Raw genomic sequence first — 57,671 nt, 5'->3', positions numbered from 1 at the left:
GTTTTATAATGACTCATGACAAAGCTTTGTTTACTAATTAAAGGCTCGCCCTGTGCAAGTAAGCGTTGACGTTCAGTCACTGACTCTCGGGTCAATGCCAACTGTCCTTGCGCCATGTAACGTAAACCACCATGAACCATTTTTGACGAACGGCTTGAACTACCCCAAGCAAAGTCTTTTTGCTCAAGTAATAACACTTTCAGGCCCATTTGGCAGGCGAGTTTCAATATGCCAGCACCGGTAATACCGCCGCCAATAATCACCATATCCCAACAAGACGCTGCACTAATCTCGCTAATACGTTGTTCGCGAGTCATTAAAACATTATGGCCAAGCTCAGCAATAGTGAGCTTAACTGTTTCAGTGTTGCTGTCATGGACTAAGTGCTGATTAACGTTATCTGCTCTGTTCATATTGGCCAATCCTCAGGCAATAACCCCATACTACTCAAGTAATGTGCCTGGGTTTAATTGCTGGTCAGCATCAAAATGCGTCGCTAGACTTTCTAGTACTTTCATACCTAATTCACCCTTTTCTACCGCGAGATAAGGCGCATGATCTTTACCGACACCATGTTGATGGCTGATAGTGCCGCCGTTATTCACAATAATTTCACTGGCTTGATGTTTTAGTTTTTGCCAACGAGCAAGCGTCGCTTGATAAGAGTCGGCATTTCGATAAAGGTAGGTGGTGTATAAACTACAACCTTGACTGTAAACATGCGATAAATGGGTAAATACATGGACCTTTTCACCTTCATCGGTTAAGCCATCACGCATTGCTGCTTCCACTTTGGCCATTAAATTATCAACATTGCCCCAGTCCGTTGCCGTTTCGAAGGTATCCACGACATAACCTTGTTGCCACAACGCTTCACGAAGATAAGGCGAGCGAAAACGATTGGCTTGCCATTTTTTACCTAATAACTCACCGGTACTAACGCCGCTGAATTTTTTCACAAAACGATTTAACTGCTTTTTGCTGGCTGAAATTTGTTGCTTGCTGCCGGTTAAACCAAAGGTCAACATACATTTTTCATCGCCACAGCCACGCAAAGATAAATAGCGTTCAAGCCATTTTATTGAGTTTTCATGACCGGCAAGCTTAAGCTGAGTTTGGGTTTCAACACAATTGCTCACTCTTAGCATTGATAAGGCAATACGCTGCTGAACACTTTCTTGACAAAACTGACTGGCAGCACGCCAATTAGGAAAGAAAATAACGGAAAATTTTTCCACATCAGCGACTTTACTTACCCGCACTTTCACTTGCGTTAAGATACCAAAGCGCCCTTCTGAGCCTAAAAGTAACTCACGTAAATCGGGGCCGGCAGATGAAGCTGGAAATGTTGGTACATCAAGAGAACCGGCAAAGGTTTCAATATTGCCGCCAGCAAACAATTGCTCAATACGGCCATAACGTAATGACTGTTGACCACTTGAGCGACTAGCAACCCAACCACCAATCGTCGAAAGTTCGAACGATTGTGGAAAATGCCCCAAAGTATAGCCACGCGCTAATAATTGAGCTTCAACCATCGGGCCCGGTGTACCGGCGCCAAAAGTTGCTATTTGGCTTTGTTCATCCAAATGCAGCAGTTGGTTCATTCGGCTCATGTTAACGGTTAACACCGCTCGTTCAGACACTTTAGGATTAATGTGGCCCACAACGCTAGTGCCGCCGCCATAAGGAATTAATTCAACATTATGCGCTTTTGCGTAGCGCAAAATGTCTTTTACATCTTGGCAATTTTCCGGAAAGCAAACCCCATCAGGAAAACAATGTATTTCCCCACTGTGCATGGCTAACCAATCAGGCAAAGACTGCCCTTTTGCGTGACGAACACGTTGCTCAGCATCAATTGATATTAATGGCTGCGCTGTTAGGCGTGTTTGAGGCACGGTTTTAATCACCTCGGCTAAACTAACATCCGATAGACGCTTTCCTTGCCCCACTAATTGGCTTAAAAATGTTCCAGCGGATTGTGGTAAATCCATCGAGGTACTTTCATCACCCCAACCATTCCAACGTCTCATGTTACTACCTTGCGATTAATTCACTGTTAGTTATCTCTTAGTTATGATAAAACGAAGCATGTAAGGGCGAAATGTCCTAAAAAGACAGTCAAGGTGACATTTTAGGACAAAGCTAAACAAGTCTGAAATTGTCTAGCCCCAGCCCTAAAACACTGAAAAGTAGCTAACAACATAGTTCATGACCAATATGACCAAAGTAAAAGCAGCCGAAAACAGCTCATTAACTAACTTAGGTGAAAGTCTAGGGCAAGCCTCAGTACCGGCAGTTAAACAATATTTGCAATTAGCCGCTGAGCAAAAGCTTGATATAGATGATATTTATCAACGTATTGGCTTAGACCTAGCGCTGTTTTCTGATAATAGCCAACATATTTCTGGGCTACATTTTCAGCAGCTAATCGCCTTATTACTTGAGCAATCTTCTGATGACTTATTTGGTTTACACACGGCGAAACATGTACAGCCCGGCTCTTATAGTGTGTTGGGCTATATCTCAATGAATTGTGAAAACTTAGGGCAAGCTATCACCAAAATTCAACCGTTTGAAAAATTGGTTGGTGATATGGGTACCACCAACTTTGCCGATTTAGGTGATAAGGTAAAAATTAGTTGGCACTGCCAATTTACAGAGCCAAACGTTAAACGCCACATGATCGACAATTGTCTTGGCTCTTGGTTAACCTTCGCGCGTTATTTAGTCAACCAAGCCAGTAACCCAAGTGAAATACTGCTCAGCCGAAAAAAACCCGCACTGAGTCAGCAAAATGAATATCAAGCCGTATTTAAATGCCCTATCCGTTTCGGGCAAGCAGAAAATGCCATTGTTTTTGACAAAACTTTATTATCGTTACCTTTAAATAAAGGTAACCAACAACTGCTATCAACACTGGAGAGTCATGCTCAAGCATTAATTTCTGATCTAACAACAGAAACCGATATGGCGACTCAACTAAAAAATAGCATAGCGAAGTCGCTTAAAACCGGCAATTTTCATCAACAAGACATTGCCGAGCAATTTGCTATGAGCGCTAAAACCTTGCAACGGCGCTTAGCAGCGTCAGGGATAACATTTCAAGCCGTACTCGATGAAACGCGACTTCAGTTAGCAAAAACACATTTAGCCGCAAGTAAATTGAACCTGAATGAAATCAGTATTGAACTGGGCTTTACCGAACCAAGATCTTTTTATCGTTGGTTTAATAAACTCACCCAGCAAACACCGGGCGATTATAGAAAAAACCTCATAAATAATAATACTGAATAAACTTGGTATAACAAACTGCACTTATATTTTGAGCAAGCATATTAATTTAGATATAAAGCGTAGGCGTAGACCTAACTAAATAAGCTTACTAGCCAATCAAAAGTTAGTACTGTGGTAAAGATTTTTAAACCGATCAAGCCTAAAAAAAGCACAATGAGTAGTACTTTAACTTTGCTACTTTTGATATTATTCCAATACAATAATTTTGCTTTAACTTCGCCCTTAAGCTCATCCATTGATTCTTTCATAATAATATTCCTTCTAAATTACTACTTAGCACTAAATAAAAAACGGTGGCTAACGTTGTGCTTACTACTCTAAGAGCCTAAGAAACGACAGCCGTTGAAACTAGCCTTTTGCTAATAACTGATCTAACCAACGCCCCGGTAATAAGCGCTTAAGCACCGAAAAAATCTTAGTTGGTGTAGTAATGCGATAGCGTAATCTAGGGCGCTTGCTTTCTAAAGCATGAATCAGTGCTTTAGTGACATCAATAGGCTCTAACGTGAACGCTGCATTTGATTTTTCACTGGTTAAACGCTCGATTTGCTGTTGATATTGTGCTTTATGGACACTGTTGTTTATATCAATATTACTTTGAAATGCCGTTAAGGCATTAGCACGAAACTGTGTATTGATAGGACCTGGCTGTAATAGTACCACCGCAATATTAGCCGTTTTTAATTCTAACCTTAAAGTATCCGTTAGCCCTTCTATTGCATATTTGGAGGCGTTATAAGCACCACGATAGGCCATGGAAACAAAACCCAATACTGAGCTACATTGAATGATTCGGCCATGACCTTGTTGCCGCATCACCGGGATAACTTGCTTGGTTAGTTCGTGCCAGCCAAAAACATTAGTGTCAAACTGCGCTTTTAGTGCCTGTGTAGGTAAATCTTCTAGCGCACCAGGTTGGCCATAAGCGCCATTATTAAATAAAAAGTCTAACTGGCCACCCGTTTTTTCAAGTACTTGTGTAAGCGTTTGTGTAATGCTTTCAGTGCTTGTTAAATCAAGTAGATAAGCAGTTAAGCCTTTAGCTTGCAGCTCAGCAACATCTTGCGGATTACGCGCTGTCGCAAATACTTGATAGCCACGTGCCGACAACGTAAGCGCAGCATGTAAACCTATACCTGATGAGCAGCCGGTAATTAAAATAGATTGAGTTGACATAAAGTGATGACAAAAATGAAGAACAGATAAATAGTAGCTTACTTGATTACCTTAGTCTTGAGAACTAACAGACAAACTTAATTACATTATTGTTGTTAAAGTGAAGTCATCAACAATTAAGCTGTAATCATATGAACTTGCGATTTTGCACCGAACACATTAGCTTACCACTCGTTATGGCTGAAGTTGCAATATGCAGTAAATATTTACAAGCTAATAGCCATATTATATTGAGCACCTGCAATCGCTTGATAGATTATAAATGCAAAGCTACTGCCTTCTTGCAGAAAATAAGGTTATAAATTAATAAATAATGCAAAGGAGAAGCCACTCACTTATGAATATACTCAAGCGTTACCATGCAATTTCTTCTCATGTTCTTTGGCTTAGCGTGATTATTATTGGCTTTACCACCATGAATGCCAACTCGCATGAGCTAGGCCCTAGGTTCGAAGGACATGAGTTCAAAGAAAACGAGCCAAAAACAACAACAAATGGTATTGACCAATCTTATAATATTCACTTTGCTAGCAGTATCCCCGAGCATAAAAAAGTTCAACTTAACACTTGGGTTGGCCACGCACGTAGAGCCTTACGGCTAGTATATGGCAAATTGCCGGTTGAAGACTTTGTCACTATTATTAAAGCTAGTCATGGCGGTAAGAGTGCGGTGCCTTGGGGGGAAGTTAATAGATATTCACCGCCTGAAGTGACTTTAGTGGTTAATATCAATAGTAACCTTGAGGCCTTAAAAGCAGACTGGACGATTTATCATGAATTTAGTCATTTACTTATACCTTATGATGCTGGTGATGCGAGATGGTTTTCAGAAGGTTTAGCCAGTTACTACCAAAATATCACTCAGGCTAGGGTGGGTATGTTTGACGAAAAAACCCTATGGCAAAAACTTTATGAAGGTTTCGAGCGTGGTAATAAACAGCAAAACTATGCTCATCAAAGACTAGATTACCTCAGTGATCACATCGGTGAAAATCGTAATTTTATGCGCATTTATTGGAGTGGTGCACTGTATTGGCTTAAAGCTGATATTGCACTAAGAACATTAGCCAAAAATACCGCTACGCCCTACTCGTTAGATCTAGCCTTAGCACAGTTACAAGCGTGCTGTTTTGATCGTTACCTCAGTGCTACTGAAATATCTCAAAAGCTAGACGAGTTAAGTAAAAGCAAAATATTTACCTCGTTACTCAATGAGTTTTCAGCAAGTTATGCTATTCCTGATTATTTGGCACCATTACGTTCATTAGGTGTGGAAGTTATCAACGGACATATCAGCTTAAATGACCAAGCTAAACTTAGCCCACAACGGCGTGCAATTTATACTCATGATACTTCAAGGGTATATATGGATTCATTAAAACCAGTAGAATAAAAATTACGCTTAAACGTAGCCTAATACCTCGCTTTAAAATTACTATTGCTCAACAGCACAGAATTAACTACCCTGTCGCCTATTGTTAGACTTAATTGCTGCTAAAAGCACGCAGCAATCAATATTAAAGGAAAGCACATGCCAAGAAGCTACTTATCATCTATACACATCTACATAATTACTATGTTATTACTGACATTAACCGGATGTTTTAACCCAGATCCGGCAATGAAAGCGGTGAATACTTATGTCGAAGAACAAAAAATAGATAAGAGCCAAGACCATTGGAAAACCCAATTAGTTAAACCTGAGGTAGTTGAATTTAACCCTGAAGCACAATATTTCTGGGATTTAGACACTAGCGAAGGAAAATTAGTGGTAAAGCTATTTCCTGAAACAGCCCCAATGCATGCAACAAGCACGATGTATTTAACACAATTAGGCTTTTATGATGACTTAGTTTTTCATCGCGTGATCAAACAGTTTATGGCACAAGGTGGTGATCCATTAGGCAACGGTACCGGTAACCCAGGTTATAAGTATGCTGGAGAATTTGACGACTCGTTAAGCCACGATAAAGCTGGGTTATTGAGTATGGCAAATTCTGGACCGAATACCGATGGTAGTCAGTTTTTTATCACCTTTAAGGCAACCCCTTGGTTAGACGGCAAACATACTATTTTTGGTGAGGTGGTTGAAGGCTTAGATACCACATTAGCCGCGATAGAAGCTTTAGGTAGCCGCTCAGGTCGCACACAAAAAGAAGTAAAAATTATCAAGGCAACAATTCGTATTGAATAGAATAAAGCGCAAAGGTGTAGTAGTTCGCTAAAGGTAGTTTCGTTTAGGTTTAGTTACTCTAGCCATCTATATTTAGCCTATTAACAGGGCCATGTAAAAACAAACCAACGAGATTTAAATTATGAATCAAGATTTAAAGTTAATAATAAAAAACTATAAAGAAGATAAAGAAACCGTATATAACAGTTGGTTTGTAAATAATGATGAAAGATTAAAAGCATTTCGTACTATTCGAAGAGGCGTATTTAATGTCATTAAGGATATAAAGAATGGTAATTTTGGCAATGACTTTAAAGGCTCATCCTTAGAGTTTGTCTTGAACTGCATTACGGAGCAAAAGCAAATATTTAAAGGTGCTTCACATCCTTTTTATTGGAAACCAAAATTACGAATACCCGATATCTATGAAAATGAAGAAAACAAATTAGCTTTTGGCCAGTTTCTTGAAAAATGTATAAATGCCACAAAAGAAGAGCAACTACTTAAAGAAATAATCTTACTCGACAAAAGAAAAATTAAAGGCTTAGGCCCTGCGGTTGCAAGCATTATGTATTTTTTACACCCGACAATTATACCACCTTGCAATACCGCCATTGTTAATGGTTTTAATTCACTATTTAAAGATAAAGTTAAGCTCGGTTCATGGGCTGAATATTTAAGAATGAGAGAAATTATAATTGAAAAAAACAATGAATTGAAATTTGAATTATCAAATGATTTAGGCGCTTTTGCAGGTCTTTTATTTGATGTTGGAGAAAAGAAACTATTAATTAGCAACGATCATATTTCTGATGAAGAGAGAGTAAAAATAGATAAGAAACTCAAAAAAAGGCACAAAGAAGTAATAAACGAAATGGAGGAAGAAGATCTCCATACAGAAATGCAATATCACATTATGACCATTGGCGGAGCTATAGGCTATGATGTTATCGCAGCTTCAAATGACCGTTCAAAATGTCACAATGGTAACAGTTTATCATTCATTAGCCTTAATAAATTTCCTGAATTAAAAGTCGCAAAAGATACATACAAAACTATCAGATTGATTGATGCTGTATGGTTTGACAAAGACACAGACAATATCGCTTGCGCTTTTGAAGTAGAAAAGAGCACCTCTATATATTCAGGAATATTAAGACTCACCGACCTGCATTATTCCTTTAAAAAAAATCCTCCGTCTTTATATCTCATCATTCCGGATAATCGAGAAAAAGACGTTTTATTACAACTACAAAGACCATCTATAAAAAATAACAACATTGAAATACTCTACATATTGTTTTCCGAATTAAAAAACAACTGTGATGCAATATGCAAGTTTGGCGAAGATAAAGAAATACTTAGAAAAATATCAAAAGTTGCTAATTGAAAAATCATATAAGAACTGCTGTTTCCGACAATTTAAAGCAACACGTTTTTGCATTTAAAAGAAAACAGAAAAATTGAAGGCCCCCACTTAAAAAGCGACATAAAAAACTGCTGTTGATTAAACTTATACCATTTTACTAAGTTTCTTGGGGGCGTTCAAAATTCTGTGTCAGCTTAAATTTTTAAATAGCCAATTTACTTATTTAGTGCTGCTTTAGCTGCTTCAACTTTACTAAAATCAAGCCCTAACTCATCAACTGCTTCTTTAATTAACGCTGGATTTTGCATTAACAGCATCATCATAGCTTGTAATTTTTCTTGTGGAATACCTAATTGCTGCACGGTTGCCATTGCCATTAATGGGTTTTCTGTTAGTGCTTGAAATACAGCTTTGGTTTGTTCATCGCTAACGTTATGTTCTTTCAAAATTGCAATAATTGGATTCATCAGTTTTCCTATTTCCTACTTGTTTGTTTATTAATTTCTACACCCGCAATTACAGTTAATATTGGTGCTTGAGGCATACATTTCAACTTAAACAGGTAATATACTAGCGCTTTGTTCTTACCCACTTATGATTTAGCTTTATTAATTAAAGTTAACCATTAATATTAATTACGTTTATTTTTTGGTACATAATTTAAAATTGACAGTGGCACAACTTTCTTAACCGGAAATTCATCAAATTCTTTACGATCAATAATATGCCCCAACCTGCTTTCAATCGCGCATAAGTTTCTAAAGTTGTCTTTAGCAACAAAAGAAACCGCTTCACCACTCTTACCCGCACGGCCGGTACGACCAATACGATGAATATAGTCATCAACCTTATCAGGTAAGTCATAATTAACCACACGAGCTAATTCACCAATATCAATACCGCGTGCCGCAATGCCCGTGGCAACTAGAAAATTAATCTTACCCGCCTTAAAATCATTTAGTATTTGTTCTCGTACGGCTTGGGTACGACCACTATGAATTGACTCAGCTTTAATGCCGCGTTTTTCCAATTGACTAACAAGCTTTGCAGCACCATGTTTTGTCTCAATAAAAATTAATGCCTGCTGCCATTGCTGCTCTTTAATTAAATAACTTAATAACGCTGACTTATTAGTTTTATCCACCGTTACTAACCACTGGGTTATTTTTGGTTTTGATGCTTGGCTTTTAGTAACAGAAATTTCAGTAGCACGATGAATAGTTCGTCTTGCTAAGGCTCTGATATCATCAGAAATGGTCGCAGAAAACAATAAGTTCTGTCGTTGCTCAGGTAAGCGTTCAATAATCTTATTAATGTCGTCGATAAAGCCCATATCCAACATCCGATCGGCTTCGTCCAAAACAAAAGCTTCCAGCTGGTCAAAAACTACCGCACGTTGATGTGCCATATCAAGTAATCGTCCAGGCGTGGCAACAAGGATATCAATTCCCCAAATTAAGCGTTGCTTCTGCGGCTCTATTTCTGTGCCACCATACATTGCCATAGAACTGATATCCAAGTATTTACCGTATTGAGCAATACTCGCTTCCACTTGCACTGCTAACTCACGCGTTGGCGTTAAAATCAGCACACGAACGCGTTTACCACGTAAATGACGCTCTTCATCACCTTTAGCGGCGCTTAATCTTTCTAACAATGGTAAGACAAAACTGGCCGTTTTTCCTGTGCCGGTTTGCGCGGCAGCTATAATATCTTTACCTGATAAAATAACAGGTATCGCCTGTTTTTGAATTTCAGTAGCTTCAGGGTAATTTAAATCAGCTAGCGCGTTTACGATTGGGGCTGACAATCCAAGTTGGGAAAATGGCATTAAAAATCTCTTCAGGTCTATACATACGAACAAATGAGGAAAATTAGATAATTCTCTCAATATTAGTGGCGATTATAGCATTAATAACCCAGAGCATGTAGCCAACTTTATGATGGTTAGAGTGGGCATTTAAAATGCTTAAGTCGTCATTAACTGACTACCCAAAAGTATGAAAATTACTTATAGATATAACAGCTTACAAAAATTCAATAATTATAAACTTTGTTATACTACAATTTCATTTATCATGTTTTTAGTTGTGTTACTAAAACGGTAATGTCATAGTTAATATAATCATCTACTTAGATTAATTGTGTAATGGAAAATACTGATAATAAAAATGATAACGATGACATTTCTTATGGCAATGTTTACGTAATGACTCATTCATTTTTTAGTGACGTGATAAAAATTGGCTGTACCCCAACCGACCCAGACGAGCATGCAATAGCACTATCAGAAAAAACACCAGGTGACTACAAAGTCGTGTTTTCGTTAAAATGTGCCAATCCCTGTAAAGTAAAAAATCAAATTCGTGAATATTTAAATGCTAAAGAGTACGTAAATGAATTTTATCAAGTTCCCGCTGAAGTAGCAGAAAATCTTCTAAAGCGCGAAAGCTTAAGGATCCCTATTTTTAACGCAAATTAAATTGTCACCCGACTATTTATTTGAACTTATGATAAGCAACCTGACTAACAATCAACATTTCACTACCTGCGCTACATAAATAAACCTAGGTACTTGCTGCTTATAGCCGTTGTTTTTTAGTTTAAGCGTGCTTAGTTAATAAAGGAAAATAGCATTAAAGGCATAATACCAAACCGATTAAGTTTGTTCTCTCTCAGCGGTTATCGAATCGCTGACAAGCTCCCCAAGGGTGATTTTAAAAGGCTTACAGGCCGCGTTATTGTTCGATAAGGCTCTCACAGGGATGTGAGTCATTAGAACAACATAGGAGCAGTTGTCGAGAATAACCATTATCTTCAATCAATGCCTTACCTACATGGATGTTGGTCCTTAGCTTCAGTCTGGAACTGTGAACCTGTGCCGCTTAGCCTTTTAAGTTTCACTGACTGGAAAAAAACTTAGAAGAATTGGTATAATTTTATATTGCATCGCCTTTTTACTCCCAAGTATGGGAATTTATCCTATTCATTACTCAAACAACGAACTATTTTTACTATCAGTTTATTACTCAGGTGTTTATGGTCCCTCATTTTATGACTCACTTTCTTCAGTTGGCAATGCTGATCACCATAGTAATCATTAGCATAATTGCATTCGACATATTGCTGATTAATCATTTCAGTATTGGATTTATTTGTTAGACTCAATAAGGCTTGCGTGTTATCAGTGATACTTTCAATGATGTTGTTAATTATATTTTTCATGTAATCGACCTGTGAATGAATAATAAGTTTATTGTACCGACCTTTTTCATACAGTAAATTTGATAAAATTAATAAAGTAATTCTAAAAAATAGATGCATAATATTATTGAATGAGCACTATTCTCTACCAAAGTAAGCTTTAATGGCACTTTTTCGCGAGTTGTTCACTAAAGATATCACGCAATAGTGTCAGCTCATTGGTTCTTACATAATTAGGCCTAATAACTAATGCTATAGTACGATGTGGTCCTGGCTCGTTTAAATGAATCGCTCTAATTTCTGATTCATCATAAATTAACTGATCTAGCGCCATTTGGGGTACTAACGTTGTACCTAACTTACCTGCCACCATTTGAATTAAGGTATGCAAACTGGCTGAGTCAAAGTCGGTGTCTTGTTTATCATTTTGCATACTACATGCGGCTAATGCTTGATCTTTTAAGCAATGACCATCTTTTAACAGCATTAACTTATCAATTTCTAATTCTTCACTGGTGATTTCCTTTAATTGACTTGAGCATTCATCTTTATGGCTAACCCAGTAAAAGTCTTCTTGCCAAAAATCAAAGTTCATTAAACCATGAATAGGAAATGGTAACGCCAGTATAGCGGCATCAATATCACCGTTTCTGACCATATCAACTAATACCTGAGATTGTTCTTCAATTATTTTCAATTTAAAATTTGGATGTTGTCGTCTAACTTCGGGTAATACTTTAGGTAACAAATAAGGACCGATTGTAGGAATAACACCAATAGTCATAGAATTAATGAATGATGCCTTATTCGCTTGCGAAAGTTGCAGTAACTCATCTAATTCAAGTTTAACTTTCTTTGCTTTATCTAAAATTAATTGACCATTACTTGTGATCAATACTTGCTTATTATTACGCTCAAAAATGGTGGTACCTAACTGTTTTTCAAGTTCAATAATCGCGGTGCTTAACGCAGATTGTGAAACATTACAGGCATCTGCCGCTTTCTTAAAGTGCAAGGTTTTCTCAACAGCTAAGGCATAGTGCAATTGTTTTAATGAAATCATAATTTTCCGTTTTCAACATCTGTTGATATCACTGATATCAGGTTAACATTGATAGTTGTTATTGAACGTAAAGCTCAGTTTAATCAATTTTTTATATTATATCATCATAGATAAGCTTATCTGACTCCCAAAGTACTGCCTTCTTTTAAAAAGAACATTAAGCCAATGATTTAAAATGGTAAACCTAACCATTGAAAAAACAGAACACTATCTTCCAATCAATCAATTATAAAAATAAGCAAAGCAGCTCTATGCTTTAAGCATCAAGATTTACCTAAATATATCAAAATAAATGTCGGGGAATAATTATGCTTAAAAAATCACTTCCATTAGCTGCCGCAATATCAGTAGCGATATCAACAATCACCTTATCGACTTCAGCACTCGCTGCAACAGTCGCTAAAACTAACCAATTCTGGTGGCCTGAGCAATTAAACCTCAGCCCTTTGCGACAACATGGCGCTGAATCAAATCCATATGGCGAACAATTTAATTACGCAAAAGAATTTGCCACAGTTGATATAGCTCAGCTAAAAAAAGATATTGAAACAACACTAACAGATTCAAAAGCCTGGTGGCCTGCCGATTGGGGACATTATGGTCCATTGATGATCAGAATGGCGTGGCATAGCTCCGGCGTTTATCGTGTCCATGATGGCCGTGGCGGTGCCTCTGGCGGACAACAACGTTTCGATCCACTCAATAGCTGGCCTGACAATGTCAACCTCGATAAAGCTCGTCGTTTACTCTGGCCGGTAAAACAAAAATACGGTCGTAAAGTTTCATGGGCTGATTTAATGGTGCTTTCTGGTAATGTTGCTCTAGAATCTATGGGCTTTAAAACACTAGGTTTTGCTGGTGGCAGAAGCGATGACTGGGAGCCTGACCTTGTATACTGGGGCCCTGAAACATTGATGCTTGACGACAAGCGCCGAGATAAAAAAGGTAAGCTAAAAGGTCCTCTTGCCGCTGTAGAAATGGGTTTAATTTACGTTAACCCTGTTGGCCCTCATGGCAACCCAGATCCACTGCTTGCTGCTAAAGACATTCGAATGTCATTTGGTCGCATGGCAATGAATGATGAAGAAATTGTCGCGCTTTCTGCTGGTGGTCATACATTAGGCAAAGCTCACGGCGCGAAAAAACCAGAGAAATGTATCGGCGCAGAGCCTGGTGCAGCACCAATCGAACAGCAAGGTTTAGGTTGGAAAAACAGCTGTGACTCAGGAGTAGGTGCAGATGCAACCGGTAGTGGCTTAGAAGGCGCTTGGACTGTTACACCAACAAAATGGTCGTCAAACTATCTTGATAATTTAATGAATTTTACTTGGGTTAAAACCAGAAGTCCTGCTGGCGCTATTCAATGGACTCCGAAAGAAAAATTCGCTGCTAATTTAGTGCCTGATGCTCATATTCCTAATAAACGTAATGCCCCTATTATGTTTACCACTGATTTAGCATTAAAAGAAGATCCGAGCTTTCGAAAAATTGTTGAACGCTTTAGAGCTGATCCAAATGAATTTAACAAAGCATTCGCCAAAGCTTGGTTCAAGTTAACTCATCGTGATATGGGACCAAGAGCACGCTACGTTGGCGCTGAAATTCCAAGTGAAATATCATTATGGCAAGACCCTATTCCTGAAGTTAACGGGGCATTAATTTCAGCTACTGATATTAGTAAGCTTAAAAAACAACTGTTAAATTCGGGGCTTTCTAGTGAAGAGTTAATAAGAACAGCTTGGGCATCAGCGGCAAGTCATCGTGTTACAGACATGCGAGGAGGCGCAAACGGTGCTCGAATTCAACTTGAGCCACAAAAGAGCTGGCAGGTAAATAATCCCGCTGAACTGCAAGGTGTATTAGCTAAACTTAAAGCCGTACAGCGTGACTTTAATCAGCAATCATCAAATAAAAAAGTTTCGTTAGCTGATTTAATTGTCTTAGGTGGTGCTGCTGCAATCGAGCAAGCCGCAAAAGCGGCAGGACACACAATTAACGTGCCTTTTAGTGCCGGTCGTGCTGATGCAACTCAAGCCCAAACAGATGTAAAATCTTTTAATTACTTAAAACCTGATGCTGACGGATTTCGTAATTACTACAACGATGATAGTTACATGTCGCCTGCCGAAATGTTAGTTGATAAAGCCAACTTTCTTGGTCTAAATGTACCTGAAATGACGGTTCTTGTTGGTGGTATGCGTGTATTAAACGCTAACTATGACGGTTCTTCTTCTGGTGTATTTACTAAAACTCCGGGTGTATTAACAAATGACTTTTTTGTTAACTTACTTGATATGTCAACAACATGGCGTAAAAATGAAGCTCAAGCAGGCTTATACCAAGGTTTTGATCGCATGTCGGATACATTAAAATGGCAAGCAACACCGGTGGATTTAATTTTTGGCTCTAGCTCTGAACTTCGTGCTATTGCAGAAGTTTATGCCTCTGATGATGCATCGGACAAGTTCGTTAATGACTTTGTTAAAGCCTGGGTTAAAGTCATGCAACTAGATCGCTTTGACCTTAAATAAGCGAAGATGACATAAAGTAGCAATGATCGTGTTTTAGGCTGATATTGTGAAATGATAGCGTTTTGAAATGGTGGTCTTTTGAAATAAAGTTGTCATAAAACCGGTAAAAACAAAAAGCGAGTAAAGCTATCTAATAGCACTACTCGCTTTTTTATAGTTAGCCCATTACCACTGCATTGGGTCAACTTTATAATACTGGGTTAATTGTCGATATAGCTTTGGATGCTGGTGATTAAATTGCTTAGATTGCTCAAAAAACACTTCCGTTGCCACCGCAAAAAATTCTGCTGGGTTTGTTGCCCCATAATAATCAAATAGCGATCTTGCCCCGGTATTAGCCTGCTTTTTTAGTAGCTCAAATTGTTTGGAAAAAACTTCTGACCAACATTGATAGCTTTGTCCACTGTCTAATATTGGTGCGCCATTAGCACTGCCATCTTCTTGGTCAAGTTGATGGGCAAATTCATGAATGACCACATTACGGCCATCATCTGGAATTTCTGCCCCTTCTAAGGTATCTTGCCACGACAAAACCACTTTACCAAAATCCCAAGATTCGCCAGCTAAAACTAATTTTTGAGTAAAATAAACCCCGTCTCCACTGCGTGTTTGTTGCTGTTTAACAAAGGCACTAGGATAAACTAAGATGGTTTGCAATTTCGGGTAATAGTTAGTTTTACGATTAAGTAACAACAAACAAGCTTGTGCTGCGATGGTGATTTTTATTTCATCAGTGATCACCACACCATTACAGCCCACAAATTCTTTTTCAGCTATAAACACCTGAATATGCTGTTTTAACTGTAATTGTAGATCTGCCGGCATCTTTCTGAAATAAGGAATTCTTTGTTGAATAATTTTTCGCCATGATTTTTTAAACGGTTTAGCTTTTATCAAGCGACGTTTATGCTCCAACCAATAAGGCTTTCCAGCTAAATAGGCAATGAGTAGTAAACCAATAAATACAGGTAGTAAGTATGACAACATATTAAAATAACCAGATAAGCTTTATTAGTAAATGTGGACAAGTGAATCAAATAGCAAATTATTTTTATATATCAGTCTTATAAAGCCTTGATAATAGATAAATTAAAAATAATTAAAAATAATTAAAAAAAAGATAAAACAATTTGAACTTAACTCACAATAAGCACTCATACTAGGTGAGAGAATTTATTTCCCTAGTGTTTTATGTTTTTATAATGCGTTTACTTATTTATAGTAAACGCTTTTTTTTGGCTGAAATTTAGCCAAAAAAAAGTCTTACAACTTATAATTTAAATTCTTTGTTAATCCGCAGCCAATAAAAAAGCCAATAGCTGAAATAGGCATTGGCTTTACGTAGCGTTACACTTTATTGTTTAGCTAGCTATATTTTAGCCAGCATTATTAACTTCCAGCGGCTATTTTTCGCGCTTGATGCAATTTTTTATAGCTATCGATTAATCTTAAATGTTTATCTAAGCCTTCAAGGTTCATGCTGGTTTCGCTAAGACCGAAGAACTTAACATCGCCATTGATAGAGCCGATAACATTATCCATCACACTCTGACCAAACATGCGAGTAAAATTCACTAAGAAGTCTTCAAGTTCCATTTCTTCATCTAAAGCAATTTCAAGTACCGCCTGCATCGCTTGATAAAACAGACGTCGTTCAACAGTGTTATCGTTAAATTGTAAGAACTCTTCTACTAGTTCTTGTGCAGCTTCCAAAGCGCCTAATGCCAAATAAATGAGTAACTTAAGCTCTAGAATTGTCAGTTGTCCCCAAACGGTATTTTCATCGAATTCAATACCAATTAAGGTACGAATATCAATATAGTTATCAAGTTGGCTATCTTCTAAACGGGTCACTAAACTTTCTAACGCGTCATCATCCAAAATATGCAAGTTGAGGATATCTTCACGATAATTTAGCGCCTTATTGGTATTATCCCAAATGAGGTCTTCTACCGGATAAATTTCTGAATAATCAGGCACTAATATACGACAAGCGGTTGCACCAAGTTGGTCAAATACTGCAACATAAGCCTCTTTACCTAAGTCTTTTAAAATAGCGAATAAACAGTCGTTTTCTTCTGCACTGCTACCAGAGAAATCCCACTCACTGAACTCATAATCATGCTTATTGCTAAAGAAGCGCCACGAGATCACCCCTGTTGAATCAATAAAATGTTCAACAGCATTTTCTGGCTCTGATACCGCCAAACTATTAAAAGTTGGTCTTGGCACATCATTTAAGCCTTCAAAACTACGACCTTGTAGCAATTCAGTTAAACTGCGCTCTAACGCCACTTCAAAACTTGGATGCGCGCCAAAAGAAGCAAATACGCCACCGGTTTTAGGGTTCATCAGCGTGACACACATCACCGGAAATTGACCACCTAAAGACGCATCTTTTACGACAACAGGGAAGCCCTGATCTTCAAGCGCTTGGATACCAGCAAGAATGCTCGGGTATTTTTCAAGTACGTTTTTAGGTACATCGGGTAAAACAATTTCTTGCTCGATGATCTGTCTTTTTACCGCTCGTTCAAATATTTCAGACAAGCACTGTACTTGCGCTTCAGCTAAGTTATTACCTGCGCTCATGCCATTACTTAAAAATAAATTTTCAATTAAGTTAGATGGGAAATACACCGTTTCACCATCTGATTGACGCGTATAAGGAATAGCGCAAATACCACGGTCAATATTACCCGAATTTGTATCAATTAAGTTAGAGCCGCGCAATTCATCATCGGGGTTATAAAGCTCAAGACAATGATCATCTAAAATACCGCTAGGTAAGTCATCACTTTCATCTAACTCAAACCATTTTTCATTTGGGTAGTGAACAAAGTCACTGTTGGCGATGTCTTGACCTAAAAACTGATCATTATAGAAAAAGTTACAGTTAAGACGTTCAATAAACTCACCTAAGGCAGAGCAAAGCGCGCTTTCTTTGGTTGCCCCTTTACCATTGGTAAAACACATTGGCGAGGCAGCGTCACGAATATGCAATGACCAAACATTCGGGACAATATTACGCCACGAGGCAATTTCTATTTTCATACCAAGGCCAGCTAATATAGCGGTCATGTTGGCAATGGTTTCTTCAAGCGGTAAGTCTTTGCCTAAAATAAAAGTACTGGCTTGTTCTGTAGAACCTGACATCAACATGGCCTGTGCGTCTTCTTCAAGGCTATCAACAAGATCTACTTTGAATTCAGGACCTGTTTGTATCACTTTTTTAACCGTACAACGATCAATAGAGCGTCTGATGCCTAATCGATCTTTTTCTGAAATACTTTCTGGCAATTCAACTTGAATTTGAAATATTTGCTTATAACGATCTTCAGGGTCAACAATGTTATTTTGTGACAAACGAATATTTTCAGTTGGAATATCGCGAGAGTTGCAATAAACCTTGACAAAGTAAGCCGCACACATCGCCGAAGAGGCAAGAAAATAATCAAAAGGTCCTGGCGCTGAGCCATCACCTTTATAGCGAATAGGTTGATCGGCGATGACGGTAAAGTCATCAAATTTAGCTTCAACTTTTACGTTGTCGAGAAAATTAACTTTAATTTCCATTGAATTGGGCCCTACAATTGACTGCTGTTCTTGGTTATATTTCTGTTTGAAATCTTACCAAATAGCGAATTTATCTTAATGAGGGGAATTATCGTTTTTTTTGCCCGAATAGTCTTGGGTTAATTACACAAAGTGGAGAAATAGCCGGATAAATCTAGCAAGGGGTATGAAAATAGTGGCTAGTCAAAGGTCAAATTAGCACGGTTATTGTTTTCGATCGTTATATCGCAACGTAAGTTAAAAATAAAGGCCGATAAAAGCTACCGACCTTATATACCCAAATCACTTGAAATTGGTTTGGGTATAAAACACATCACTGAGTCTGTCATTAAGGACAATTGATTGAAAGACGCTCTTGCTCATTTTCTGGTGATTCAAAAATAATATTACTGACAGAGATCTTAGCAGTCCCTGCGGTATATAGTGCAAATGGCGAAACAATTTTATCCATTTGTATACCTTGCTTAGCAAAACAGCGTAAATCTATCGCAATATCTTGCCACTGCCCGGCAGGAAGGGCTTTTAACTGTTTTTCGATATTGACAGCGGCGCGGCAGCTCCCCATAGCATCACCTTCAGACTCACAATGCATTTCAACGAAAACTGGCTTATTGGCCGTTTTATTGAAAGCACCGTCATGCTTTATGGTCATCACTAATGACGACTTTTGCTCAAGTTCAAACGATAGGTCTTCTCTGAAACTGCTAGAAAAAATAATTCCCGCTTTCGCACTACCGTCAGTTTCAAAACGAAAAGCATCTTCTTGTACGACTTTATCAACAGTACGATACACAATACCCGGCAACATCGCGCTATTCGACAGCAACTCAGCAGCTTGCAATGAAGACGTTAAAAACATCCGCCAAGGCTTAGCCACTTGGCCAGAAAAAACCACGGTGCTTTTTGCTAGACTTGCATCCGTGCTTAACTGCTCTGACAAACCATCAAGTGGGTATTTTTGCTTTTGCTGGGTGTCACCTCGGTAAGTTAAACCGTAGCCATAAGGTAACAACGGCTGGTAGTCGTCATCAAATCGGTTAACCGTTTGCGTTGCTGTTTTTGGCCAAGAAAAGGAAAGTTTACCTTTAAAGTCATGCTGGTTCTTATGAGCTTTATCGGTTAAAAGCACATCAGCAACCGCCTTACCTTCAGAGCCAGGTAACCAAGCAGCAACAAAAGCATCACTCGCATTAAGCTCAGCATTTACCCAGAGAGGTCTGCCACTGATAAAAACACTGACCACGGGAATACCTTGGCTTTTAAGTTTTTTCAATAGCGCCAAGTCAGTTTTCAAACCGCGTTGATAAGCTAAATTATCTTTATCGCCATGACCTTCTGCATAGGGTTCTTCACCAAAAACTACAATAGCGACGTCAGGTTTTTGTTGGTACTGGCCATTTTCACTCAGTGAAATAGTACCGCCGGCAGCTTGAACTTGTTGCGCAAGTCCATCATATATTGACGAGCCGCCAGGAAAATCTGCATTGCTATTATTGGTACCTTGCCAAGTTATACTCCAACCGCCTGACTGCTTGCCGATATTATCAGCGGCATCACCGGCAACTAAAATATTCAACTTAGGTGAAAGCGGTAATATATTGGCTTTGTTTTTCAGCAGCACTAATGACTCGCGCACGGCTTGTCGGGCCACCTCTCGATGTGCTTCACTACCAATAAGTTCGGTTTTCCCAGAATACAGTCGTTTAGCAGGACTTGGTTTACTAAATAGTCCTGCTCGTAATTTAACCCGCAGAATACGGCTAACCGCATCATCAATACGAGATTGTGGGATAACACCTTGTTTAACTTGCGCTATAGTGTTTTCCAGTAAGGGTTTCCAAGCATCGGTTGGCACCATAAAAATATCCAAACCAGCATTAGCGGCTTGTGGACAGTTATCATTCGTACAACCAACAATTTGTCCGTGACCATTCCAGTCGCCAACAATAAAGCCATCAAAGCCCATTTTTTCTTTTAATACCTCGGTTAATAAATAACCATTGCCGTGTATTTTATCACCGTGCCAACTATTAAATGACGCCATTACTGATTGCGCGCCAGCAGTTAAACCGCCAACATAACCTTGGGCATGAATGTTATATAACGCTTGCTCTGATGATATATTATCACCTTGATCATCACCGGCTATCGTACCGCCATCACCAATAAAATGTTTAACGGTACTGATCACGCGATCATCACCTAAAAAATCACTGCCCGCATGCCCTTGTAAACCTTTGACTACTGCAGCAGCATAAGATTTTACAATTTCAGGATCTTCAGAGTAACCTTCATAGGCACGGCCCCAGCGATCATCTCTCACCGTTGCAACGGTTGGTGCAAACACCCAGTCAATCCCCGTCACCATCACTTCTGTCGCCGTTATCTTGGCAATTTTTTCAACTAACTCAGGATTATAAGCGGCTCCCAAGCCAATATTGTGGGGAAATAAAGTCGCACCAATAACATTATTATGACCATGAACAGCGTCCGTACCCCACATAGTTGGGATCGTAGAACCATCGAGAGAATCATCAATTGACGCTTGATACATTGCTTCTGCAAGCGCAATCCAATCCTGCGGTGTTGCATGTTTATTATTATTGGGGAATGCGCCACCGCCATTAAGATAAGAGCCAAAACCATATTTACGCATATCCTCAGTGGTGATATCACGAATTTCTGGTTGGATCATTTGCGCAATTTTTTGCTCTAAAGTCATCGTTGACAACATTGTTTTTACTTGTTGTTCAAGGGCGGCATCGGTTTTAACGGCTGAATTTATTGTTGGCCAAATTGATAAATCGCGATCAGATTGTTCGGTACTCGCTTCATGGTTACTTGCTTGTTCTTGAGTTGCTGAGTTACAGCCCTGCATCGCAAGAAAAACGGCAGCCGAGAGCAGAGCAAAGGTTAATTTATTCATGATGCACGCTCCTGAGTAGAAGCTGCAGTTGGCGTAGCGCCACTCATGCCGTAATAAACAATATACCCATAACAAAATACCGGGATAACAAATGACAATTGCACGCCAACAAGATCAGCAAGAACACCTTGCAGCAACGGTACAATCGCACCACCAACAATGGCTAAACAAAGAATACCGGCACCTTGACTGGTATGTTTATCTAAACCATTGAGCGCTAGACTAAAAATAGTCGGAAACATAATAGAATTACACAGACCTACTAATAAAATGGCCCACATCGCAACAACACCACTGGTCAGTATAGCAATAGTCACTAATGCCAGCGCAAAAAGCGCATTAAAACTAAGGGCTTTATTAGCAGAAATTTTTTGCATAACAACGGCACCAATAAAACGGCCAACCATGGCTCCGCCCCAATAATACGTTAAGTATTTTGCGGCTTGTGATTCTTCTAAACCTGCAATATTGGCTTCACCAAAAAAGTTAATTAAAAAGCTACCTATTGACACTTCAGCGCCAACATAAACAAAAATTCCTAACGCGCCTAAAACTAGATGACGATATTGCCACGCAGAGCCTTCTAGCACTTCATCAGCTTGGATTTCTGCACTGCTAATATGCGGTAACTTTAACCAAGCAAAAACAGCAGCCAATAGTAATAAAGCCGCGGTTAATATTAAATAAGGCACTTTCACTGAATCTGCCGAAGGCGCAACTGACATCGAGCTTGCCGCTTCATTAAGAATAAACAAAGCTCCTAAATATGGCGCAACCGTTGTACCTAATGAATTAAAGGCTTGGGTCATAGTTAGGCGTGACGACGCCGATTCTTTTGGTCCAAGCAAAGTAACATAAGGGTTTGCAGAAACTTGTAAAATAGTGATACCACTTGCTAAGACAAACAAAGCTGACAAAAACATCGGGTAACTGTGCATTGATGCTGCCGGATAAAACATCAAACAACCTAAGGCAGCAACAACTAGCCCTGCGACTATGCCTTTTTGATAACCCACTTTTTTCACTAGCTGCCCGGCCGGTAATGACACTAAAAAATATGCGCCAAAAAAGCAAAACTGCACCAACATTGATTGCGTGTAAGTTAAAGCAAAAATAGCTTTTAAATGAGGAATAAGAATGTCGTTTAAGCAGGTAATAAAGCCCCACATAAAAAACAATGTTGTTAATGAGATCAGCGCAAAACGATTTTGATTCGGTGAACCAATATTAGCGTCGCTATGTTGGCTGTCTAATACAGCTGAAGTGCTAGCCATAAGAAAAGTCCTATACAATGGAAATAGCATGTCATGTGCTGTCAATATTCATTAAATTAAGCTTCAGCAAGTTAATGAATATATTAGTGGTACATCACAAGACAAAATTTAGAGAAATGTGCGCCTACAGATCATGCAGGCGCTACGTTTATGACCGATTACCTAAAGCTATAACGAACACCTAAGGTATATCTTGAACCATACTGATTAGCAGATAAGAACTGTTCTTCATAGCGACCGAAAGACTCTTCCGTTTCGTTATTTAAATTAACAGCTTCAACAAATACCGTGAAGTTATCGTCAATATCATAGTTAACGCTCATATCAATCTGACCAAATTCTTTAGCAAACTGTGGAGGAGCATCATTTGAGCCCTGATCTTGACCAACACCAATGAGATACTGATCACGCCATGCGTAAGTAACCTTCACCGACAAACCATATTTTTCATAAAACACTTGAAAGTTTGCCGAATCACTTAAACCAACGAGAGGCGATTGCTGCTCAAGGCTTTGTGTGTCAAATTCAACATCACCATCAACAAAGGTAGCATTAGCACCAAAGCCAAAGCCTGATTCACCAAAAAGATGCTGAATTGCGACTTCAACACCATCAACCATTTTTTCATCAGAGTTATAGGGCTCGCTGATATCCCACGCCATAAGTGGATCATCGGCATTAGGAACAAGGTAACCTTGAGCATTTAAGGTGGCGCCATTTTCTTGCATTCTGGCAAAAATATTATCGCCGGTAGTTGATATGCCTTCAGCGGAAAGATCAGCTACCGCTTGTGCATAGCGCGGTCCCATAGAGATATCGCGTATTCCCTCGTATTGCGCAACGCTACTGCGAGTACTGATGAAATTTTTAACATCTTTTCTAAAGTAACCAACAGCAGCATAACTGCCCTCGGCATAATAGTACTCAAGACTGAAATCTAAATTTTTAGACTCATATGGGTCTAAATCTGTATTACCTTGGCTGCCCGTACGCGAATCCAAACCCGGACTTGGGCTTAATGCTAAGCCACCCGCTAAGTTGCCCAAAGGCGCGCGAGAGATAGTTTTGCTCCAAGACGCTCGAGCGACAATATCATCGGTTAAGTCAACACGAACATCGATCATCGGTAAAAGAATGTCGTACTCACCTTCTTCAACGTAGAAGTTATTTTCACCTGAGGTATATTGCGTTAACCACTCCGTTCCTCCTAGCCACCAAACATCATTGGGAACATCTTGTAAAACATTACTTTTTACTTCTGTTTCTTCGTAACGTAGACCAAAATTCACCTGTACTGGAAAGTCTGCGACATCAAAATCCCACAAAGAAGAAACATAAATACTGTTGGTATTTTCTTCTACCGAACTTTCTGACTGAATGCTACCGTCTCGATACGGGTCGGTACTAAAATAATCATCGCCTAGCAGGTCTTGGTTTAAATAAGCTTGTGAACGAGCCACCGCTTCATCAAAGTCAAAACTATAGTAATATCCTGCGCCAATCGGATTACTGCCATTTGAGAACTGGTCCAAAAAGCCACTTGTGCTGTTGTAATTAAACATACTGTCTGGAAATGCTGCAGAATAATTGGGGTTAAATAAGAAACCACCAATTAGGCCACTCCAAGCATTTGAGCCACCCATTTTTTGTTCTGTGCGAGCAAAACCAAACTTAACGGTCATCAACGAAAAGTCATAAGGATTTTCCCAAACACCATCAATTTGCAATTGTTCTACTTCAGCTTTGCCTGGACTATGAATAAATTGACTAAAATGTGAATCCATTTCACTGGGCGCTAGTGTCGTAGAGCCATTTCGCCAAAAAATTGTGCCCTGCGGAATATCACCACTTCTAAAGTCATAATGTTTAGTGACTAACTGATCAGAACCAAAAACCAATGAACCAGTGCCATTCATGCCTTTGTCTTTGCCGTTATCTTCTTCACTTTCTGAATCATGATAATCGACTGAGAAACTCAACTCATCGCTTGCTTGCCATTCAACATTAAAACCCAGTGACTTTTCACTGACTTCAGTGGTATCACGGTTGGCCGTATAAGAGCCATCGTTACCAGATAAATCGGCAAATAATACTGTGCCATTGCTATCGAGTTCATAACTATTAATGTTACCGCCATAATCGTGCCATTGCCCCCAACCTACTGAATTTGTACCTGTGGTAGATTCACCTAGGGTGTAATCTAGGGTAATAACTAAGCTGTCAACTGGCGCGTATTGCAAGGTCAGATTGGCATTAGTTCTTTCACGTTCAACGTCAGCAATACCATAATTCATATCGCGAGGAAAAAACGCCCCTGCGGCTGCATTAGCACTACGATTATCAATAATTTTATCTGCATCTAATGTCGGTAATTGAGCATCTGGCTGAAATTGCCAACCTTGTATATTTGCCGATTGCTTTTGGAAATCGCGTTCTTGGTGAGAGAAAGAAAACGCTAAACCAAAGGTTTCATCAGCAAAAGTATTACTGTATAACGCTGAAAACTCGGGTGTAATATCATCACCGGTGACATTGGATTCATCATAAATACCTTTCGCCGATAGGGTATATTTTTCTCCCGGACTTTGTAGTGGTTTAACGGTAACAATATTGACTGTTGCACCTAAACCACCGCTAGGTTGTTCACCTCGTGCGGTTTTATATACTTCTAATGCCGAAACACCATCAGATGATAAGTTTTCTAAACTGTATGAACGAGAATTACCCGTACCTGGCATTTGTCGGCCATTTAAGGTAATTAAATTAAAATCAGGTCCAAAGCCACGTACAGTAATTTCGCTACCTTCGCCATTAGAGCGACTCACTGAAACCCCTGTAATTCGTTGTAAAGATTCCGCGAGGTTTGTGTCAGGAAACTTACCCATTTCTTCGGCAGAAATAGCATCAACAACCCCTGACATGGATCTTTTTAAATTCATTGAACGGATCAAGCTGCCCTTAATACCTTTAACTTCAATTACTTCTATTTCGCCATCAGTTTTTTCTACTAAATTTTCTTCGGCTGCAATTAGTGGTGCACTTAGGCCTGTCGCTAAAATTGAAGAGATCGCCAATGCAATAGGTTTTTTTAAGAATTTTGAATTTTTCATTTTCACCCTACTTCTTATAATTTGTTTGTTAATAGCGGCTTTAGTGTTTTTGAAAGCCGCTTAACTTTAATTTCTATCGATTACGTGGCTATTAATTCGTTGGCTCGTAAATCATCATGTTGTCTAGACGATAAACGGCACCTTCACCTTCGCCCCATGCAGGAAATACCATAACGACATCGATACCACTAATATCTAAGCCCGCATCAAATAATTGTTGCAGTGTGAATGTATAGGTTTGCCATTCGCCGGACACTGGAGCCGCACCTTCAACACTGTCGGTAAGCGGCATTTCTGCAAACGTGGCATTATTGTTTGCTTCAATTTTTAATATCCAAGCAGCGCTACCAGGCATTGATGTCACTTTCATTTCGAATTGAACGACGCCATTAGCTAGCATTGCTGACGCATCAACCGGTGCAGGATTTTCGACAAACTCTTCTCGTGCAATAATTCCCATGACAGTTGGCTGTGCGCCAATTGAAAACTCGGCAGTGATACCATGAGCCGTGTCGTCCGCAACAAGTGCCGGTGTTGTGCCACCACAGCAATCCCATAAAGCCCAACCAACAGCCGGCGCTTCAGCAAATAAGGTATTAACACCTGTCGCTGCGGTAGGATCATAAATTTTAACGTTATCTACACGATAAATAGCGCCTTCACCCGCACCCCATGCTGGAAAGATCATTAAGACATCAATGGCACTAACATCTAGGCCAGCGTCAGCTAAATCAGATAAGTTAAAGGTATAGGTTTGCCATTGTTCTAAAGCAGGAACAACGGCTTCAACGCTGTCAGTTAATGGCAGCTCTACAGAGCTGGCATTATTATCTGCTTCAACTTTAAACAACCAAGCAGCATCACCAGGCATTGACGTTACTTTCATATCAAACTGGATAACACCATTAGATAGAATGGCAGAAGCATCGAATGGAGCGGGGGTATCGGTATTAGCGGCGCGAGAAATAAAGCCCATAACCGTTGGCTCTGCACCAATTGAAAATTCGGCTACATTTCCGTGTGCATCATCATCTAATTCAACCGTTGGTGTTGAACCGCCACAACAATCCCACATTGGCCAGCTAGGGTTCTCATCATCGCTAAAAACGACAAGCTCTGGTGAAGCGCCAACATCACCCTCAATAGCGATATTGGTGATTAAATATTCTGCACCTTCGCCCGTTCCCCACGCAGGGAATATCATCACCACGTCAATAGCGCTTAAATCAAGACCTTTGTCCTGTAAAAATGCTAATTCAAAGGTATAAGTTTGCCATTGGCCGATAACCGGCTCCGCCCCTTCACTACTTTCACTCAGCGCTACATCACCCGTATTGGGACCACCGTCGCCAGATTCTGATTTGAGTATCCATGTTGTTGCCGAGGTAGGTGGCGTTATTACTTTCATTTCAAATGATAATCGACCATTTAGATCAACGAGAGGTGAGGCATCAAACGGGCTGGATACGCCGGAAAAACCTTCAGGAAAATGTCCATCTCTGGTTGAAAAACCTAATACCGTACCGTTATTGTCGTTAATATTAAATTGCACGACATTGCCTTTATCGACATCAGCAATGACTGCCGGTGTTGTACCACCACAACAATCCCATGCGGTCCAATTAACATCTAATTCACCATCAAATATTGCTAGGTTTTTTGCTACACCATCACTCGGAGGCAAAGGTACCGGGGCTTTACCTTCAACTAGACCGTCTTCTAAGTCATCATAGCCCGAACGCACCGTATCACAGCCTTTACCTGTTTCAGGATCAGACATACATTGGTAAACTCGCACGTAGTCAACATCAAACGTGTTACCGACACCAAAAGCCGCGGCGTCGACACCCGTAGCATTAACATTTTCAGGCCAATCTCCACCAACCGCAAAGTTTAAAATTAAATAAAAATCTTTATCAAATGGCGCCGTATCCCAAAAAGTGGTGAGTTCGCCGGAAAGTTGCTGATAATATTCAGTAAACCAACCTTTATGCGCTAAACCTACCGCTTCATCCTTACTGTTGTAACGTACTTTTGATTGACGTTGCGTAGCGTATAAGTAGTTATCCATATACCAACGAATTTCACCTTCTTGCCATTCGATGGCATAGGTATGAAAATCATCAGCTGGGTTAACGCCGCTTTCTTGATTGTATGCTTGGCCTGATGAAGAGTTATTTGGCCAAGCTTTACCGTAATGTAGTGTGCCGTAAATATTATTTTCTGCACTACCGTCTTCTCTTGCCACACCTAAATTAACTGACTCAACGATATCAATCTCACCAGAACGAGGCCATTCGCCATATTCTTCATCCGTTGGCATCATCCAAAATGCTGGCCAACTGCCTTGTCCTGAAGGAAGCTTAGCGCGCATTTCTATGCGACCATATTTAAAATCAGCTTTGTAACGCGTGATCATGCGTGCTGAGGTAAAAGGCAATGCGGCGCCCTCTTCGGCCGGTAACGCTACAAGACTTAAGGTACCGTCTTTTACGTAAGAGTTTTCGACATTAGCGGTATAGCATTGTTTCTCTTGATTACCACCGCCATTACAGTCAACTTCATGCGTCCAATTCTGTGCATTGATCGCTTCGCCATCAAATTCATCACTCCACACTAAGGCCCAATCACTGACAGGTTGTTGCGGATCAATTTTATCCGGTTTAGTTTCGGTTTCTGCACTACCGCCACAGCCAAGCAACGACATTGTCGATACTACAGCAAGCAATTGTGTTATTTTCTTCGCAGCTTTTATCATAATTTGTTTTCCAATTACCCAACTATTTTACTGTGCTTTATAAACCTATTGATTTTAGTATTATTTAATTAAGATTTATTTAACACCATAGCTCGGCAGCCACATCATTATTTGCATAACGAGTGCAGACTACCCCCTGAAATCATACTGATATAAATTACAAATAGTTACAAACAAAATGCGCTATGGTGGTTGCTGCATGCGGCATGGGCGATTTTTTATCATGTGGCAAGATGAAACGATACAAAAGCACGATAAAGAGGTTAAAGCATTTGAACTAGGCACTTATTGCTATTAAATTTGCTTAGATTCGACAATTTTCTGAATGTCAGAGCTGAAGTTACGACTGACTTTGAGATGGACATCATCACCTAGCTCAAGAATACTTTCACTATTACGTAATGGCTTAATATTCTTGATACAGTTAACGTTGACCAGGGTAGATTTATGTATTCGAGAAAATATTTTAGGATCTAACTGGCTTTCAAGCTTTTTCATGGTAATACGCACGACATGCGTTTCATCATTGGTATGCACACACATGTAATCACCTGCAGCATCAATCCAGCGAATATCATGAATCGATAAAAACACCTTTTCATGATCGTTATTTTTGATCACAAGCTCTTGCACAAACGGTGTCGGTAATGGTTTATCTGACTCTAACCAATCTTCAAGTTCCGACACGGCTATGCCTGAACTTTCACCCAGAGCACGTAAAAGCTTGAACTTCTCTTTAGCTGAATCAACCGGTTTAACTCGCTGCATTATCCGCTCTACCGTTTTTTGCAAACGGCCTAAGTTAGCCGGTTTCATCACGTAGTCAATGGCGTTGAGTTCAAAGGCATCTAAAGCATATTCGCCATAGGCGCTAACAAAAACCACCATAGGTAAAATATCAGCTTGTAAAGCTTGAACAACTTCAATGCCATTAAGACCTGGTAAACGCAAATCTAAAAAAAGCACATCAGGCGACAGTGTTTGACATAAATGAATGGCTTGATCGCCGTCACTGGCCTCCGCAATGACCTCAATTTCAGGTATTTTTTCTAGCCGAAGTCGCAAGCCCTCTAAAGCCAGCGGTTCATCGTCGACAATTAATGCGGTAAGTGGTTTATTAATCATAGCTAAACTTAACTCTCGTAGGGAATAGAGATAGACACCATAGTTCCACCCTCATCAGTAGCGGTAATATCAACATGGTAATCGCCACTAAACATAGCATTTAATCTCGCTTTGGTATTACTCATACCAATGCCGAAACCATCACTGACTTTAGCTTGGGTTTCTTGGCCATTATCCGCTACTTGTATTATCAAACGCTCGGCTTCTTTTTTAGCGATAATACGAATTTTACCACCTGACTTTCTTAGCTCAATAGCGTATTTAATGGCATTTTCCACCAGTGGTTGCAATAACATGCTTGGAACTTGACAATCTAACACGGTTTTACAAACATCAATTTCAACTTTAAGTCGATTAGCAAACCTTACCTTTTCAATAGATAAGTATAGTTCAATTAACTCTAACTCTTTTTGTAATGTCGTTTTACTTTTATCATTTTTATCCAGTGAATAACGAAAAAACTCACATAACTTATCAATCATTTCATTGGCGGTTTCATTCTCATTTTTATAAATAAGTGTTGATATAGCATTCATGGTATTGAACATAAAATGTGGATTAAGCTGATAACGTAACATTTGTAGCTGTGCGTCTTTAGCAGCGGTTTGCGCCCGCAGAAGCATTTCATGCTCACCTTGTAACTTAGTGTTATAGAGCATAATAAAATAAATAGAAGTCCAGACAAACATCGTCGTTAGAGAGAAGAGTAACCAGCCACCAAACTCCAACATGTCCCACGCTTCGTTCCACTCTTGCTGATAAACCAAGACTTTATAGAAACTCAACTTAATGACATTAAAGACTAAGCCTAAGGTTGCCGCCGACAGAAAACTTAAAAACAAGGTTTTTTTTAGCGGAAAATGCACAATTTTGCGTATCAGCTGCCATTGCAAATAAGACAATAAAAAACCGCTGAGCGTTTCCAGCACTAAATTGATCATTTGTCCTGAAAAATTAAAACTCTCTTGCGCTATTTGCGGCCGAATAATCGCAAAGAAAACCACCACGGCGTAGCCCAACCAGCCAGATATTTGCAAAATCCAAAACTGATGACTTTGCTTAGAAAAAGCTTGTGGCCCTAATTCAAGTGTACTTTCAGTGCTTTTAGCTTCCATAGTGTCCATTTCAAGTTAGTAAGTTACTGCTATTCACAGTCTGTAAAGATATAACATATGCTAACAAACGAGCAACAAATGCGGCAAAGCGTGACAAATCTGCGACAACTCATGACAAGCACAACAAACCAGAGTAAAAGATTAACATCGTCATACTTTTATTTTTACCTTTATTTTATATTGCGCTTGCATTTAACTAGACAGTCGGTCTAATATAAAATAATGAAGATAAATAACACAACAATAAAACGTGGCCGACCAGCTAAGTCAGGCCGAAGCAGCAGCCAAACTAAACAAGCATTAGTGCAAAGTGGCGTAGAATATTTTACTGAGTTTGGCTTTGCCGCTTCAGGGCTTGATCAAATTTTAAAAAAAGTATCCGTACCCAAAGGCTCTTTTTATCATTACTTTGCCAATAAAGAAGCATTTGGTATCGCAGTGATTCAAGAATACAGTCACTATTTTGCCAAAAAACTAGATTTACACTTACTTAATGAAACAAACAAACCGCTAGTGCGCATTGAAAGTTTTGCTAACGACGCGAAAGCTGGTATGACACGCCATAGTTTCAAGCGTGGTTGCTTAATTGGCAATCTTGAACAAGAGGTAACCTTATTACCAGAAAGCCATCGACAGCAACTATTAGATACCTTTGATATCTGGCAAAAAAAAATAGCTTGTTGCTTGCAATTAGCCCAACAAGAAGGCGCGATTAATACTGCACTTGATTGCAATACACTAGCAAGTTTCTTTTGGATGGGCTGGGAAGGTGCTATCGCCAAGAGTAAATTGACAAAAAACTTACTACCTATCGATACTTTTATCGGTTCATTTTTGCAATTAATCGCAAAATAATTTTTTAACTATATTAATAGACGATCGGTCTATATTGGAGAGAGTTATGTTTAAAAGTTTAGTGATCAATAAAGATGACAGCCAAGGCTATCACACCCAAGTTAAAGAGCTTAACGAAGCAGACTTACAAGACGGTGATGTGCTTATTAAAGTACTGTACAGCACCATTAACTACAAAGATGCACTGGCCATTTCAGGTAAAGCTCCCGTCGTTAGGCGCTTTCCCATGATACCTGGTATCGACTTAGTCGGTGTGGTCGAGCAATGTGACAATAGTAAATTTGTCGTTGGCCAACATGTTTTACTTAATGGCTATGGTGTCGGTGAAAAATACCTTGGCGGCTTATCACAAAAAGCTCGTATTAATAGTGAGTTTCTTATCCCGTTGCCCAAAAGCATAACACCATTTAATGCGATGGCCATTGGTACCGCAGGCTATACTGCAATGTTGTCGGTCATGGCTTTGGAAAAACAAGGAATTACACCTGAAAGTGGCAGTATTTTAGTCACCGGAGCAACTGGTGGTGTTGGCAGCTTTGCAATTAGAATTTTAGCTGAGCTTGGCTATTCAATAACAGCATCAACTGGCAGTACTAAACAAGCGGCATATTTAAAGCAGTTAGGAGCAAACGAAATTATCGACCGAGCTGAGTTATCAGCACCAGGTAAGCCACTGATGAAAGAACGTTGGGCTGCTGCAATTGATTCTGTTGGTAGCACAACGCTAGCAAATGTATGTGCCAGTATCAATTACGGTGGTTGTGTTGCCGCCTGTGGTTTAGCGCAAGGTATGGATTTTCCTGCGACAGTTGCACCGTTTATTTTAAGAGGTGTTTCACTACTCGGTATCGACAGTGTTATGCGTCCACAACAAGATCGCTTAGATGCATGGGCACGACTTGAAAAGACTAAGTTAGCCGATAAAATATCGAAGATTTCCACAACAGTGGGATTAGAGGCTGCCATTGAAGTTGCCGACCAATTACTTGCCGGCAAAGTGACAGGTCGCGTTGTTGTTGATGTGAATGCTTAAGCAGTTTAATAGATAACTATTTGAATCATTGATACAAATAAATAGCTGTTATACCGTTCAGATGGATATATCTGGACGGTTTTTTATGGCACCTTTCTAAATATGATGCGTTATACCTTGCCTAAAACAACCACAGGAAGTTACATTTACTGTATTAAACTTTATAGCTATATCGATAATTTTAGCTATACAGATATGAACTGATCACATATTAATTGTTCGAATTAAAAAATAGCTAGGCCAAATTTCTCTGACCTCTCGCTCCCAACGCAGATCAACGTTGCCATTGGGTAATTGTAACAGCCAAAACTTCGCCCATTTTTGCACATTTTTACCCGACTTACTGAGCTTTAATGGTGAAAATCGGCGTTTATACTGATTACCTTTATATTCAAATACAGCGTTACTTCTGGCTCTTTTGTGCAGCAGATCTAACTCAGCACTAATCACTTCAACTTCTGACAGAGGTATGTACCCCTGCTCTTTTAAGCTAGCCAATATTGCTGCTTTCTTAATACTCACCTGCATATATTCATCTATATACGGGGTATATACCATGCCCGTTAAGCCATAAATAGAAGCAAGTTCACGATCAGCCAATGCCTTTAACGGTAGTAATTCTTGATTTACTTCACTTAGATCTCTCATAACATGAAGCCTTTTAGGCGACTTAACTAACTTAGCCAACGATGGTGCTCCCGTGATATAACGTTGCTTTCATATTCACTAACATTAGCGTGGTGGATCAATATTATTAGCAATACTGGTATTTAAACGAAACCAGCCCGCAATAGCATAGCGATCACGTAAAGCGGGTAACACTTCATGAGGGAATTCTTCACTTAAAAACACCACTATGGTACCAAAACTTGGTGTCACCGTGATTTTATTATGCTCAATAATTGCTGAATTAGCTAAAGATTGCTCATAAATTACTAATTCACCACCGTCATCACGCGACCAGTTTTGATTAAGATAAACCACCACTGATAACACACGGTTACCTTCGCCTTTAAATGCATCTTTATGTTTTTTATAAAAATCACCTTCAGCATAATGAGAGAAATGACTTTCAAAAGAAAACAATCCTAAAAACAAACGTTTATTTAAATACTCTTGTAGTAACCCCGCCCATTTAATCCAAGCACAACCGGCACTACTATTACCGTTTATCCAGCAAATTTCATCAGTACGAATAAAGTCATTAATGGTATGTTCTTTGGCTCGACCTATACCTGCTCGCTTAAAATTTTCACTTGGCAACTCTGTGATATGTTGTAATAACAGCGTGGTGAGATTTTCAGGCAAAGCGTAAGGACGAATACTGTGGCCTTTATCAATAACGTCATTAGCGATTAACTCAAAGAGTGATTCGAATTGTAATGGGTCATCATCGACAAGCGTCGCGTGAGCTAAGCTCAACGACATCCAGCCTTAGGGGATAGAACTAACATTTAGTTGTTAATCTAATAAAATGAAATATACGCCATGATAACACTGTGTCTCTGCCTTGAGGTAAACATTCGTTGTTAAAATGCAATTGAGTTTTCAACGCTATTTTTAAAGCCTATGGCGAGGCTAAATGATCAGTGATTTTTGTATCTAAACTCTTCTGCCAACTTACTGGCATTTGCAATAAAACTTGCTGTAATAATTGCTCTGAGACGTTTTTATCTGCTGTTAACTCTGATGAGGTTGATGATATTTTTGCCCACAAATAACTTTTTGCTAACAGCTGTTCTTTATTATTCTTTGCTTGTGTAAACTTTTGCCAATACAATAAAGCTGTTGGTATGTAAGCCTTTTGATACTTTCCTGACGCGGCTACTTCATACCAACGCAAGGCCTGATTTTCATCAACATCCATGCCAATACCTTGATCGTAAAACTGCGCTAAAAGGTAAGCTGAACTCGGTGATTTTACACTAGCAACCCGCTGTAACCAATTAAAAGCTTGCTGATAATCTTGAGGAAAGTATTGCCCATAGAAATACCATTGTGCCAGTTTTTTTTGCGCACTCACAGCACCTTGTTGAGCGGCTTGAAAACAGAGACGTTGTCCAGAAGTCACGTCAAGGTCAACACCATCACCGGAAAGTAATAACTCCCCCGCCTGACAAGCCCCCTCAGCTATCCCCTGCTCATACGCCTTTAAAAACCACTGATAAGCCAGTATTTTATTTTGTTCAACGCCCTGCCCGTCAAAAAAACACTGACCCAGTGCCTGCATTGCACCCGGCATATTATTTTTTGCAGCTTTTTGATACCACTGACACGCGATTGATCGTTGTGGTGACATCCCCCAACCCAAATCATAAAATAACGCGACATTAAACTGCGCAAGACCATTATCTAAATTGGCTTGCTCTTTAAAGGCAGCTAATGCGGCTCTATACTTTTGCTTTGCGAGTAAAGTCTGAGCATTGCGCAATGGACCCGCCCAATCATCAGTGTCGTTAGCAAAAGCAGGCGGCTTAAAGAATATGGATAGTAAAAGAAATACAAGGCCAAAAATTTTTCGACCTTGCTTCTGTTGATGTTTTACTGCTTTAGTCATTGTTACCAACGTAATTAACTGCGCGAAGGAAAAACACCTTGTAAGGCAATTAACCAAGTGAGCGAAAGGTAAGGGCCGCGAATATTAAAGCCCTGACTGCTACCATTATTATTCACCACGGTACTGGATGTGGAACTTACCTCAACACTTAAACTTAAAGCAATAGCATCAGCCCCCATATCAACGTTAGGTGCACCACTATTATAAATATTTTCTCGATTCGGACTATTAGCTAAAACCGCGTTAGTCGGCACGTTAGTTGTGCTGCTCGAGGCCAAAGCACGTAATGCTATCGTGGTAGCACTGGTGTCGACCGCATTGGTTGTCGTTGTCGTTGCGGTATGATTATGAACCGGCATTTGCAAAACATTTAAGCTATGAGTTTCTGCTCCGCCCTTTTGACCTAGACGATAATCACTAAGCCCTGGGCCACGCCCCTGACCTATAGGTGAGCGTCCACGTAAATCGGGCAAGCCGAACGTTGTTCGACCATCGCCGCCATAGGTCGTGCCTAGAATGGAAAATAACGCAGAGTTACTTGCAATAGCTAGCAATTGTCCTTCAGCTTTTGCCCAACTTCGAATGGTAAAATTACCACCAAAAGCACACATACCGCCAAGATAAGGCTGTGAAGAACAAGCAAACGCCTTCATCGGCATTGTGATAGCAGTGAGACTTAATCCTAAAATACAGCTTAATTTTATTACTTTTAATGTTTTCATTTTTATTTTCCTTAATGGATAAATAATAAATTAACGATTCATTCGGCGTTTAACCTGCAATAACGTAATCGCGACAATAAACAGTATGAAGGCACTAGGCTCAGGCACTTGTGAAGGGGGTTGTTGCCCACTGGTTAAATTATCAGCACCAATCACACTAATAAAGGCACTAGTGCGACTATTAAAAAAAGAATTTTCTGTAAAAGCTCCACCATCCATTTTTAATAGCGCAGAAAAGCTATTTGAAGCGTTAGCTGATAAGGTTATATCAAAAAGAAATGTGCCACTATCAGATAACGTAGCACCGCTAGTAGCTAAAGCAGTACCATTTTTTTTATCACCAAAAGCCGTATCCGAAGTTAAATCTGAAAAAAACATTTCAACAAGTAAGCTATTAAAAAGATTAATTTCAGCATCCATAAAAGCATCGTTGCCATCTGCATCAGCAAAATTTGAAAACGCTAATTCAAAAAAGACTTGATAGCTGTCAGTTGCCGAACTATTACTCAACGAAAAACCGATATCAAAGAAAAAACCAAGCATTGTGCTAGACACTCCAGACGCAGTCGAAGAGCCAATAGCACTAACGCCGACACCATCACCGTAATCTGTCAGCAGTCCACCTAAAGGATTAGCGCCCGTAGGGGTAACATTAGCAATCGATGTCAGTGTCGTGCCGCCGCCAATAACAAGTGACATATCGGCATTTTGACTGGCGTTACCTGTAGCAGAAGAAGAATTCACCGTATCGAATTCAACGTTACCGCTAATCATGAGATCTGGAGAAATTAAACTGGCTGTAACCGTAGGTGCAATAAAAATTAAAGCACATAGAATAGAGTAAAATCTTATAACTTTACGCATCCGTGTAATCCTTTTATAAGTGTTTGGGCTCAATAAGCAAGCTTTACGCCAGACCCCAAATTGCTCACAAAAGCAGCAACATATGCGATATTGAAAAATGCTTAAACCCAAAAGTGTAAGAAATACTGACAAATATAAAGCTACATAGAGGTATAGAGAGCCTAAATAATGACTTAGAATACAATATGATGACTTGGGGTTGTAATATGATGATTCAGACAGATAGTGAAAGGGAATACGGTTTATTAATTAAAAAACAATGACTTAGGCAATTTAAATAAACCAAGAACCTTAGCCCAGAAAATAAACAAAAGTAACATGATAGCCAAGCTATTAAGGTTAATTATCAACTAGATGAATTAAATTAGTAAAGTACGCTTACCATACCTTACTGGCGTTAATCGGCGTTAAGTTCACGAGTACTAGAACTTAACACCGGTGAAGCTTTAATAACTAAGCAATTTTCTTTACTTGTACTTGATTATCAAGGTATTCGTCTAATGAGCCTTGAAAATCAATTAACTTTTTATCTTTAATATCAATGATGCGGGTCGCTAAGCTTGAAACAAACTCGCGGTCATGGCTGACAAAGATTAACGTACCTTCAAAGTCTTTCAAGGCATTATTTAAGGCATCGATCGCTTCGATATCCATATGGTTAGTTGGCTCATCCATAATCAATACATTGATATCACCCATCATCAACATACCAAATAACAAGCGATTCTTTTCACCACCTGAACAGTTACGGGCTTTTTTATTGGCATCGTCATCGGTAAATAACATACGGCCTAACATGCCACGTACACTTAAATCATTATGACAAGGTCTACGCCATTGAGACATCCAATCCATTAAGGTGAGGTCATTATCAAAAAAGCGGCCGCTATCTTGTGGGCAGTAGCCTACTGACGCATTTTCTGACCATTTAACAACACCTTCAACATGCTCTAACTCACTCATTAAACAACGTAACAAGGTCGTTTTTCCGACACCGTTTTCACCAATAATAGCCAGTTTTGCGCCAGCTTCTAGTAGCAAGTTGCCCTTTTCAAATAATAAATTGCTATCAAAACCGTGACTTAAGTTTTCTAACTCCAATGCTTGACGGTGCATTTTTTTCCCTGGAGCAAAAGCAATTTTTGGCGTAATACGACTTGACGATTTAACATCATCAAGTTTAATTTTATCCATTTTTTTAGCACGAGAGCTTGCTTGTTTCGCTTTTGAAGCATTAGCGCCAAAACGGTTAACAAAGTCTTGTAGCTCAGCAATTTCTTCGGCTTTTTTTACATTACCTGATAATAACTGTTCACGTAGCAACGCTGATTGCTGTAAGAAGAACTCGTAGTTACCCGGGTAAATACGTAATTCACCGTAATCGATATCTGCCATATGGGTACAAACAGAGTTCAAGAAATGTCTATCATGAGAAATGATGATCATGGTGCACTTGCGCTTATTCAACTCACCTTCTAACCAACTGATAGTGTGAATATCCAAGTTGTTGGTTGGCTCATCAAGTAATAAAATATCTGGATTAGCAAATAAAGCTTGAGCAAGTAAAACACGTAACTTCCAACCTGGAGCGACTTGCTGCATTGACCCGTAATGAAAAGACTCTTCAATACCAGCTTCAAGTAAAATTTCGCCAGCACGGCTTTCTGCTGTATAACCGTCCATTTCAGCAAATTGGCTTTCTAAGTCACCAACACGCATGCCATCTGCTTCGCTCATTTCAGCTTGTGCGTAAATGGCATCTCTTTCTTGTTTAACTTTCCATAACGGCATATCACCCATGATCACAGTATCAATAACATTATGTGCTTCAAAAGCAAATTGATCCTGCCCCAAAGTACTGACTTTGTTGCCGGTACTTACTGATACATTACCTGAGCTTGGTACTAAATCACCACTCAATATTTTCATAAATGTAGACTTGCCACAGCCATTCGCGCCGATCAAACCGTAGCGGTGACCATTGCCAAATTTAGCCGAAATATTTTCAAATAACGGCTCTGCGCCAAATTGCATAGTAATGTTCGATGTAGTGATCAAAAGGTATTCCTATTTTCCGTTAACTAAACCCATTAACTAGTTTTCGCTAACAGATAGCGCTAACGGATAGTTTTAAAGTGAGAGTTAATACTGTAATTTTTAACAACTAAGCGAGTGTAAATATTAAACATCTGTCCAGTCATCATAATAAAGCCGCGCATTATACAGCAATATGACCTAGACCCCCATCGAAACTTTACTTTTCAGTGATTATTTTATAAACAGTCGTAGTATCTAGCGTTTTAGGGTGAATGTTTAAGATTTTGATAGGATTAAATTAATCTATGTTCTTATATTTCAAGGCTAAATCGACGCTTAATCCCTTAAGAAACCTTGCTAAGCCAAGGCTTTATTGTCATATTTTTTAACACATCCAAAGAAATACAAGCAGTTAAAAAAATTAAGGTGCTGTTTTTATTAAGCATATATGTAGCGGAATGTTTTTTGCATGTACGACCACTTACTTATAGTTTAAAATTACAAAAAAATTAATTAAAAAACTTTTAAATATAAAAGGAATACATGTGAAAGCATTGAAATCGTTATTGCTAACTTTTGGGTTTTTCATCACCGCCCAAGCTCAAGCAGGCTTTATAACCACAAATGAAACTGAGCTCGATGCTATATTTTCTCAAATCAGTTTTGCTAGCAAACCCATTGATATACGTATTGGCACAGCGACAGAACTCGTTCTCCCCAACTTAGTAGATATTACAACAGATGCCGAAGTGAATGAATTATTTAGCATGCATGTTGGCTTAGTTAATGTGGTAAATTTCTATTTTATAGACACTATTAGTGCATGTGGTGGCTTTTTGATTACTGGTATTGTCGGCTGCGGTGAAACGCCAGGTAATAATTTTGTTGTTGAATCAAGCTATGCAGCAGGTAGCTCTGGTGGTGAATTATTGGCACATGAATTAGCGCATAATTTAGGTTTAAATCATCAATCTGGCAACTACTTAATGAATGAATCACTCAATGGTCACACGACATTGACAACACTAGAAGTTGACCGTATTCACTCAAGTTCTTTAGTGCAAACTAATGGTCAAGAGTATTGGATTAACATTAACCCGGTATTGATTGTCGCTAGTGCTAGCACCCCTCTTCCTGTACCTGAGCCAAGCACGTTAATGCTTTTTTTACTTTCTTTCGGATTCATCTTTAAGAATGGTATAAAAAGAAAGTAAACAATTCAACTCAGTAATCCAACACTTGTTATCGTATACTACTAATAAGTGTTGGTACTCGATGGATTTATAATGCAACTTGGCAAATTAGTTTTAATTTTAGTGTTAACTGCCCTCTTTTATATCAGCTTTTCAAATAGCAACGATCAGCCGCCGCCTACTGACTGGCTTGAATTCTGCCCTTATCAACAATTATGCTTTCAACGACCGACAGATTTAATGCCTGGTGAAGTCGTTATTATTGACTCTATTGCAGGCCAACTCGATAGTGATAATATAAATTTAACTTACGATTTAGGTCAGTATTCTTCTACATTTAGTGAGTTAACTCTTGCAAGCACTGAAGCGATAGTTATTGACGGTTATCATGGTAAATTACTAATACAGGAAAGGAAAATGGCGCTTAGTGTGCCCAACATCTCCGGAAAAATAGGTTTTGCTATGCTAATTAACTTCAAAAATAATGTTGAGTTAGCTCAAGGCAGAAGAATATTTGAGTCAGTAAAATTTAACGTTAAGTCGTAATAATTTAGACAATAAAGCGATCTTTTGCTACCGCTGTTCTTAAGTTACCACGCACTTCAACTATATTCATAAATACTCATATACATAAAAGCCTATCAATTGGTTTTTCGACTTTTATAAACCTTATTGAGTAGATTATCACTCAAATTATTTAATGATGATATTAATGTTATTTTGTAACAAATGAAGACTGAAAATTAAATACCCACTAAAATTCAACAACTTGTTAAGATGCAAATCAATAAACCGTTAAAAACACTATTTCAATAGCTGACTGATTGTTATATCTTGCATGTAGTACAGTTTGCCTATAGTTGGGAATTAAGTTATTAAAATAACAATGAAAACCAAATCACTCCGGTGTTGTCTGCTTTTTGTGACAGTCTTGTTCTCTAGCATAATAAACGCAAAAGATATTCTGATGGCCTTCGGACAAAACATTCCCCCTTATGTATTTGAAAAGCATGATAAAGGCATAGAAATAGATATTATCTCTGCTGCGCTAGCCTATAAAGGTCATACCTTAAAACCACTCTACTTCCCTCTAGCACGTATGCCTATTGCTTTTAGAAATCAGCAAGTCGATGCCATTATGGGAGATATGGGCGTTGACCTTAAAGTGCATGGCGGTTTTTACGCTTCTTCTGCCGTTACCTACGACAATGTTTTTATTAGTCTGAAAAGAAATAATTTTTCTATATCAAAACCGAGCGACTTAGATAAGCTGCAAGTAGTTTCTTTTCAAGGTGCTGAAAAACGATACCCTAATTGGCTAAAAAAAGTCGAAAAAGAAGGTCGACTTTTTAGTATTAGTAATCAATTTACCCAAGTGAAATTATTGCATTTGGGACGCTACGATGTGGTATTAAGTGATCGCTATATTTTTAGGTACTTTGCTAAACGTATGAAGTTGTTAAATGTACTCACCTTAGATGATGTTGATGAACATACATTTACCATGGAAAGTCCTGATGATTATCGTCCGGTATTTAGAGATGAAAACATTCGTGATGATTTTAATTTTGGCTTAAAAAAATTAAAAGAAAGTGGTGAGTTTCAAAAAATATACAATCGCTATATGAGCTTATAATTGGATGATTTAATCAGTGATTATATCCAGCTAACCGAGTGTTAATCTCGGCTTAATAAAATCTAAAAATGCCGATATTCGCTTAGAAACACTTGATGATTGATAAAATACCGCGTTTATTTGCTCTCGATCTGTATTAAGTAATCGAGATGAATTTAACAGTGATATCAACGTACCCGAAGCAATATCTTTATGCACCATAAATCCGGACAAACACGCAATACCATTGCCTGATAAAGCTAATTGTCGGATAGCCTCACCATTACTGGCGGTTATTGAAGGGAGTATAGTTTCAGCACCTTTCATCGGCCATTTATTCAGTGATTTAATATCTGAAAAGCCAATAATATCATGGTGTTTTAAATCTAAAGGCTGTTTAGGAATACCTCTTTTAACGAGATATTCCGGTGCAGCCACAACATAGAGCGGGCTAGTACCTAATGCTCGAGCATGCAATGTAGAGTCTGCCAATTTACCGATACGAATAGCCACATCGGTTCTATTTTCAATTAAATCAATAAAGCCTTCATTCGATCTAAGTTCAAGTTCTATATCTGGATAAGCGAGCTTAAATGCTTGTATCAGTGGTATTAATTGATGAAATATAAAAGGGCTTGCAGCATTAATACGTAGTTTACCCGCCGGTAATTCACCATGGGTAATAATATCATTTTCAGCACTTTGCATAGACTGCAAAGCAATTCTTATGCTATTGACGAATTGCCTCCCTTCATCGGTCAGCTCAATTCTTCGTGTGGTTCTGGTTAGAATAGCAACGCCTAATTGTTTTTCTATTCTACTCACAGCACGTGAAACGCGCGCAACTTGAATATCTAACACATCGGCAGCAGCAGAAAAACCACCGGCATCGATCACACAAAGTAAAAGTTCTAAGTCATCTGAACGAGTTTTCAAATCAACATTCATATCATTTTCTACAAAAGTATATTGTTAAAGGCGTTATTTATCACAACAGTATAGCGGTTAATAATAACATCTTCAAAGTGATGTTGAGTTTATCAGCAAGCACTTCCCTTAATGTAAATTTGAATATATTTGGAGATTAATATGCCACTCGCATTACTTGCATTAGCACTCAGTGCTTTTGCAATCGGCACCACAGAGTTTGTTATCGTAGGTTTATTACCCACGATGGCACAAGACCTTAATGTATCTATACCGTCTGCTGGGCTACTGGTAAGTTTATACGCATTAGGCGTTGCCATCGGTGCGCCTGTGCTGACCGCGTTAACCGGTAAGTGGAAGAGAAAAATGGTACTACTATCAGTGATGGGCTTATTTGTAATGGGCAACTTAATTGCATGGCAAGCTCCTAGCTTTCAAGCTTTGATTGTTGCCCGTATTTTAACTGGATTAGCTCATGGTGTTTTTTTCTCTATTGGCTCAACTATTGCCACTGGCCTTGTTTCAAAAGAAAAAGCGGCAAGTGCTATTGCCATAATGTTTACTGGTTTAACCGTAGCGTTGGTCACAGGCGTGCCATTAGGCACTTATATCGGTCAACAATTTGGTTGGGAAGCTACTTTTTTAACCGTCTCTGCCTTAGGAATCGTTGCGATGATCGGTAGCGCAATCTTAATACCTAGTGATCTACAACAAGCAAAACCAGCTAAAATTTCAACACAATTAGAAGTGTTAACGCAGCCAAGATTGCTACTAGTTTATGCCATCACCGCTATCGGCTATGGCGGAACTTTCGTTGCATTTACTTACTTAGCCCCCATCCTTAACCAAATTACGGGTCTCGATACTAACGTTATTGGACTCGTCATGCTGGTATACGGTATATCAGTTGCCATTGGTAATATCTGGGGTGGCAAAATGGCCGACAAAATGGGGCCTATTAAAGCACTAACAATCATATTCATCGGACTTGCCGCTATACTACTGGCCTTTAGTGTCACGGCAGTAAACCCCTTAGCCGCTATAGTCACCATTTTAATTTGGGGCGCTTTTGCTTTTGGCAACGTACCCGGCTTACAAGTTTACGTGGTCAAGTTAGCCGAGAAATATACACCTGACGCCGTAGATGTCGCGTCAGGATTAAATATAGCGGCATTCAATGTTGGTATTGCTTTAGGGGCATGGGGCGGAGGAATAATTGTTGAACAGTCTGGCTTAATGACCACCCCTTGGGTTGGCGCAATGGTGGTGTTAATAGCACTGGCACTAACTCGCTTGAGTGGCACATTGGACAAAAAAACAATGACATCATAATTAAATAATGTCATTCACATAACGACAAAAAATTACACTCGGCAATTATTTCCTAGCAGTAGTCACGATATATTGCCGAGTTTTCAGTCATTAAAAAAGCTATTATCTAGATAGCGCTCAAACGAAAAACTTACTTGCTTGAGGATTTTTTTCCAAATATTTAACAATATAAGAGCACTGTGCCACGGCTTTTTTATGATCTTTTTTTATCTGTTGTAATACATCTTCTAGCAATTTTTTTGCAAGCCCTTTACCTGCTAGTGCATCGGGAACGATAGTATGAGTTAAATGCATATGGCCATTTTGCTCATCATAAGTAATGTAAGCTATATGACCATCAATATGGTATTCATAGTTAGACTCAGCCGCATTATGGATCAGTGTATAAGACATATATTTCTCTTTAATCGAATTAATATTATTTTAGTTAAACATCGCATATTTTCTCACAAGTGTCACATTGCTGACATTTAAATATTTTATTTACTTTATACTAGCACCATTAAATTAGACTATTTAATTAATCCTATTTAGCTATCAAGTGAAAGAGCAACAGCCTCTAGCCACAACAGTAACAATAATAGTTAACAGCAGATTTATTTACACAGGAGGTTACTGTGAATTATAAAGATTATTATAAAATTATGGACGTTGATAAAACCGCGTCTCAAGATGACATTAAAAAATCATATCGAAAATTAGCACGTAAATTTCACCCTGATGTTAGTAAAGAAAAAGATGCCGAAAGCCTAATGCCGATCAGTTAAGATAACGATCGGTTGACCGATCCAAAAGATCATGCAAAATCCGTAGTTAGGTAACTAACTACGGATTTTTTTGTGAATATTGAACAAGCACTACAGACGACACTTGAAGAAAGTAACCGATACCATACCTTCGAAAAACTATCAGAAATCCTTTCTCCTGAAATCATTGAACAAGGCTTTGAAAAGGCTGGCATTGCTACGGTTCGCAAACGTAGGCTACCACTGGAAGCGGTTTTATGGTCAGTGATTGGTATGGCTTTATTTAGAAAAAGAGTCTGTTTGGAATATCGCCACTAAGTTAGACATCATGTTACCTGGCAAGAGTCAGCTTGTTGCTCCCAGTGCTATGGTTCAAGCCAGACAACGCTTAGGCGATGATTCGGTTAAACAAGTCTTCAATAAATCTGCACAAGCAATGTATAAACAACACGAATTTGAAACATGGAATGGTTTGAACCTATTGGCTGTGGACGGTGTGGTCTGGCGAACACCTGACACCCCAGATAATCGTAAAGCATTTTCTTCTGGCAGCAACCAATATGGTGACACAGCCTTTCCACAAATCCGTATGGTCTGCCATATGGAGCTTACCAGTCATCAACTACTCAGTAGTGAGTTTGATAATTACAAAACGAATGAAATGAAGCTAGCTGAGCGTTTGATTGAACGCACACCTGATAACTCTCTTACTATGTTTGATAAAGGATATTATTCACTTGGGATGCTTAATCGTTGGCACCAAACGGGGAGTGATCGACATTGGTTGATCCCAGCAAGACCGGACTTACAGTATGAAATTATCACATCGGTTGGTAAAAATGACCATATCATTGCATTGAAAACAACAAAGCATGCACAAAAGAATTTTCCAGATGTACCTGAAATCATTAACGCCAGATTAATCAGTAAAACAATAAAGGGTAAAAGCTATCGCATATTAACGTCAATGACAGATAGATTGCGGTTTCCTGGCGACGAAATTGTTGAGTTATACTGCCATCGATGGGAGATAGAACTCGGGTTTAGGGAAATAAAACAAACGATGCTTAATAGTGCATACCATTTGAGAAGTAAGCGTCCTGATATGGTTCGCCAGGAGCTATGGGGCGTATTACTCGCCTATAATTTAATACGAATAATTATGACGATGGCGGCGAAAGAAACAGGTATATGGCCAAATCAGCTGAGTTTCTCGAGTAGTTCGATGGCAGTGGTTCAGTATTTTTCGTCAATATCAATAATGAGCCCCGGTAATATTCCTATGCATTGGGATCATTTACTTAAAACCCTGCTCTTATTCAAACTTCCGACGAGGCGGGAAGATAGAAAATATCCCCGCTGGGTGAAACCCAAACCATCTAAATACCCTCATAAAAAGAAAAATGCCAGTTAGCTTAACTGACTGGCATTATGCCGAAAGCCGCTTTAAAGACATCAATGAAGCCTATGAAGTGCTACGTGACAAAGAAAAACGCGCAGCCTACGACCAACTGGGTAGTAACTGGCAAGGTGGACAATCAGGTTTTACACCACCACCAAATTGGCAAGAGCAATTTCATCAAGGTAGTGGTAGCTTCAACAGTGCCGGGCAAGGTGATTTTAGTGATTTTTTTGAATCCTTATTCGGTAGCGGCTTTGGTGGAAACCAACATACAACAGGCTCTCATCATTCCAGTCACCGAGCGGCAAAAGGACAAGATAGCCAAACAAAAATCATGATTGATTTACAAGACTCCTACACCGGAGCAACGCGAAACCTTACTCTACGTGAGCAGGTTGCAGGTCCGCGCGGGCAAATGCAAACGAAAGAGCGCACGCTGAAAATCAATATTCCAAAGGGTATTAAAGCCGGTCAAAAAATTCGTTTGCAAAAGCAAGGTGAAGCTGGCTTTGCTGGTGGAGCCAATGGCGACTTATATATCGAAGTTGGCTTTAATCCCAACCCTTTATATAGCGTTGAAGGAGCAGATATCACCACAGAGCTCGCCATTAGCCCATGGCAAGCGGCTTTAGGTGATAAAATAAAACTACCAACACCAACAGGCACCATAGATCTGACCTTGCCAAAATTGACCAGTAGTGGCAGTAAAATGCGCTTAAAAGGCCGTGGTTTGCCTGGTAAAATTGTCGGAGACTTTTTTGTGAAGCTAAAAGTTGCTCTACCAAAAAGCTTAACTGAGGAAGAGCAAGCACTATATCAACAGTTAAAAGAGCTTGCAGAGAAAAGAAAGCCATAAGTTTAAAGCTGTCAGCTTTGAGTAACTGATCGTTAGTTTTTTGTCTAGCACTTGTTTTTTACTGATAGCTCCAAACTGACAGCTTACAGCTATCTTTTGGTAGTCGGCAATAAAGGCGCATTAGGTAAATTTTCAGTAAATTTCGCGGCAGCTTCTAGTGCTTCTAAATCTTTAACAATGAGCTGGTTACGTTTTTTATCAAGCGTGCCAGCTTTTTTCCATAGCTGTAACTGCTTATTGATCACCTGTCTTACCGAGCCGGCCATACGCGCTAAGGTGTCATCATTTAAACCATTAACCAAATGATGCTGATGCTCCTCAGCTTTACTGCCGGTATAATACTTAATTTTATTGATATGATTTAAGATAATACGACTTAAGCGCGTAGGTACGTCATTTAAAATAAGACTACTGGCTTGCTGTTCTTTTTCACGCATTTTCTGTGCTAAATAAGGCATAAACTGCTGATTAAATTCAGGGTAAGTCCATAACCAATGACGCATAGTATCAAGCTTCACTGAAAGTAACTTGACTGTCGTTAACGGTGAAATAATAACATCGTGGGGCTGATTATCTAACAACACCATTAAATCAAAACAATCACCAGCATAAAGCATATCAAGTGTCGCTTCCCGGCCCGTTTCTGGATTACTTTGCTTTATTTCTAGTTGGCCATCAATCACGACAAAAAAGCGCTGCATTAAAATATTAGCATTAATGTACTCACCTTTACGCCATTCATCGAGCTGAAACTCCTGTTGAAAGTCTTCAATAAGCTTGCTCGGTAAGTCAGCAAAAATATTGGCTTGTTTAACTAATACCGGATTAGCTTTTTGCGGTAAATGACTAACATTTTTATTCATAGTTAACAAAACTTTAGCGTTATAGTAAACGAGTGATTTATTCTACCTAGTTGCTGCAATATAGTAAAAGCCAATCACCCTATTGATTTTTTTACTGTTAACACAAAAAACCTAACAAATTGATTTTTAATCTTAAAATTTTTTAATGTAAAAATAAATATCTAATTTATTCATACTGTCATATTTGTGACAGAAGCATTTTCTCAGCTTGCATAATATAGCTCCACTAACCAAACAGTGAAGGCTGTTTATACGGTCAAACTGCTTACTGGGTAATAGCCTTAAAGCATCAGACCTTTTTTATGAAGTTAATTTAAAAGAAGCAGGTAATTATTATGACTAAAACTATTGGTATTGATTTAGGTACAACAAACTCATGTGTATCGGTAATGGAAGGCGGCGTAGCAAAAATTATTGAAAATGCTGAAGGTAGCCGTACTACCCCCTCTGTTGTTGCTTATGCAGACAATGAAATATTAGCCGGCCAACCAGCAAAAAGACAATCGGTAACCAACTCCGAAAACACCTTATTTGCTATTAAACGTTTAATTGGTCGTAAATTTGACGACAAAGAAGTGCAAAAAGACATCAAGCTAGCACCTTATAAAATTGTCAAAGCAGACAACGGCGATGCTTGGGTGCAAGTCAATGGTAAAAAACTATCGCCACAAGAAGTATCAGCACAACTGTTACGTAAACTGAAAAAAGATGCTGAAGCTTACTTAGGTGAAAAAGTGACAGAAGCGGTTATTACCGTACCGGCTTATTTTAACGACTCACAACGCCAAGCGACAAAAGATGCAGGTAAAATTGCCGGCCTTAACGTTAAACGAATCATTAACGAACCAACCGCTGCAGCACTTGCTTACGGTGTTGATAAAAGCAGTAAAGCGGATCAGAAAGTTGCCGTTTACGATTTAGGTGGTGGTACTTTTGATGTGTCTATTATTGAAATAGCTAACGTTGATGGTGAGAAACAATTTGAAGTATTAGCAACCAATGGTGATACCTTTTTAGGCGGTGAAGATTTTGATTTACGCCTGATTAATTACCTTGCTGATGAATTCAAAAAAGACAGTGGCATCGATGTTAAGCAAGATCCATTAGCACTACAGCGTATTAAAGAAGCGGCTGAAAAGGCTAAAATAGAGCTATCATCAGCACTACAAACTGACGTTAATTTGCCGTATGTTACAGCAGACGCCAGTGGCCCTAAGCATTTAAACGTGCAGGTAACTCGTGCTAAATTAGAATCATTAGTCGATGATTTAGTCAAAAGTACCATAGCACCATGTCAGCAAGCGTTAAAAGATGCCGGTTTAAGCAAAAGTGATATCAGCGAAGTTATTTTGGTGGGTGGTCAAACACGTATGCCAAAAGTACAAGACGCAGTAAAAGCCTTTTTTGGTAAAGAACCACGTAAAGATGTTAACCCTGATGAAGCCGTTGCCATGGGTGCAGCCATTCAAGCAGGTGTGTTGTCAGGCACAGTAGGTGATGTGTTATTACTTGATGTAACGCCATTATCACTGGGTATTGAAACCTTAGGCGGTGTAATGACCAAGCTTATTGAAAAAAATACCACCATACCAACACGAGCGTCTGAAGTGTTCTCAACCGCCGAAGACAACCAAGCAGCGGTTACGGTGCATGTACTGCAAGGCCAACGTGAAATGGCAACTGATAATAAATCGTTAGGACAGTTTAACTTAAGTGATATTGCTCAAGGTCCTCGTGGCTCAGTACAAGTTGAAGTGACTTTTGATATTGATGCAGATGGTATTTTAAATGTCTCAGCCAAAGACAAAGCCACCGGTAAGGAGCAAAGCATTACCATTACCGCCTCGAGTGGTTTGAGCGAAGATGAAGTTAATCGCATGGTCAATGATGCTGAACTGCACGCCAATGACGATAAAGAAAAACGTGAGTTAGTTGAGCAACGTAACCAAGCGGATCAGTTTATTCATACAGTACAAACAGCCATGGAGAGCTTTGCAGATGAACAAAAATCTGAGCTTAATAGCTTAATAGAGCAACTTAAAATGGCCGTTAACGGTAATGATAAAGCCGCAATTGTAATGCGACAAACCGCATTACAAGAAGCTTACAGTAAAATAATGCAAGCTCAGCAAGCACAACAACAAACCAATGCTGCCAACGACGAAGTGAATAACGATGATGTTATCGATGCTGACTTTGAAGATGTGAGTAATGGCTAAGAGCTCAAAGCTTAATGAGCACTTACACAATTGTACTTGCCCACATAAGGCCTGACGATTTAGTTAAAAACGAGCATTTAATGCAGCATATTTAATACGCTCTGATAAACAAAACCTCTAATAGTCACTATTAGAGGTTTTTTTATACCCAAAAGAAAGCAAAAGATACAATAGGTTAACCAGCCTTAGCTTTGAATATCAAACACTTTTCGTTTGAACCTGCATCACTTGTGCGCTAAGTGCGAATTAAGGGAAAATTCAACGCTAAGACTGGATTAACTATAACTTATCATTCGAACTCTAATCTTTAGCTTTAAATTAACGATTAATTACATAGCACAAAAAGCTAGTCAACAGACTGATTTAGCAACAATAATCATACTTAGCATGGCTTAGCGTTATTAAGTGTTTTCAATAGTTGAATTGATCATTAGTGTAAAAACCATTAGAATAGAAACTAATTGAACGTTCAATTAAAAAAAAGAAAACTCTTTATGCCTAAAGTTGGAATGAAACCCGTACGTAAACAACAATTAATCGATGCCACGCTAGAATCGATTGGTGAGTTCGGTTTACAAAGCACGACCATTATCACCATCAGCCGTATTGCTGGCTTATCTTCAGGAATTATTAGCCATTATTTTGGTGGTAAACAAGGGCTTATAGAAGCGACAATTATGCATCTATTAGAGCAACTAAGATTGGCACTAATTGCTCGAATTTCTGTTAAACATCTTGATGCGACTGAACGATTAAAAATAATCATAGAAGCCAATTTTACGCCATTTCAGCGTTCGACTCCGGCCATTAAAACATGGCTGAGCTTTTGGACAGAGTCAATGCATGACGCTAAATTGAGAAGATTGCAAAATATCAATAGTAAGCGTTTATACAGCAACCTACTATTCTCATTTCGTCAACTACTAGCTGATGACGCGGCACAAATAGCGGCAAAGCAAACGGCGGCCATGATTGATGGTTTCTGGCTACGCTGTGCGTTAAGCACCAAGCCAGAAGCAGAGTTCAAACAAGCTGAGCAATTATGTAAAAGCTTTATAGACGAGCAACTTAACTCATTAAATTAAAGAAAGTGGAGATATTACTTGTCACTAACACGTTATAAAAATTATGTCGATGGTGTTTATATTAAAAACACGAGTGGTGAAACATTTGATGTTATCAACCCTGCAACCGGTAAAGTTATCTACCAAGTTGAAGTTGCTGATGAGCAAGTACAGGCAAAGGCAATAGCAAGTGCAAAACTTGGCTTTGCTACTTGGTCGGCAATGAGCGCAATGGAGCGTAGCCGAATTTTACTTAAAGCCGTAGCATTATTACGTGAACGCAATGATGAACTGGCAAGAATTGAAGTACTAGATACCGGTAAACCATGGCAAGAAGCCTCAGTAGTTGATGTTTTATCTGGTGCTGATTCTATTGAGTTTTTCGCAGGGTTAGCGCCTAGCGTTGAAGGTAATCAACAAACAGTCGATGGCGATTTTTATTATACCCGTCGTGAACCACTGGGGATTTGCGCTGGCATTGGTGCTTGGAACTATCCATTACAAATTGCTTGTTGGAAAGCTGCACCAGCATTGGCTTGCGGTAATGTAATGATTTTCAAACCCTCAGAAGAAACGCCATTAGGCGCATTAAAACTTGCTGAAATATTTACTGAAGCTGGCTTACCCAATGGCGTATTTAACGTTGTTCAAGGTGCAGGTGAAGTTGGCGCTTGGCTAACACATCATCCTGAAATTGCTAAAATTTCATTTACTGGTGAAGTAGGTACCGGTAAAAAAGTGATGGCGGCGGCGGCAAGTTCACTGAAAGATGTCACTATGGAACTTGGCGGTAAATCGCCACTGATTATTTTTGATGATGCCGATCTCGACAATGCAGTTTCTGGCGCCATGTTAGGTAATTTTTATACCCAAGGTGAAGTATGTACTAATGGAACACGTGTATTTGTACAAAAATCACTTTACCCTGCTTTTATTGAAAAACTTGTCGAGCGTACACGCAACAATATTATTATTGGTGATCCGATGGATCCTGAAACTAATTTCGGCGCACTTATCTCAGCAAAACATCAACAACTTGTACAAAACTATATTGATATCGGCATTAAAGAAGGTGCAACGCTACTACATGGTGGCAAAGCACTCCACCCTGAAAATGCACCTGATGGCTTCTTTACCGCTCCAACCATTTTTGGTGATTGTCATGATGAAATGACCATTTGTCGTGAAGAAATTTTTGGTCCGGTGATGAGTGTACTAAGCTTTGAAGATGAAGACGAAGTGATCTGCCGCGCTAACGACACAGAACTAGGCTTAGCGGCAGGCGTATTTACTCAAGATATTACCCGTGCTCATCGTGTTGTTCATCAAATGCAAGCCGGTATTTGTTGGATCAACAGCTACGGCGCATCGCCAGCACAAATGCCTGTTGGTGGCTATAAGCAGTCAGGTATTGGCCGTGAGAATGGCCTATCAACACTTGATCACTTCACACAAATTAAAGCGGTATATGTTGGGCTACAAAAACTCGACAGTCCTTTTTAAGCACGTAAATTAGTGTCCAAAGCAAAGCCGTAAAGTGGCAAACGTACTAAATTATTAAGATGGGTTTTAAATGAAAAGCGAAAAATTTGATTATATTATTGTTGGTGCAGGCTCAGCGGGCTGTGTATTAGCAAATCGTCTGAGTGAAGACAGTAATAACAATATTTTACTGATCGAAACCGGAGGCAGTGATAAAAGCATTTTTATACAAATGCCCACCGCGTTGTCTATTCCGATGAATACCAAAAAATACGCTTGGCAATTTGAAACCCAACCTGAGCCATTTCTTAATAATCGCCGCATGCATTGCCCTCGCGGTAAAGTGCTTGGGGGGTCTTCATCAATTAACGGCATGGTTTATGTACGCGGTCACGCAAAAGACTTTGATGAATGGCAACAGCATGGCGCTCAAAACTGGGATTATGCTCACTGTTTACCTTACTTTAAAAAGTCCGAAGATTGGGCATTTAATGCCAATGACTACCGTGCAAAAAATGGCCCTTTAGGTGTCAACAACGGTAATCAAATGCAAAATCCGCTTTACCAAGCGTTTGTAAATGCGGGTGTTGAAGCCGGTTACTTTGCCACTAAAGATTATAATGGCGAACAGCAAGAAGGCTTTGGCCCAATGCACATGACAGTTAAAAACGGCGTGCGCAGCTCAACAGCCAATGCCTACTTACGCCCTGCTATGGCGCGTAACAATTTAACCGTTATAACCCATGCATTAGTACACAAAGTACTACTTGAAGGTAAAAAAGCCGTTGGTGTTAGGTATGAGCGCAAAGGCGAAAATTTTGATGTTAAAGCCAGTAAAGAAGTTATTTTATCTGCCGGCTCAGTTGGCTCACCACATATTTTACAACTATCTGGCATAGGCCCAAAAGCGGTCCTTAACGCTGCCAATATTGAAGTAAAGCATGATTTACCCGGTGTGGGCCAAAACCTACAAGATCACCTTGAATTTTACTTTCAATTTAAATGTAAAAAACCTATTTCACTGAATGGCAAATTAGATTGGTTTAGTAAGCTTAAAATCGGTGTACGTTGGATCTTAACTAAAAAAGGTTTAGGGTCAACCAACCACTTTGAGTCTTGTGGCTTTATTCGCTCTAAAGCCAGTGTTGAATGGCCTGATTTACAATACCATTTTTTACCTGCCGCTATGCGCTACGACGGTAAAGAAGCTTTTGCTGGTCATGGTTTTCAAGTACATATTGGCCATAACAAGCCAAAAAGTCGCGGCCATATTAAAGCACTTTCAGCGGATCCTAAAGCCCATCCAGAAATTTTGTTTAATTACCTTGAGCATGAAGATGACCGCGAAGGCTTTCGTGCTTGTGTACGCTTAACCCGAGAAATTATTAATCAACAGGCACTTGATGAATATCGCGGTGAAGAAATTCAACCCGGTACACATATTCAAAGCGATGAAGAAATAGACAGCTTTGTTCGTGAATTTGTTGAAAGTGCCTACCATCCATCTTGCTCATGCAAAATGGGCACAGATGAATTGGCAGTGGTTGATCCAGAAACTCGTGTCCATGGTATTGAAGGTCTGCGCGTGGTTGATTCGTCAATTTTCCCTACCATTCCAAACGGCAACCTAAACGCACCAACAATTATGGTTGCTGAACGCGCAGCCGACATTATTAGAGGCCGTGAGTTACTTGCTGCTTCTAGCGCGACAGTCACCATAGATCCTAACTGGCAACAGCAACAACGTTCAGCGTTGCCAAAAAGAACCACAAACTAAGTTTTAGAATATTTTATACCCATGCCACATCAAGAAGCAGGATTCAGCTGAAACTGCTTCTTGAGATTTTATAGGTATATTAATCGCGAGTAATCTTTCAGAGCTTAATTATCGCCGTCATCGCGTTTTTATAACGACTACAGTATGACGGCGACAATTAACGTTTGAAACCTAATATTAAACCGATTTATTAGGTGCTGCTGAATACTCTAACTATAAAAAAAGAAGAGGAGTTAGTTATCTTTATATTGATTGAAAGCACAACAGGGAGAAAATCATGACAGCTTGGTTATCTGCCGGTATTTTATTTACCTTTGCCACTATCGCATTTATTTTATATCGTTGGGGAAACGTACGCTGTGTAGGTGTTACCCCGGTTAAAACCTTCACCTTTATCGCCATTTTGTTTACTTCTGGCTTAGATGTGGGACTGATCATGTTTCCATTAACTGAGTTTGCGGGTTATGGTGATTTAGTCACCAGTCCCGAATATGGCTTCACTAATCCCTTGGCTATTGAGTTTGGTTTTTGGGCCTTCTTGATTTGGAGTTTTTACTTTCTCACCTGTTTCTATTTTTGTGTTATCGAGCCACGCGTACGCTTTTTTGAGCTGCCACTGGTGAAACTCATCAATAACATAGTGATTATTGGTACCTGTGCCTTTACTGCCTATTTATTGCTATCTAACTTGCCTTGGTACTTACCCGAGCTTGGCGATGGTGAATCTATTATTGGTAGTTTCTACTTAATTGTGCTGCTCGTTATTGCAACCGCCGTATATTCAAGTACTAACATCCGCTATGTACGTATTTTAAGCTTAGCCACCACCTGGTTATTTATCGCCCTCATTGCCTTAATGTGGGGCGGTGCCTTTATGGGCGAAAACTCAAGTCTTAGCGATTTTGCTAATACCTTCTCCTTGCTTGGCGGCTACTTTGGCAATATCCATGAGTTTGTTTTACCGATGAATGATTATCATGAATTCTACCTTTATTGGTGGTTTGCATGGAGTATTATGATCGGCCAATTTACTGCACGTTTTGTCGGTGGTTTACGTACTTATCAAGTACTGGTTGCTATGATGGTATTTCCTTCTATCCCAATCGCAATATGGTTTAGCGTATTGTACTACTACAACTTAAATGGCCTAGAAACCACTGGTTTTTATAATCTTGCCATGGCCGTTGTCGGTATCACTTTCGTGATTAATTCGCTCGACTCACTCATTCGTTTATATACCGATAACTTGAATGTCGGTGTTGCTCGCGTAGGAAGAGTTAAATACTTTTTGGGTAACCTTGCGGCACTAAGCTTACTTACCTTGCTATTTAAACTAGACTTCCTAGAAATTCAATGGGTTGGAGCTGTGGTTATTGGCTTATTCTTCACGTGTTTTGGTTATATCTTATTAACCAAATTCAAAGAAGTGGCGTCAATAGAGAGCTCACCGAAAGAAAATAAAATAGATTTTACTAAAATAGAACATGTGACCTAATTAAATGAGTACAAAAGTAATGAAAAAAAGTATTATTGCCTTAGCAACAAGTTGTTTATTAACCGTATCTTCAGCTGCGTTAGCTGATTTATCTGCTACGGTTAGTGTAACCTCTGATTACACCTTTAATGGCGTTAGCCAAACAGGAAATGATCCAGCGTTACAAGCCAGTTTAGATTACTCAGCCGCTAACGGTTTTTATGTCGGCACTTGGGCGTCAAATGTTGATTTTGGTAACGGTGACGACACTAATCTAGAATGGGATGCTTATGTAGGTAAGTACTTTCAGTTAAATGAGAAAGTCGGCCTAGACGCTGGTATCGCTTATTATACTTATCATGGTGACTCAGCCTCAGATAGCTATAATTATCCTGAAACTTACGCCAAATTTGCCTATAACTCGTCAGTCGGTGATACCGAATTAAACTTTTGGTATAGCTGGGACTATTTTGGTCTTGATGTAGGCCACTATATTGCTATGGTTGCCCATACCATTGAGATTGCTCCGGGTCATAGTATAAAAGCCAGCTTTGATCGTTCAACGTCAAACGATGAAAACAAATGGGCATGGAATGAAAATGATACATACAATCATATATGCCTTGAGTATATAACCAGTTATGAAGGCTTTGCTCTTAACTTAGCTGTTGAAGACACCAGTATGAATATTGATACTGCTGATACACGGGTTGTGTTCACTGTTTCTCGTACTTTTGATTTATGACAACTCAACTAAGTTAACTTGGGTTAAGTTAAGCAAGATAATAAAGCAGCTATTGATTTTTTAATCTTTGTGCTTTCAAAAGCTCTTACACTGAATGTGTAAGAGCTTTTTTATCACTAAATTATTGTTAAATGCCTGCTAACACTTCCTGATGCCGTGTGTTACCTGTATTATCCCCGTCATTAAATATCACCTTTTTTTGTGAAAAATAAACCGCTAGATTGGACCACCTTATGACCAAAACACACAAACCTAATAGTGTCGCTATGCTCAAACGAGCACACCAAAACATGCCTTTAGGCGTTGCTGATAGCTATCGCTATTGGGGAGAAGACAACACAGTATTTTTGAGCAGTATGAAAGGCTGTACAATTACTGATTGCGACGAGCAAACATTCGTAGATTTTCGTTTAGCTTACGGCCCTATCATTTTAGGCTACCGCGATGAACGTGTTGATAATGCCGTGATTAATGCCATCACCAACATTGGCAGTATTTCAGGGTTTTCAACCGGTCTGGATTCTGACGTTGTCGAATTGGTGAAGTCGCTTTGTCCTAACATTGAAAAAATGCGTTTTGCTAATTCAGGTACCGAAGCGGTTATCGGCGCAGTACGCACTGCTCGTGGTTTTACAAAACGTAATAAAATTGTTGTGGTTGAAGGCGGCTTTCATGGTTTACATGATGAAGTTATGTGGAAGTCTGATGTTGATAACTGGCAACTAGACGATAAAAACTCACCAGAAATTATTCCATTTGGTGCCGGTATTCCGCAAAGTACACGCGAACATCAAGTTAGTGTGCCTTTAAACGACTTTGCTGCTATCGACGCTGTTTTTGCACAACATAGTGATGATATAGCAGCGATCTTAATCGAACCTATCATGGGCAACTGTGGTTCCATTGCCTCAACACAAGCCTATATGCAAAAGCTACGTGAACTATCTGACAGCAACGGTTCATTACTGATCATGGACGAAGTAAAAACCGGTTTCCGCGTCGCTAAAGGTGGCGTGCAAGCTTTGTATAACATTCATGCTGACTTAACCACGTATGCTAAAGCGATGGGTAATGGTTACCCTGTTGCGGCATTTGGTGGCCGAGCGGATGTCATGAGTGCGATATCTTTTGATAAAAATGGTGTAACGCATGGCGGTACTTATACCGCTAATATGGTGGCATTAAGCGCAGCAAAAGCCACCTTAACA

General features: G+C 39.3%; 46 protein-coding genes and 1 pseudogene (2 of these 47 only partly in view). 22 read left to right on the top strand and 25 right to left on the bottom strand.

Annotation, left to right across the window (positions count from 1 at the left end):
* Together FGD67_RS18775 and FGD67_RS18770 are read right to left on the bottom strand one after the other, a co-directional pair.
* Positions 1 to 413 carry the 5' portion of a glycerol-3-phosphate dehydrogenase/oxidase gene (locus tag FGD67_RS18775; RefSeq protein ID WP_257172567.1) on the bottom strand. 1,381 nt of this gene lie to the left of the window's left edge, so only the first 413 of its 1,794 coding nucleotides appear in the window; the start codon lies at positions 411 to 413; its stop codon lies beyond the left edge, outside the window.
* 30 nt (positions 414 to 443) lie between these two features.
* Positions 444 to 2,036: an FAD-binding oxidoreductase gene (locus FGD67_RS18770; RefSeq protein WP_257172566.1), complete on the bottom strand. Its 1,593-nt coding sequence runs from the start codon at positions 2,034 to 2,036 to the stop codon at positions 444 to 446.
* A 187-nt stretch (positions 2,037 to 2,223) separates the two neighbouring features.
* On the opposite strand from FGD67_RS18770, the gene FGD67_RS18765 reads away from it, so the two are divergent.
* Positions 2,224 to 3,300, top strand: a complete 1,077-nt coding sequence (locus tag FGD67_RS18765; protein ID WP_257172565.1) for an AraC family transcriptional regulator — start codon at positions 2,224 to 2,226, stop codon at positions 3,298 to 3,300.
* A 71-nt stretch (positions 3,301 to 3,371) separates the two neighbouring features.
* Here the strand turns inward: FGD67_RS18765 and FGD67_RS18760 are convergent, their stop codons facing one another.
* Together FGD67_RS18760 and FGD67_RS18755 are read right to left on the bottom strand one after the other, a co-directional pair.
* A complete protein-coding gene (locus FGD67_RS18760; protein ID WP_257172564.1) occupies positions 3,372 to 3,548 on the bottom strand; it encodes a hypothetical protein in 177 nt (58 codons plus the stop codon).
* A 100-nt stretch (positions 3,549 to 3,648) separates the two neighbouring features.
* Positions 3,649 to 4,476 carry an SDR family oxidoreductase gene (locus tag FGD67_RS18755; RefSeq protein ID WP_257172563.1) on the bottom strand — a complete coding sequence of 276 codons (828 nt, stop codon included), beginning with the start codon at positions 4,474 to 4,476 and terminating at the stop codon, positions 3,649 to 3,651.
* A 337-nt stretch (positions 4,477 to 4,813) separates the two neighbouring features.
* On the opposite strand from FGD67_RS18755, the gene FGD67_RS18750 reads away from it, so the two are divergent.
* The 3 genes from FGD67_RS18750 to FGD67_RS18740 all read left to right on the top strand — a co-directional run bounded on the left by FGD67_RS18750 (position 4,814) and on the right by FGD67_RS18740 (position 8,039).
* Complete coding sequence (locus FGD67_RS18750) at positions 4,814 to 5,869, top strand: hypothetical protein (protein WP_257172562.1); 1,056 nt, start codon at positions 4,814 to 4,816, stop codon at positions 5,867 to 5,869.
* Positions 5,870 to 6,007: 138 nt separating this feature from the next.
* Positions 6,008 to 6,670 (top strand): peptidylprolyl isomerase, encoded by a 663-nt coding sequence (locus tag FGD67_RS18745; RefSeq protein WP_257172561.1) that lies wholly within the window; start codon positions 6,008 to 6,010, stop codon positions 6,668 to 6,670.
* A 121-nt stretch (positions 6,671 to 6,791) separates the two neighbouring features.
* A complete protein-coding gene (locus FGD67_RS18740) occupies positions 6,792 to 8,039 on the top strand; it encodes a hypothetical protein (RefSeq protein ID WP_257172560.1) in 1,248 nt (415 codons plus the stop codon).
* A gap of 194 nt (positions 8,040 to 8,233) precedes the next feature.
* Here the strand turns inward: FGD67_RS18740 and FGD67_RS18735 are convergent, their stop codons facing one another.
* Positions 8,234 to 8,485, bottom strand: a complete 252-nt coding sequence (locus FGD67_RS18735) for a DUF2999 domain-containing protein (RefSeq protein WP_257172559.1) — start codon at positions 8,483 to 8,485, stop codon at positions 8,234 to 8,236.
* A 164-nt stretch (positions 8,486 to 8,649) separates the two neighbouring features.
* Positions 8,650 to 9,849, bottom strand: a complete 1,200-nt coding sequence (locus FGD67_RS18730; RefSeq protein ID WP_257172558.1) for a DEAD/DEAH box helicase — start codon at positions 9,847 to 9,849, stop codon at positions 8,650 to 8,652.
* Between the two features lie 318 nt (positions 9,850 to 10,167).
* On the opposite strand from FGD67_RS18730, the gene FGD67_RS18725 reads away from it, so the two are divergent.
* A complete protein-coding gene (locus tag FGD67_RS18725; RefSeq protein WP_257172557.1) occupies positions 10,168 to 10,500 on the top strand; it encodes a GIY-YIG nuclease family protein in 333 nt (110 codons plus the stop codon).
* Positions 10,501 to 11,000: 500 nt separating this feature from the next.
* Here FGD67_RS18725 and FGD67_RS18720 read toward each other — a convergent pair whose 3' ends face one another.
* A complete protein-coding gene (locus FGD67_RS18720) occupies positions 11,001 to 11,243 on the bottom strand; it encodes a hypothetical protein (protein ID WP_257172556.1) in 243 nt (80 codons plus the stop codon).
* 139 nt (positions 11,244 to 11,382) lie between these two features.
* Complete coding sequence (locus tag FGD67_RS18715) at positions 11,383 to 12,285, bottom strand: hydrogen peroxide-inducible genes activator (RefSeq protein ID WP_257172555.1); 903 nt, start codon at positions 12,283 to 12,285, stop codon at positions 11,383 to 11,385.
* Between the two features lie 308 nt (positions 12,286 to 12,593).
* Between FGD67_RS18715 and katG the strand changes: the two genes are divergently transcribed.
* The gene (gene katG / locus FGD67_RS18710; RefSeq protein WP_257172554.1) at positions 12,594 to 14,816 is read left to right on the top strand and encodes a catalase/peroxidase HPI; all 2,223 of its coding nucleotides are present in this window, start codon (positions 12,594 to 12,596) and stop codon (positions 14,814 to 14,816) included.
* A gap of 165 nt (positions 14,817 to 14,981) precedes the next feature.
* On the opposite strand, the gene FGD67_RS18705 is transcribed toward katG, so the two are convergent.
* The 8 genes from FGD67_RS18705 to FGD67_RS18670 form a co-directional block, all read right to left on the bottom strand.
* Entirely contained in the window at positions 14,982 to 15,803 is an 822-nt protein-coding gene (locus tag FGD67_RS18705) for a zinc-dependent peptidase (RefSeq protein ID WP_257172553.1), read from the bottom strand.
* Positions 15,804 to 16,205: 402 nt separating this feature from the next.
* A complete protein-coding gene (locus tag FGD67_RS18700; RefSeq protein WP_257172552.1) occupies positions 16,206 to 18,392 on the bottom strand; it encodes an OsmC domain/YcaO domain-containing protein in 2,187 nt (728 codons plus the stop codon).
* A gap of 328 nt (positions 18,393 to 18,720) precedes the next feature.
* Complete coding sequence (locus FGD67_RS18695; protein WP_257172551.1) at positions 18,721 to 21,318, bottom strand: exo 1,3/1,4-beta-D-glucan glucohydrolase; 2,598 nt, start codon at positions 21,316 to 21,318, stop codon at positions 18,721 to 18,723.
* Complete coding sequence (locus tag FGD67_RS18690) at positions 21,315 to 22,592, bottom strand: sugar MFS transporter (protein ID WP_373567799.1); 1,278 nt, start codon at positions 22,590 to 22,592, stop codon at positions 21,315 to 21,317. The genes FGD67_RS18695 and FGD67_RS18690 overlap by 4 nt, the downstream gene beginning before the upstream one ends.
* A 158-nt stretch (positions 22,593 to 22,750) precedes the next feature.
* Positions 22,751 to 25,702, bottom strand: a complete 2,952-nt coding sequence (locus FGD67_RS18685; protein WP_257172550.1) for a TonB-dependent receptor — start codon at positions 25,700 to 25,702, stop codon at positions 22,751 to 22,753.
* 91 nt (positions 25,703 to 25,793) lie between these two features.
* A complete protein-coding gene (locus FGD67_RS18680) occupies positions 25,794 to 28,460 on the bottom strand; it encodes a glycoside hydrolase family 16 protein (protein WP_257172549.1) in 2,667 nt (888 codons plus the stop codon).
* 294 nt (positions 28,461 to 28,754) lie between these two features.
* Positions 28,755 to 29,585, bottom strand: a complete 831-nt coding sequence (locus FGD67_RS18675) for a LytTR family DNA-binding domain-containing protein (protein WP_257172548.1) — start codon at positions 29,583 to 29,585, stop codon at positions 28,755 to 28,757.
* 8 nt (positions 29,586 to 29,593) lie between these two features.
* Positions 29,594 to 30,700: a sensor histidine kinase gene (locus FGD67_RS18670; RefSeq protein ID WP_257172547.1), complete on the bottom strand. Its 1,107-nt coding sequence runs from the start codon at positions 30,698 to 30,700 to the stop codon at positions 29,594 to 29,596.
* 222 nt (positions 30,701 to 30,922) lie between these two features.
* Between FGD67_RS18670 and FGD67_RS18665 the strand changes: the two genes are divergently transcribed.
* Both FGD67_RS18665 and FGD67_RS18660 read left to right on the top strand, forming a co-directional pair.
* Positions 30,923 to 31,555 carry a TetR family transcriptional regulator C-terminal domain-containing protein gene (locus FGD67_RS18665; protein ID WP_257172546.1) on the top strand — a complete coding sequence of 211 codons (633 nt, stop codon included), beginning with the start codon at positions 30,923 to 30,925 and terminating at the stop codon, positions 31,553 to 31,555.
* Positions 31,556 to 31,601: 46 nt separating this feature from the next.
* A complete protein-coding gene (locus tag FGD67_RS18660; protein WP_257172545.1) occupies positions 31,602 to 32,588 on the top strand; it encodes an MDR family oxidoreductase in 987 nt (328 codons plus the stop codon).
* 204 nt (positions 32,589 to 32,792) lie between these two features.
* Here FGD67_RS18660 and FGD67_RS18655 read toward each other — a convergent pair whose 3' ends face one another.
* The 6 genes from FGD67_RS18655 to FGD67_RS18630 all read right to left on the bottom strand — a co-directional run bounded on the left by FGD67_RS18655 (position 32,793) and on the right by FGD67_RS18630 (position 38,789).
* On the bottom strand, positions 32,793 to 33,236 hold the full coding sequence (locus FGD67_RS18655; protein ID WP_257172544.1) for a hypothetical protein: 444 nt from the start codon (positions 33,234 to 33,236) through the stop codon (positions 32,793 to 32,795).
* Positions 33,237 to 33,320: 84 nt separating this feature from the next.
* Positions 33,321 to 34,016, bottom strand: a complete 696-nt coding sequence (locus tag FGD67_RS18650; RefSeq protein WP_257172543.1) for a 2OG-Fe(II) oxygenase — start codon at positions 34,014 to 34,016, stop codon at positions 33,321 to 33,323.
* 139 nt (positions 34,017 to 34,155) lie between these two features.
* The gene (locus tag FGD67_RS18645; RefSeq protein WP_257172542.1) at positions 34,156 to 35,145 is read right to left on the bottom strand and encodes a tetratricopeptide repeat protein; all 990 of its coding nucleotides are present in this window, start codon (positions 35,143 to 35,145) and stop codon (positions 34,156 to 34,158) included.
* Between the two features lie 14 nt (positions 35,146 to 35,159).
* The gene (locus FGD67_RS18640) at positions 35,160 to 35,867 is read right to left on the bottom strand and encodes a phage tail protein (protein WP_257172541.1); all 708 of its coding nucleotides are present in this window, start codon (positions 35,865 to 35,867) and stop codon (positions 35,160 to 35,162) included.
* Between the two features lie 30 nt (positions 35,868 to 35,897).
* Complete coding sequence (locus tag FGD67_RS18635) at positions 35,898 to 36,731, bottom strand: hypothetical protein (protein WP_257172540.1); 834 nt, start codon at positions 36,729 to 36,731, stop codon at positions 35,898 to 35,900.
* A 453-nt stretch (positions 36,732 to 37,184) separates the two neighbouring features.
* Positions 37,185 to 38,789 (bottom strand): ABC-F family ATPase, encoded by a 1,605-nt coding sequence (locus FGD67_RS18630; protein ID WP_257172539.1) that lies wholly within the window; start codon positions 38,787 to 38,789, stop codon positions 37,185 to 37,187.
* A 524-nt stretch (positions 38,790 to 39,313) separates the two neighbouring features.
* Between FGD67_RS18630 and FGD67_RS18625 the strand changes: the two genes are divergently transcribed.
* The 3 genes from FGD67_RS18625 to FGD67_RS18615 all read left to right on the top strand — a co-directional run bounded on the left by FGD67_RS18625 (position 39,314) and on the right by FGD67_RS18615 (position 41,597).
* Entirely contained in the window at positions 39,314 to 39,982 is a 669-nt protein-coding gene (locus tag FGD67_RS18625) for a PEP-CTERM sorting domain-containing protein (protein WP_257172538.1), read from the top strand.
* Between the two features lie 72 nt (positions 39,983 to 40,054).
* On the top strand, positions 40,055 to 40,507 hold the full coding sequence (locus FGD67_RS18620) for a hypothetical protein (protein WP_257172537.1): 453 nt from the start codon (positions 40,055 to 40,057) through the stop codon (positions 40,505 to 40,507).
* A 421-nt stretch (positions 40,508 to 40,928) separates the two neighbouring features.
* A complete protein-coding gene (locus tag FGD67_RS18615; RefSeq protein ID WP_257172536.1) occupies positions 40,929 to 41,597 on the top strand; it encodes an ABC transporter substrate-binding protein in 669 nt (222 codons plus the stop codon).
* Positions 41,598 to 41,627: 30 nt separating this feature from the next.
* On the opposite strand, the gene FGD67_RS18610 is transcribed toward FGD67_RS18615, so the two are convergent.
* Positions 41,628 to 42,512 carry a LysR family transcriptional regulator gene (locus FGD67_RS18610; protein WP_257175162.1) on the bottom strand — a complete coding sequence of 295 codons (885 nt, stop codon included), beginning with the start codon at positions 42,510 to 42,512 and terminating at the stop codon, positions 41,628 to 41,630.
* A gap of 153 nt (positions 42,513 to 42,665) precedes the next feature.
* Here FGD67_RS18610 and FGD67_RS18605 point away from each other — a divergent pair, with 153 nt between their 5' ends.
* Positions 42,666 to 43,835, top strand: coding sequence for an MFS transporter (locus FGD67_RS18605; RefSeq protein ID WP_257172535.1), 1,170 nt, complete (start codon positions 42,666 to 42,668; stop codon positions 43,833 to 43,835).
* Positions 43,836 to 43,952: 117 nt separating this feature from the next.
* On the opposite strand, the gene FGD67_RS18600 is transcribed toward FGD67_RS18605, so the two are convergent.
* A complete protein-coding gene (locus tag FGD67_RS18600) occupies positions 43,953 to 44,228 on the bottom strand; it encodes a GNAT family N-acetyltransferase (protein ID WP_257172534.1) in 276 nt (91 codons plus the stop codon).
* 224 nt (positions 44,229 to 44,452) lie between these two features.
* Between FGD67_RS18600 and FGD67_RS18595 the strand changes: the two genes are divergently transcribed.
* The 3 genes and pseudogenes from FGD67_RS18595 to FGD67_RS18585 all read left to right on the top strand — a co-directional run bounded on the left by FGD67_RS18595 (position 44,453) and on the right by FGD67_RS18585 (position 46,839).
* The gene (locus FGD67_RS18595; protein ID WP_257172533.1) at positions 44,453 to 44,602 is read left to right on the top strand and encodes a DnaJ domain-containing protein; all 150 of its coding nucleotides are present in this window, start codon (positions 44,453 to 44,455) and stop codon (positions 44,600 to 44,602) included.
* A gap of 72 nt (positions 44,603 to 44,674) precedes the next feature.
* A pseudogene (locus tag FGD67_RS18590) lies at positions 44,675 to 45,995 on the top strand (IS4 family transposase).
* Positions 45,985 to 46,839, top strand: coding sequence for a DnaJ C-terminal domain-containing protein (locus tag FGD67_RS18585; protein WP_257172532.1), 855 nt, complete (start codon positions 45,985 to 45,987; stop codon positions 46,837 to 46,839). The pseudogene FGD67_RS18590 and the gene FGD67_RS18585 overlap by 11 nt, the downstream one beginning before the upstream one ends.
* Positions 46,840 to 46,928: 89 nt before the next feature.
* Here FGD67_RS18585 and FGD67_RS18580 read toward each other — a convergent pair whose 3' ends face one another.
* Positions 46,929 to 47,702 (bottom strand): Crp/Fnr family transcriptional regulator, encoded by a 774-nt coding sequence (locus tag FGD67_RS18580; RefSeq protein ID WP_257172531.1) that lies wholly within the window; start codon positions 47,700 to 47,702, stop codon positions 46,929 to 46,931.
* A 335-nt stretch (positions 47,703 to 48,037) separates the two neighbouring features.
* Here FGD67_RS18580 and dnaK point away from each other — a divergent pair, with 335 nt between their 5' ends.
* From dnaK to FGD67_RS18545, 7 genes are all read left to right on the top strand, one after another.
* Entirely contained in the window at positions 48,038 to 49,921 is a 1,884-nt protein-coding gene (dnaK, locus tag FGD67_RS18575; protein WP_257172530.1) for a molecular chaperone DnaK, read from the top strand.
* Positions 49,922 to 50,415: 494 nt separating this feature from the next.
* Positions 50,416 to 51,006 (top strand): transcriptional regulator BetI, encoded by a 591-nt coding sequence (betI, locus tag FGD67_RS18570; protein ID WP_257172529.1) that lies wholly within the window; start codon positions 50,416 to 50,418, stop codon positions 51,004 to 51,006.
* Positions 51,007 to 51,024: 18 nt separating this feature from the next.
* The gene (betB, locus tag FGD67_RS18565; RefSeq protein ID WP_257172528.1) at positions 51,025 to 52,488 is read left to right on the top strand and encodes a betaine-aldehyde dehydrogenase; all 1,464 of its coding nucleotides are present in this window, start codon (positions 51,025 to 51,027) and stop codon (positions 52,486 to 52,488) included.
* 70 nt (positions 52,489 to 52,558) lie between these two features.
* On the top strand, positions 52,559 to 54,244 hold the full coding sequence (gene betA / locus FGD67_RS18560; protein WP_257172527.1) for a choline dehydrogenase: 1,686 nt from the start codon (positions 52,559 to 52,561) through the stop codon (positions 54,242 to 54,244).
* Between the two features lie 277 nt (positions 54,245 to 54,521).
* Positions 54,522 to 55,739 carry a BCCT family transporter gene (locus FGD67_RS18555; RefSeq protein WP_257172526.1) on the top strand — a complete coding sequence of 406 codons (1,218 nt, stop codon included), beginning with the start codon at positions 54,522 to 54,524 and terminating at the stop codon, positions 55,737 to 55,739.
* Positions 55,740 to 55,758: 19 nt separating this feature from the next.
* On the top strand, positions 55,759 to 56,463 hold the full coding sequence (locus tag FGD67_RS18550; protein WP_257172525.1) for a TorF family putative porin: 705 nt from the start codon (positions 55,759 to 55,761) through the stop codon (positions 56,461 to 56,463).
* 233 nt (positions 56,464 to 56,696) lie between these two features.
* Positions 56,697 to 57,671: the 5' portion of an aspartate aminotransferase family protein gene (locus FGD67_RS18545; RefSeq protein WP_257172524.1), read on the top strand. The gene runs 351 nt beyond the window's last position; the window shows 975 of its 1,326 coding nt (coding positions 1-975); it begins with the start codon at positions 56,697 to 56,699; its stop codon lies off the right edge, out of view.

The sequence above is a fragment of the Colwellia sp. M166 genome, assembly GCF_024585285.1.
Lineage (GTDB): Bacteria > Pseudomonadota > Gammaproteobacteria > Enterobacterales > Alteromonadaceae > Cognaticolwellia.
This window is presented reverse-complemented; position numbering and strand designations above follow the sequence as displayed.

What these genes read in the sequence shown, in the direction of transcription:
- FGD67_RS18770 (WP_257172566.1), bottom strand. Translation starts at nt 2,036, where the DNA reads ATGAGACGTTGGAATGGTTGGGGTGATGAAAGTACCTCGATGGATTTA.
- FGD67_RS18635 (WP_257172540.1), bottom strand. Translation starts at nt 36,731, where the DNA reads ATGCGTAAAGTTATAAGATTTTACTCTATTCTATGTGCTTTAATTTTT.
- FGD67_RS18720 (WP_257172556.1), bottom strand. Translation starts at nt 11,243, where the DNA reads ATGAAAAATATAATTAACAACATCATTGAAAGTATCACTGATAACACG.
- FGD67_RS18670 (WP_257172547.1), bottom strand. Translation starts at nt 30,700, where the DNA reads ATGGAAGCTAAAAGCACTGAAAGTACACTTGAATTAGGGCCACAAGCT.
- FGD67_RS18615 (WP_257172536.1), top strand. Translation starts at nt 40,929, where the DNA reads ATGGCCTTCGGACAAAACATTCCCCCTTATGTATTTGAAAAGCATGAT.
- FGD67_RS18695 (WP_257172551.1), bottom strand. Translation starts at nt 21,318, where the DNA reads ATGAATAAATTAACCTTTGCTCTGCTCTCGGCTGCCGTTTTTCTTGCG.
- FGD67_RS18705 (WP_257172553.1), bottom strand. Translation starts at nt 15,803, where the DNA reads ATGTTGTCATACTTACTACCTGTATTTATTGGTTTACTACTCATTGCC.
- FGD67_RS18675 (WP_257172548.1), bottom strand. Translation starts at nt 29,585, where the DNA reads ATGATTAATAAACCACTTACCGCATTAATTGTCGACGATGAACCGCTG.
- betA (WP_257172527.1), top strand. Translation starts at nt 52,559, where the DNA reads ATGAAAAGCGAAAAATTTGATTATATTATTGTTGGTGCAGGCTCAGCG.
- FGD67_RS18580 (WP_257172531.1), bottom strand. Translation starts at nt 47,702, where the DNA reads ATGAATAAAAATGTTAGTCATTTACCGCAAAAAGCTAATCCGGTATTA.
- FGD67_RS18765 (WP_257172565.1), top strand. Translation starts at nt 2,224, where the DNA reads ATGACCAAAGTAAAAGCAGCCGAAAACAGCTCATTAACTAACTTAGGT.
- FGD67_RS18640 (WP_257172541.1), bottom strand. Translation starts at nt 35,867, where the DNA reads ATGAAAACATTAAAAGTAATAAAATTAAGCTGTATTTTAGGATTAAGT.
- FGD67_RS18605 (WP_257172535.1), top strand. Translation starts at nt 42,666, where the DNA reads ATGCCACTCGCATTACTTGCATTAGCACTCAGTGCTTTTGCAATCGGC.
- FGD67_RS18755 (WP_257172563.1), bottom strand. Translation starts at nt 4,476, where the DNA reads ATGTCAACTCAATCTATTTTAATTACCGGCTGCTCATCAGGTATAGGT.
- FGD67_RS18585 (WP_257172532.1), top strand. Translation starts at nt 45,985, where the DNA reads ATGCCAGTTAGCTTAACTGACTGGCATTATGCCGAAAGCCGCTTTAAA.
- FGD67_RS18700 (WP_257172552.1), bottom strand. Translation starts at nt 18,392, where the DNA reads ATGGAAATTAAAGTTAATTTTCTCGACAACGTAAAAGTTGAAGCTAAA.
- FGD67_RS18650 (WP_257172543.1), bottom strand. Translation starts at nt 34,016, where the DNA reads ATGTCGTTGAGCTTAGCTCACGCGACGCTTGTCGATGATGACCCATTA.
- FGD67_RS18745 (WP_257172561.1), top strand. Translation starts at nt 6,008, where the DNA reads ATGCCAAGAAGCTACTTATCATCTATACACATCTACATAATTACTATG.
- FGD67_RS18760 (WP_257172564.1), bottom strand. Translation starts at nt 3,548, where the DNA reads ATGAAAGAATCAATGGATGAGCTTAAGGGCGAAGTTAAAGCAAAATTA.
- FGD67_RS18725 (WP_257172557.1), top strand. Translation starts at nt 10,168, where the DNA reads ATGGAAAATACTGATAATAAAAATGATAACGATGACATTTCTTATGGC.
- FGD67_RS18740 (WP_257172560.1), top strand. Translation starts at nt 6,792, where the DNA reads ATGAATCAAGATTTAAAGTTAATAATAAAAAACTATAAAGAAGATAAA.
- FGD67_RS18715 (WP_257172555.1), bottom strand. Translation starts at nt 12,285, where the DNA reads ATGATTTCATTAAAACAATTGCACTATGCCTTAGCTGTTGAGAAAACC.
- FGD67_RS18655 (WP_257172544.1), bottom strand. Translation starts at nt 33,236, where the DNA reads ATGAGAGATCTAAGTGAAGTAAATCAAGAATTACTACCGTTAAAGGCA.
- betI (WP_257172529.1), top strand. Translation starts at nt 50,416, where the DNA reads ATGCCTAAAGTTGGAATGAAACCCGTACGTAAACAACAATTAATCGAT.
- FGD67_RS18550 (WP_257172525.1), top strand. Translation starts at nt 55,759, where the DNA reads ATGAAAAAAAGTATTATTGCCTTAGCAACAAGTTGTTTATTAACCGTA.
- dnaK (WP_257172530.1), top strand. Translation starts at nt 48,038, where the DNA reads ATGACTAAAACTATTGGTATTGATTTAGGTACAACAAACTCATGTGTA.
- FGD67_RS18620 (WP_257172537.1), top strand. Translation starts at nt 40,055, where the DNA reads ATGCAACTTGGCAAATTAGTTTTAATTTTAGTGTTAACTGCCCTCTTT.
- FGD67_RS18680 (WP_257172549.1), bottom strand. Translation starts at nt 28,460, where the DNA reads ATGATAAAAGCTGCGAAGAAAATAACACAATTGCTTGCTGTAGTATCG.
- FGD67_RS18735 (WP_257172559.1), bottom strand. Translation starts at nt 8,485, where the DNA reads ATGAATCCAATTATTGCAATTTTGAAAGAACATAACGTTAGCGATGAA.
- katG (WP_257172554.1), top strand. Translation starts at nt 12,594, where the DNA reads ATGCTTAAAAAATCACTTCCATTAGCTGCCGCAATATCAGTAGCGATA.
- FGD67_RS18690 (WP_373567799.1), bottom strand. Translation starts at nt 22,592, where the DNA reads ATGGCTAGCACTTCAGCTGTATTAGACAGCCAACATAGCGACGCTAAT.
- FGD67_RS18645 (WP_257172542.1), bottom strand. Translation starts at nt 35,145, where the DNA reads ATGACTAAAGCAGTAAAACATCAACAGAAGCAAGGTCGAAAAATTTTT.
- FGD67_RS18600 (WP_257172534.1), bottom strand. Translation starts at nt 44,228, where the DNA reads ATGTCTTATACACTGATCCATAATGCGGCTGAGTCTAACTATGAATAC.
- FGD67_RS18750 (WP_257172562.1), top strand. Translation starts at nt 4,814, where the DNA reads ATGAATATACTCAAGCGTTACCATGCAATTTCTTCTCATGTTCTTTGG.
- FGD67_RS18660 (WP_257172545.1), top strand. Translation starts at nt 31,602, where the DNA reads ATGTTTAAAAGTTTAGTGATCAATAAAGATGACAGCCAAGGCTATCAC.
- FGD67_RS18665 (WP_257172546.1), top strand. Translation starts at nt 30,923, where the DNA reads ATGAAGATAAATAACACAACAATAAAACGTGGCCGACCAGCTAAGTCA.
- FGD67_RS18730 (WP_257172558.1), bottom strand. Translation starts at nt 9,849, where the DNA reads ATGCCATTTTCCCAACTTGGATTGTCAGCCCCAATCGTAAACGCGCTA.
- FGD67_RS18555 (WP_257172526.1), top strand. Translation starts at nt 54,522, where the DNA reads ATGACAGCTTGGTTATCTGCCGGTATTTTATTTACCTTTGCCACTATC.
- FGD67_RS18685 (WP_257172550.1), bottom strand. Translation starts at nt 25,702, where the DNA reads ATGAAAAATTCAAAATTCTTAAAAAAACCTATTGCATTGGCGATCTCT.